This window comes from Acinetobacter albensis (assembly GCF_900095025.1).
In the GTDB taxonomy this organism is placed as follows: Bacteria; Pseudomonadota; Gammaproteobacteria; order Pseudomonadales; family Moraxellaceae; genus Acinetobacter; species Acinetobacter albensis.
The window spans coordinates 230687-288357 of record NZ_FMBK01000001.1 but is presented as its reverse complement, the minus strand read 5'-3'; the positions used below and the strand labels follow the sequence as shown (position 1 = coordinate 288357).

Genomic DNA, 57671 nt, shown 5'->3' with positions numbered 1-57671 from the left:
AAAAGATGGGCATAGTCAAGAAATTGGTCGCTTGGCGGCAAGAGCTTTAGCAAGTAAACTGCCTAAATCTTGGATAGAGACTCCAATGGCTGGGGATACTGACTTTGGTATAGATTATTCAATTCAACTTAAATCAACTGAAAATTATGTAAATTATAGTTTTTACCTTCAATTGAAAGGAACTACAGTACCTAAATATAATGTAGATAGATCACTTGTTTCATATGATTTTGATGTATCAACATTAAACTACTATTCTCAACAAGAGCCTTTGGTAATGGTTGCTGTTGTTGATTTACAGGAAAAAGAAGATGATGTATCAAATTGTTTAATCTATTATTTTTGGTTGGAAGAGGATTGGTTTGAAAAAAATAAAGACAAGTTAGAAAGTCAAAAAACTATATCCGTTCAGATTCCAACTGAAAATTTGTTAGGTTCGTCATTAGATATTTATGAATTTTATAAGAAGAGAATTACAGAAAGAAATAGATTTTTTTCTTTGAAAAGAAGTATTACAGAGCAACAAAAACCTATAGATGAAGTCTTAGAAAATTTAACTACAATAATTAGTGAAAAACCTGTTTTTTTAAAAACTATTGAGTTAAAAAGTGAAGCTCCTTGGATTGAGAATCCTAAGGGCGAGATTACAACTGATCTAAAGATCTGCTCAGATTATTTATCAAATAATCGTATACAGGCTGCGGAAGAAATATTAAAAAAATTGGATGTTATAAAAGATAATTTTAATAACCATGAATTGGCAGAATTTTATTATCAAAAAGGTAATCTTTTGTCTTATGAAGGATTTTTTGATGAGGCAGAGGCTCAGTTTCTCTTAGCACAAGAGAAAAATAAGAAAAATCGTTATCGTCTTGCATATTTAGAGTCAAAATTTAAGCTAGATTCAATGCCATCCCAAGATGAGCTTGAAGAATTAGCTAATACTTTAGGTAATGATAGTTTTACAGAATGTGCACTAAAAGCTAAAACCTTAGCAATGCTTAAAAGAGCAATAGAAGCTCTGAAACTACTAAAACAATATTATCCAACAGAAATTATGATTCAAATGGTCATATGTACTATAGGTGCCCTTTATGAAGAGCTAGATTTAATTATTGAAAATAATATAGATAATGAGTTTAAGAATGATAGGGAAATTTATATTTTTAATGCATTAGCTGCAAGAAGATACTTTCTTAAGTCATCAAATGATGTGGGAATATGTGGAGAGATTCTTCCTATTGAAGGGAGACCTGATTATGATTTAGAAGGGATGAAGCAAGCCTTTAGTTTCTTGCAGAAAGCATGGATTGCAGCTCAAAAGTTAGGATATCCAGCTGACATTACTACGCTTATAGATATTAGTCCCTTAATTTATGGATATTTTAATAAATTAGAAGAACTTACTTATTATTTTGATGAGATTTTAAGTGAAAGAACATCTCACTCAGAAATTATAAGAACATATGTCCTTATATTGTTTAATTGTGGGCAATATCAAAAAGTTATCGACTTACTTGAGAGATTAGAGTCACTAGACGCCGTTGAGTGCGGTATGCATATTCTCTCATATAATCATTTGAACAAATTTAGACAGTGCCTGTCATTAATTGAGAAATATGAAAGCATTCTGTTGAATTCAAAGAGAGAAAATATTCCAGCTATTTTTTGTATCGGTGCTGAAATTGCGGATGCAATGTTCAATAAAGATTTAGCTACTAGATATGAAGAAATTGTAAAATCATTTCCTGATGGTGAGGCATTTATTGCGATTCAAGATTTTGTCAAAAAATCTAATGAAGATAGAAGTAGACATAAGGAATTCACCCAAGATTTATACCAAAAATATATAGATCTAGGTAAGCCTTTAGTTATTGCAGAACAACTAATCAGATATTTAGATCCTCGAGGAAGTATGGCTGCTAATCAATTAATTGAGTTAGCAGAGATAGTATTAGAAAGAAGAGAACTCAGTGAAAACAGATATTTAGATCTAGCACAAGCATTTATTACTACAGAGCGATGGGCTGATGCAGAAAGATTGGCAATAAAAAATATTGCTAAAGGTGTAGCAGTTTCTAAATGGAAACTAGTGCAGGCAGCAGCATTACAGAATCAAGGGAAGGTAGGAGTTGCCTATAAGACTTTTGAAGAAGTAATTAAATCGGAAGATATAGGTAAACAAGAAAAAGATTTTTTTATCAATTTATCTCTGTCATTAGGCTTAATTGATAATGTTGTCGAACTGCTCGAAGATAATCTAGTAAATTCTACTAATGTGCCAGATAAAATTTTTATCATTAGACGACTTATTGCTATCTATACGAACAGGGCTGAATATGAGCAAAAATTAAAGACCGCGATTTTAAGATATGGAACATTTATTGACCAAAATAACTGTGATCAAGAAGGTGATTACTTACAGTTATGCATGCTTTTATGTCCGTTTGAAAAGGATGAACAATGGTCAGATTATACGGAAAGACGAAATAAATATTTAGAAACATTTCCTGATTCAACAGTCTTTAAGGTGGGAAATATCAATATAGATGAAGGCGCTGAAGGATTATTAGAGTCTTTCAGAAAAATGCTTGGCATTACTCCAGAACAGATTGAATTATGGGAAAGCAATAAGAAAAAGCTTAGAAGTGGTGAGTTACCGATACCATTCTTTATGCGAGGACTGTATTTACAGGACACTAGAGATATTTTTACTACGTGGTTTTTTTCAAAATCTAGTACAGATCATGAACTTGAATTTAAAATCATACATTCCCCTCAACTAGATAAACATGAGTTTTATGAGCTAATTGATTCATCCGATATCCTATTAATTGAAGAAACTTCATTACTAATTCTTAATGATTTAGAGCTTCTTGAAAGTTTCTTAGAATCGTTGCCAAAATTTTCTATTTTAGAATCAGTTCTTCAAAAACTTAACCTTACAACACATTCTCCACTTTCTCCTTATCATCAGGTTGCAGGAAGTATTTTAAGAGCCATACAAAATAATCTTACTAAGTTAGATTTAATACATTTAAATGAGGAAAGTTTATTACAGTACGATCAACCGTTAAAGGATAAGAGCGGAATTTTAATTACTGATGATTTATACGTCAATAAATTGGTTTCTATAGAAAATAATTTTATCCAGACTGGAAATGTCTTTAATGTTCTAGAGTATTTAGGTGATAAAGGTATTTTGGATAAGGATGTTTTACAAGAAAAAATAGTTAATTCTAGTAAATTAGGTATTGTGAATTTAAATATGAGATTAGACTTTTTGGGGGATTCAATAGACTATTTTTTAGGAAGATCTGATGTTTTTGATTATAGAGATACAGGTTTTCAATATATTTTTGATAAGATAATGCTTATTCATTCAAATTTTTTAAATAAATATAGACTATTTTTGGATATTTTTCTTTGTGTTGATATACAAAAAATTAATGCACAAACTTTTTTAACTCTAATCTATAAACTGATTGAAAATGATGATATTTATAAACCCAAATTAGTCATTACAACATGGTTAATTCATTGTGGCCTTGGAAGGAAATGTGAGAAAGATTTAGAAACTAAAATTAGTGATGAGCATTTATGTTTGTGGAGTAAATATGTGTCAGTTATGAAAGTATTAGATCCTGAAAATACTTCAATAGAATCTTTACTAGGATATGTTGTAATAGCAATATTAAAGTTGGAACCAAACATTAAGAGTATAGCGTTTAATAACTTAAAAAGTGGATTTTCTTTAGATTCGAGAGAATATCGTAGTTTAAAACAATTGGATCATCTTTTTTAATTTGTTGAACATGAGTCCGAAGAGGACTCATGTTAACTTTATGGATTAATCTACAAGAAACCACATATTATTCATGGTTTATCGATAATATGTAAAATAATTGCATATTAACTAATAGCAGAATCGAGCTGTTCAAGCGAAGCTACTATAATCCCAACTACATGCTGATCAAATTCTGGTAAGTCATCTTCTCCATGCGTGCCCTTATTTAAATAACGCCAACATGGGGATGTCCCACTTGGACCTAATAAAGATGTTAAAGCGGATAAAATTTCTGTTTTGTTAGGTATGTTTCCACGAGAAGCATTTATTTTAGTTTTTAAGTTTTCTGCAAGGATTCTTAAATCCCACGGTTGATCTGGCGATCTTCTCGAAACGCTAATTAAACTGTCATTACGATCACTGTGTTTTCCGTAATGAAACCAAGTTCTGTTACATAGATGCTCTAAAGCCCGTCTAGAAGACATAAGTGCATCTCTATATTCCCCTCTAGAATATAACTCTTTTGCCACTAATACGTAATTTCTCGGGCGTTGTAGCGAATGTACATATATGTGTTTATCAGGATTTTGTGAAGAAAAGATATACGACTCTGAAGCAGCAGCTTTTTGTTTGCCAAGTATTTGATGAGTATTGTTGAAAAATTCTTCTCCATGGATGGCGAGAATAATCTGGGTCTGTTCGAAATATGAATCGTTAAATAATGTTTCTCTTATTGCCCCTCTATGCTCATCATCTATTGCATTAACGGGATCATCAAAAATTAGAATAGGACAATTTTCTTTGATATTCTTTGCTAACAAAATTGCTAATCCAATACATCTAATATGACCCTCACTAAGAATATGAAGTGCATCGAAGAATTTTGTTGGCTCTGTTTGAAATGAAATAAGTAGTTTTTGTGATTGTGTCACTGGAAGTTGAACTGAAGCTAATTGATCATGGATATACGAACAAAGGAATATCCACAATTTTCAGATGATTTTGACTTTTTTTGATAAATTAAATGTTTAACTAGTTACAGAGAGTTGTAAACTTTTCTTATCTTTACCTAAATAATCGACAAGTGTATCGATGATAAGTTGATGATCTTGTCGCTCTGGAAGTCCTGAAACGGCAATGCTTCCAATAACTCCAATATTCTTTACAATGATAGGAAAGCCACCACCAGCACTAGTATAATCGTGAGTAAATAAATGAAAACGTTGGGTAATATCTAATTTTTCAGCAGCTAATTCATGCCCTAGTCGATAAGAGCTACGCAGGAACCGTTGGACAGAATTCCCCTTACGTCGAATCCAGTCATGATGATCGAAGGTCACACCAGATCTGGCTGCCAAAAAAAGAGATTGATCAAATTTTTTTATTTCAATCACGATAGGAAGAGAATCTAATTTGCCACGCTCATAAATGATTGTGCCTAATTGCCAAGCTATATCCTCATTAAAAACATCGAATTGTAGTATTTCCTCTTGGCGTACCAATATCGAAAGATCATTTGTTGTCATCGTAAAACCTATTTGAAATGGTGTATTAACCTTAGAAAAATTAAGCCTTTGATGTGATTTTTTATCACATCAAAGGCTATTAACTTATGCCTTATTTTTGGTATAAACGTCGATTAGAACGGCACCAAGTAGTACGAGACCTTTAATAACTTGTTGATAGTCAACACCAATTCCCATGATAGACATACCGTTATTCATGACACCCATAATGAAAGCACCAATAACAACAGCAAAAACTTTTCCAACACCACCAGATGCAGATGCACCACCAATGAAACAGGCTGCAATCACATCTAATTCAAAACCGTAACCGCCAGATGGAGTAGCACTATTTAAACGAGCTGCAAACATTAGCCCAGCGAAGGCAGCTAGAATCCCCATATTTACAAACGCAAAGAAAATTACACGTTCAGTTTTGATACCAGAGAGCTGAGCTGCTTTTGCATTACCACCAACCGCATAAATACGACGCCCGATAGTAGTTCTGTTCATAATGAAAGTATAGAATGCAACCAAGACTCCCATAATAATCAAAACAATCGGCATACCTTGATACAAGGCTAACAAGTAAGAAAATGCGATAATAGCTGTACTTAATGCTAAGTTCTTCAGCACAAAAAGCACCATCGAACTACTCTCAATACCATGTAATGCTGCTTGTTTGCGCTGACGGAATTCAATCACAAAAAAAGTTATGCTAACTACAATTCCAAGTAGAAGTGACGTGACATGTAAACCTTCAATACCAAAAAAATCAGGAATAAAGCCAGAGCTAATCACATTAAAACTATCTTCAAATGGACCAACAGACTGACCATCAAGAAAAATTAGTGTTAAACCTCGAAACACTAGCATTCCCGCTAAAGTGACGATAAATGATGGTACTCTCCAATAGGCCACCCAATAACCTTGAATAGCCCCAATCACAGCACCAGCTAGAATACAAATTAACATCGCTGGCACAAGGGGCATTTCATGTGTGACCATTAGACTGGCTGCTAGAGCTCCAGTTAAACCAACTACTGAGCCAACAGACAGATCGATTTGTCCACTTACAATCACCATGAGCATTCCCAATGCCATGATGACAATATAGCCATTCTGCAAGATTAAATTTGTCAGATTTAATGGCTGTAGCAAAATATTATTTGTGGCAAACTGGAAGAATGTCACAATAATTATCAATGCACATAACAAGCCATATTCCTTTAACCCGTGAGCTAGGAAGTTTGTGTTTAACTTTTTACTCTCACTATCATTGATTTTGTTGGGAGCTTCTGCGCTATTGGTATTATTCATTTAAGTTATCTCCATTCTTCATAATAGATCGCATAATGGCTTCTTGATTTGCATCTTTTGCTAGAAACTCACCAACAATCTTTCCTTCATTCATGACATAAATCCGATCACACATACCTAATAGTTCTGGCATCTCAGAAGAAATCATGACAATACATTTACCCTCTTGGACTACCTGATCAATAATCGTATAGATTTCATACTTTGCACCTACATCAACACCACGTGTAGGCTCATCTAAGATTAGAACGTCGGGTGCAGTAAATAACCATTTGCTAATCACCACTTTTTGCTGATTACCACCTGATAAATTACCGGTATGTTGTTCTACATCGGCACTTCTAATTCTGAGCTTGCTCCGAAATTCTTTTGCAATTTTTGTTTCTTGATAGTCATTAACTACTAAATTCTTAGAAATACCTGAAAGGTTGGCTAAAGAAGTATTTTTTTTAATACTTTCCTCTAGTAATAATCCGTAACCTTTTCTATCTTCCGTTACATAGGCCAAACCATTATCAATAGCTTTTCTGACAGTAGATACATCAATCAATTTGCCATGAACTGATACTGTGCCACGAATATTCTTGCCGTAAGATTTACCGAAGATACTCATTGCAAGCTCAGTGCGTCCTGAACCCATAAGTCCAGCAATTCCAACAATTTCACCCTTACGCGCGTTGATGCTGATTCCTTTAATTACTTCACGTGAAGCATGGTTGGGATGATCAACATGCCAGTCTTTGACTTCAAATAAAACTTCGCCAATATTCGGTGATCGTTTCGGATAACGATCCTCCATATCACGACCAACCATTGCTTTAATAATTCGGTCTTCACTAACATCTTCTTCTCTACAATTCAGATAATCTACGGAAGCACCATCACGTATGATTGTGATGCTATCGGCTACTTTAGATATTTCATTTAGCTTATGAGAGATAATAATTGAAGTAACGCCCTGTGCTTTCAGTTCTAATAATAGGGTTAATAATCGGTCACTATCATTGTCATTTAAACTGGCTGTTGGTTCATCCAAAATCAACAGTTTGACTTCTTTTGATAATGCTTTTGCAATTTCAACTAGCTGCTGTTTTCCTATTCCAAGATCGCTAATTAAAGAATCAGGGGAATCAGATAAACCTACTTTATCAAGAACTTGTTTGGTCTTTTTATAAGAGGTATTCCAGTTAATAATGCCTACTTTGGATTGTTCATTCCCAAGAAATATATTTTCAGTAATGGAGAGCATAGGTACAAGAGCTAACTCTTGGTGAATAATAATAATTCCTTTTTCTTCACTGTTATGAATATTAGAAAATTTTTGCTCCTCACCTTGATAGAGAATTTGACCATCAAAAGAGCCATACGGGTATACACCGCTCAAAACTTTCATTAATGTGGATTTTCCAGCGCCATTTTCACCACAAATTGCGTGGATTTCTCCTTTCTTAACAACCATGTCGACATGACTCAGTGCCTGAACATGCCCAAAACACTTTTTAATGCCACGCATTTCAAGTATTGTTTCCATACAGTAACCCTCTGTTGGTCAGGTCTACTGACCAACATTTATCCATATTAATCGCCTTAGCTTCTGCTTAAAGGAATCTTCAGAGAATGAAGTCCAAAACTTATTTCAGTTGATTTGCTTTGTAATAACCAGATTTTACGAGGACTGCATCCCAGTTACTCTTATCCACTAAAACAGGCTTAACTAAATAAGTTGCTACGATTTTGGAGCCATTTTTATAAGATTTGGTATCGTTTACAGGAACTGGTTTGTGTTTAACAATTGCATCAACCATTTCAGCAGCAGCTTTAGCTAATAAACGAGTGTCTTTAAACACGGTTGAGGTCTGATCACCACGGATAATTGCTTTGATATTAGATGGCTGAGCATCCTGACCAGTAATGACAGGCATTGGTTGAGTAGGGCGACCATAACCGACACCTTTCAGAGAAGATATAATGCCTGTTGCTAGATTGTCATTCGGTGCTAAAACAGCATTCAAACGAGCTCCTCCATAAAAAGCACTCAGTAGATTATCCATACGTGCTTGTGCCGTTGCACCTTCCCAACGTAAGGTTGCAACTTTAGCAAGAGTGGTTTGCTTACTACGTACTACAAGTTTGCCTTTAGCGATATATGGGTTCAATACCGACATTGCACCAGCATTGAACATATGAGCATTATTGTCATCTAGAGAACCAGCAAAAAGTTCAATATTAAATGGACCTTTCCCGGCATTTAATCCAAGTTTTTGAACAATTGATGTCCCTTGCAGTACACCAACGTGGAAATTATCAAAGGTTGCATAGTAATCAACATCATTAGTTTTCATAATCAATTTATCGTATGAAATTACTTTGATGCCTTTCTGCTTGGCTTTACGTAGGACATTAGATACTGTTGCACCATCAACAGGGCTAACGATCAGAACTTTCACACCTGCTGTAATCATGTTCTCAATTTGAGAAATTTGTGTTGGTACATCATAGGTTGAATATTGCAAGTCAGTCTTATAACCCTTGGCTTTCAAGTTGTTGACAATGTTATTGCCATCCATGATCCATCGTGCCTCTGTTTTATTGGGTAAGGCAATACCAATTAATTCTCCAGCGGCATAAGTGCAATTTGCAAATGCTGCTAAGGCAATAGTGACTACAGAGGTGGTTAGCGTTTTATACATTTTCATTGTATGTTTCCTTTAGCTTTAAGCAGGATTAAGATCTACATTCTTTTAAATTCCATTTAAAAAATGCATGACTGCTTTGAAAATTGATCATCTCAGTATCAAAATGGACTTTTAATGATCTTGTTATTTCATAATTGATTCGAATGTCTTATCTAGATGAATTGCTATGTTTACTTACCCTAATATTGTGATTAACAATTTTTAATTGGGCTCATTGATGTAGCATTTTCAAGTCTTAAGAACGATCCATAGTTCATTTTCCTTAATCTTTCACGACGCTCCTGTCGGTTAATCAGTTTTTTCCAATGATGAATTATTGGACATGGTGTTTATTAATTGACTTGGAGTATAGAAGCGCAAAATCTGGAAAAAAATGTCAAAAAATGAAAAAGTATTTTGCGTTCTGTGGAAAAATAAAGGGCTTCTAATTTTTCTTTAAAAGTGATAAGGCAGTAGGAACATTAATTTCAAAAATGAAAAAGTGTTTTTAGAAATAGTTATTTTTTTTCAAAATTAGCTTGTATACCCTAAGAGTCATCAAGAATAAGTAGTTTTTGAAGTCATCGTTATTAAAAGGAAGTATCTATATGTTAAAAGTAGCAATTCTAGGTGCGGGACGCATCGCTCAGATCCATTCTAAGAGTGCATTTTTAAATACACAATGTGAACTTAAACTTATTGCTGATCCTTGGAAAGAAGGAGTAGATAAATTAGCAAAAGAGTTAAATTGTGAAGCAGTTTATGACTATTATGAAGCTATCAATCGTGATGATATTGATGCGATTGTAATTGCTACTGCAACTGACTTGCATGTTGATTTAATGCTACATGCTGTCAAATGCAAGAAACCTGTATTGTGTGAAAAACCTATTGATCTGGATTTTGGGCGTTCTATTACAGCGGTACAAGAGATTCAAAGCCATAATGGTAAAGTCATGTTGGCATTTAATCGTCGTTTTGATGAAGACACAATTGCGATTAAAAATGCAATTTTAAATAATGAAATTGGTGAAGTTCGTCAAGTCATTATTACTAGCCGTGATCCTGGCATGCAACCAGTAGAATACATGAAAACATCTGGTGGTATTTTCAAAGACATGACAATTCATGACTTTGATACTGCTCGTCACATCCTTGGTGAAGAACCAGTTGAAATTTTTGCAACAGCAAGCCGATTAGTGGATGAAGAGTTAGAAACAATTAATGATTATGATACTTGTAGTATTACCCTGAAAACAAAATCAGGTAAGCAATGTATCATTAATAACTGTCGTGAAGCAGTATATGGATATGACCAACGTATTGAAGTTTTGGGTTCTCAAGGGTTGTTAAAAACTCAGAATCACCGACCTTCTACGTTGAAAAAATACACTCATGATTTCACAAGTTCGCAACAACCTTTATTAAATTTCTTTTTAGAACGTTATGTGGATTCTTATCGAAAAGAATTTGATGTCTTTGTTGCTTGCTTAGTTGATAGTCAAGAATTCCCAACTAGCTTATTTGATGGATTACAAGCCCTCTATCTTGCAGTTTGTGCAATGGAGTCGGTTGAGAGTAATCAAGCTATTATTGTAAATCCTGAAGGCCCTTCAAAATCTCTTGCTGCTTAATGCGTAGCACGTAAATAGATTAAACCACTAAGAAAACAGAATTAATTAATGAAGTATGTATAAAACATACTTCATTAGAGATGCTATTACCTATTTACAAGGAAACTCGCAATGGACGCAAGTTTAAGTAAAATCGCGGATGCACCAGTGAGTAAGAAAGTTCTATCGTTAAAGGCGACGATGATTTTAGTCATTGCTTTCAATTTCATGTGGGCATTTTCACACACGCTGTTGGATATTCTTAATAAGCATTTCCAAGATGTCTTCCATATTTCACATGGCCAGTCAGCATTTATCCAGACCGCTTATCTAGGAGCCTATTTTCTTTCGGCCATTCCTGTTGGTTTGTTAATGAAGCGATATGGGTATAAAAATTCTATAATTGTTGGCTTACTACTATTCGCAATTGGGTGTATGGGCTTTGTTCCTGCTGCTCAAATTGGCACGTTTTCAGCATTCTTAACTGCAATTTTTATATTGGCAACTGGCTTAGCCTGTTTAGAAATTGTGTGTAACTTATATGCTACTAAATTAGGTGATCCAAAGAGTGCAACTCGTCGTTTAACTATGGCTCAAGCATTTGGTGGCATGGGTGGTATGTGTGGTCCTTTAGTGGGGGGGGCAGTATTTTTTATTCCAGCTGGAACTGTTGCAGGGTTCTATGTAGAACCAGCAACCATGACCTATGCCGTGCTTTCTATTCTGGTACTTTGCGTAATTGGATATGTTATTTCGATCAAACTTCCTGAATCAAATCATGAAGATGAAAATAGTATTGAACCAAGCCCAGAAGATATTGTGTATGAAAATATCCCATTATTAAAAAATAAAAATGTGCGTAAAGCGATGCTTTCCCAATTTTGTTATAACGGAGCACATTTTGGTATCGGCGCATTTTTTATTAATTATGTGATTGAACATTGGAGTGGTATTACTCCAAGTAAAGCAGCTTATTTCTTGTCTATGGCTATGTTCTGTTATATGACAGGTCGTTTCTTAGGTATCTTCATTATGAAATATGTTGATCCAAGAAAATTGCAAATTTTTAACAGTGCTGTCTGTGTTGTAGCATGTTCATTTGTCATGTTGGGATATCAGTATCTATCAGTTATCGTACTGATTTGCATGTTTTTATTCAAATCGACATTGTATCCAACAATCTTCTCAATGGGTGTCCGCGGTCTTGGGAAAAAATCTCAAATGGCTGCATCTCTCATGGTCACCATGTTTGTTGGTGGTGCAATTTTACCTCTTGTCATGGGTTATCTTTCAGATTTAACGAGTATTTCTACAGCATTTATTATTCCTGCAATTTGTTATGCAGTAATTTGCTGGTGTGCGATTACTCAAGACCTTACTGGATATAAATTCGCGAAATCATGAATTTCGTAACACAAATTAAAGGAAATATTTTATGAAAAAACCAGATTTATTAGCTGCTTATTGGACTTTGGCTGGGAATGTATACCCCGGTGCTCCAACAGAAATTAGTCCATTTACCTTACAACAGCGAGTTGAAGCTGCTTCAAAAGCAGGGTGGAAAGGGATTGGCCTTGTACTGAGTGATCTTCAAGCGACTTTGGCGCAGAATAGTCTTGCAACTATCCGTCAGTTATTTAAAGACAATGATATCAAATATTTTGAGCTTGAAATTTTACTCGATTGGTATCTAGATGGTGAAGCAAGAAATGTGTCTGACTATGAACGATCTAAAATGATCGAACTCGGTGCAGAGTTAGGAATGTGTAATTTAAAAGTTGGTGCTAGACCATTCGAAAACTCACCGAATACTCTTGAAAACATGTCAGATGAGTTCTCAAAGTTATGTAAACAAGTCGCTCAAGTGAATGCAAATGTTGCATTAGAAATTATGCCGTTCTCTCGATTGGCTACTTTAGAAGATGGTTTGAAAGTTGTTGATACTGGAGATGCCAACGGTGGTCTGTGCTTGGATATTTGGCATTTAGCACGTGGAAATATTGATTTTGAAAAAATTAGTATGGTTCCGACACACTTACTCAAGTCTGTTGAACTTAATGATGCAGCTGAAGATATACAAGGCGATCTTTTTAATGATTCAACTCATCATCGTAAATTGTGTGGTGAAGGATCTTTTGATATTCCATTATTTTTAAATGAAATTAAGAAAGCAGGGTTTAGCCAGTCTTATTATGGCGTTGAACTAATTTCTCAAGATCACCGTATTTTAACACTTGAAGAAATGGCAAAAAATGCATATGAAACCACAATCAATGCATTCAATTCTGTAACAGCTTAATAGCTTTTACCCCAATAGTAATTTTTAAGCTATTGGGGTTTCAAAAATACGTTTTAAAAACGTCGATTTTATTTTGTTTATAAAATATTTAATTAAAGCTCGGCGAATTTAAACATGAGGTGTGACAGTTTTGAAAGCATTATGTTGAATCAATACATAATTCAAGGTTGCTATCCAAAACCTGCTGATAGCTTCTGTGGATTTAATAATTAACTTTCTAGGCTCGTTTTATCTTTAAACTATAACTGAATATTCTCTTTGCCTATTATGACATCTGATCCTACCTTACCTCACTCATATTCACTTTTTGCCGTTATCCTCGCTCTTGCAATTGGAGGATTCTGTATCGGTACAACTGAATTTGTAGCGATGGGCCTAATTCAGGAAATTGCGGAAGATTTACAGGTCTCTATTCCTGATGCTGGTTATTTTATTAGTGCGTATGCCTTAGGCGTGGTGATTGGTGCCCCCATTATTGCTATCTCAAGTGCCCAGCTTCCTCGTAAGACTTTACTCCTTATACTCATGTTGTTTTACGGTATTGCAAATGCTTTGACAGCTTTAGCTCATACCCCAGAAACAGTATTATTATCCCGATTTATTGCAGGGCTTCCACATGGCGCATATTTTGGTGTAGGTGCCTTGGTCGCGGCTCAACTTGCAAATCCTAAGCAGCGCTCTACAGCCGTTGCTTTCATGATGATGGGACTCACTACGGCGACTGTCGTTGGTGTCCCTTTGGCAACATGGATGGGGCAACAATTTGGTTGGCGATCAGGATTTGAGTTTTCGGCAGCTATCGCCTTTATCACACTCATTGCGATTATCTTTTTTGTTCCTAATATTCCTGTTCATAAAACAGCAAGTATAAAGAATGAATTAGCCGGTCTTAAAAACATCAATATGTGGTTGACTCTTGCCGTTGGGGCTCTTGGATTTGGCGGAATGTTTTCTGTATACAGCTATATTTCTCCAATCCTCACTGAATATACTCATGCCGATATTTCGATTGTTCCTATTGCGCTTGCGATTTGGGGAGTTGGCATGGTGATCGGAGGGTTGTTAGCTGGCCATTTCGCTGATAAAAATCTAAATAAAACCATTGTTGGTATTTTAATAAGTTCTGCACTCACATTTATTTTAGTGAGTTTATTTATGGATAATATTTATACAGCTATTGCTGGTCTATTTGCAATCGGAATGACAATTATTGGATTAAGTAATACCCTACAAATGCGTCTTATGAATGTTGCAGGTGATGCACAGGGATTAGCTGCTTCACTTAATCACTCTGCATTTAACTTAGCCAATGCCCTCGGTGCTTTTTTAGGTGGCTGGGTATTGACTCATGATATGGGATGGCTAGCACCCATCTGGATTGGCTCAATATTAAGTTTAAGCGGATTACTTATTCTAAGTATCGCTTTCTTTGTTGAAAAATCTATTCACAAAACTTAAATTTTAGAAAAAGATTACCTCTTATCTTATAATACTAAAAGGCAACTTTCTAAATATTAGGGTTGAGGTTTAACTATTCTTTAGTTTATGTATTGATATTCTGACTAACACGTTGGATATACTGTTATATTTTCTCTAGAATGCGGGTTTCATTATGCTCAACCATACTTCCAACTTCTTTAAAACAGGCAATAAAGTGCGCTGTTTTTAAATGTTTATTCAGGTCATCCATCGTTCCCCATTTCTCAAAAAAGATTAATGTAGCAGGATCATGTACCTCTTGATGTAAATCATATTGTAAGCAACCGAACTCTTTACGGGTCTTATTAACGAGCACTTTAAATACTTCAATAACTTGATTAATGTGTTCTTGTTGAATTGCTAATTTAGCAACAACTCTAATTTCTTTATTCATAAAACCTCAAATAGCAGTAAAAATGCAACTATAAATAGCTGCATTTTTATTCAATGATTATAAAAAGACTTCATTACCATTGTTACCAGCAGATTCAAATAATGCTGCGAGAAGGATGGAGATATTGTGTGCTTGAGTAGCAGGAACTTGTGAAGGTTTCCCATTCAAATATGAATCTAGAAAAGCATTTAATTCACGATCAAAATAGATTGGATTACCAATTTCTGCAATATCTGGAGAATATTCAGTTTTTTTGGTTGCCCAAATTTCAGGGAAGCTAGTTTCATGCCATTCTGTCCAACCTTCTGTTGTACCTTCCACGTTACCAGTTTGGTAAAGTTTATAAGATGAAGGTAATGAGCGTGAAGACATAATGCCTTCTGTACCATAAGCTGTCATATCCCAGCTTTCTGTCCAAGGTAGAACATCCCATGACATGAAGTCTACGACGACAATTTTATCGTCATAATTAAGAATGGCACCAGCAGCATCTTCACGCGATTCTTCACCTTTAAAATCTTTAAATTTGGTGATGCGAGCATTAACAGATTTAGGCATGCCAAAATGATGAAGAACTCGGTCAAATAAATGACAACCAATTACAAAGAAAGCACCACCAAGATCGCCAGGTTGTCTCATATGTGCGGTTTCTGCTTCATTATGAGAACATCCAGCATGGGCGCGGACTTGTAATACTTTACCGATTTTACCTTGCTGAATGGAATCATGCATTGTGTTGATAGATGGAGCAAAACGCCAGCAATACCCAACTTGAACGAAACCATTATATTCATTGACTGCATCAACAATTCGTTGTGTATCTGCTACACCACGACCAGCAGGTTTCTCAACTAAAACTGCTTTACCTGCTTGTAAAGCTGCAATGGTTAGATCTGCCATTTCATAGCTTTTTGAATGGACAAGAACCATATCAATATCTGGATTACTTAAAATATCTTCTTTTGTTCGTACTTCAATATTTAGTGCATCACAGAAGGGTTTTAGAAGTTCACTTTGGTCTGCTGCACCATAAATTTCAATGTCTTGACGGCGTTGAAGTGCTTTTACTCGTCCAGATGTGTGCGGATGTGTAATTCCTAACAACGCAACTTTTAATTTATCTTTTTGCACAATAAAACTCCTGTAAAGAACTTTCCAATTTTGAATACATGCAAGTTATCTTTTTCTAATATGTGTATAAAGAACTTTTAAGGAAATGATTATTTCAATTTTGAAATAATCATTTATGAATATTCTACCTAGAACGATTTTAAGGAAATGGTGACTTAATTATTGGAATGAACCCAATTTATTGAATAGAACTCCAATAGCGTTCGTATTCTTTGTTTTTGAAATCTTCAATTAAGAAGTCTATAAATAATCTATTTTTTATAGGCATAAATTGTCTGCTTTGAAAAGCAATGTTGACATTAAGTTCAGGAAGTTTCCAGTCCGTTAATATTGGAATTAACCTTCCTTCAACAATGTCTTGATAAATAATGTATAGCGGTTGAATGAGAATTCCAGCACCATTCAATGCTGCAGATCTTACGATTTGACCATCATTTGTTTCCATAATTGGATTTAATGCGAAATTTTTAATTTCATTATCTTTACTGAGACTTAATATCCGCGGATTGTTTGCATGGCTATAAAGCAAAATATCGTGATCTTGAAGTTCTTCAATAGTTTTAGGTTTTCCTTTTCGCTTTATGTAGTCATAAGAGGCAGCTAAAATTCGATGTGTAGTGGCAAGTTTTCTAATCGTTAGATTGGAATCTGGTTCGAATTCACGAGTCCTAATTGCAATATCAATATTGCTATCAATGATGTCTTGGTAGCGATTTGCACCAATTAAATTTATTTTTATTTTAGGGTAAAGTTTATTAAATTTAGGAATTAATGGGGTGATGTGCATAATCGCAAAAGAAATTGAAGATGTGATTGTGACTGTTCCTTCTGGTTCAACCGCAGCAGAGCTAATCGACGATTCCGCTTGATCAATTTCAGAAAGTAAGTCTTTACACTTTTTATAATATTCAATTCCAATCGTTGTTAATGATAATCGACGAGTAGTACGTTCAATCAATCTGACATTAAGTCTATTTTCTAGTGAAGTAATGTGCCTTGTTGCTGCAGCATTAGATATGTCTAATTTTTCTGCTGCTTTATTAAGTGTTCCAAGCTCTGCAACAGCAACGAATAACTCCATGCTCGTCAATCTGTCCATACAATCCCTTCCTATTATTTCCTAAATGAAATAAAGATTTTCTTAACCAATATTTTATTTCAATAATTAACAGCTTAGCATGAGATTTATAGGAGTTAGATTCATTTTATGGAAAAATTATGAAAAATTTAGATGAAAGAACAATCACTCAAGCCGTTATTGAAAGAAATTCTTCCTCTTCAAATGAGCGCTTAAAAGATGTAATGCATTCTTTAGTGCAACATCTTCATTCGTTTGCTCGAGAAGTTCAGTTAACTGAAGAAGAATGGGAAATAGGTGTAAAATTCTTAACAGAGGTAGGTCAAATTTGTAGCCCAACTCGTCAAGAATTTATTCTTTTATCTGACACTTTAGGGCTATCTACTTTAGTCATTGCCCAAAATCATAAGAAACCAATTGGCTGTACTGAAGCAACAGTATTTGGGCCATTCCATGTCCAAGATGCCCCACATTTAGAGCTTGGCAGCAATATGAGTGAAGGGGTAAAAGGTACTTCATGGTTTGTTAATGGCGTCATTAAAGGTATTGATGGTCAAATTATTCCTCATGCAGAGATTGAAGCTTGGCAAGCAGATGATGATGGTTTTTACGATGTACAAAAAGAAAATCTTGATAAATATCAAGGTAGAGCTGTTTTTCATGCTGATGAAGATGGAAAATATCACTTTCAAACGATTGTTCCTGAAGCCTATCCAATTCCGCATGACGGCCCTGTCGGAAAAATGCTCGAAGCATTAAATCGTCATCCGTGGAGACCCGCTCATTTGCACTTCATGATCTCTGCTCTTGGTTATGAGCGGTTAGTTACTCATGTATTTAAAGACGGAAGTGATTACTTAGATTCTGATGCGGTTTTTGGGGTGCGTACTTCTCTAATTGCGGAATGGGTTAAACATGAAAGTGGAATTGCTCCAAATGGCGAATATCAAAGTCATCCTTTTTATACATTAAATTTTGATTTCATTTTAAATAAACAAAAGGTTGAGGCTGCCTAATGATAGATAAAAGCGCAGCATCCCTTGAGAAAGTGCTCTCCCAAATCACCGACAGCTCAACCATCATGATTGGTGGTTTTGGTACAGCAGGACAGCCTGCTGAACTGATTGATGGCTTAATTCAACTCGGGATTAAAGACCTTACCATTGTTAGCAACAATGCTGGTAATGGTGATTATGGTCTAGCAAAGCTGCTGAAAGCCGGCGCAGTGAAAAAAGTCATTTGTTCGTTCCCGCGTCAGTCCGACTCTTGGGTCTTCGATGAACTCTATCGTGCAGGAAAAATTGAGTTAGAGCTGGTTCCTCAAGGCAATTTGGCATGTCGTATTCAAGCAGCAGGTATGGGGCTGGGCGCAGTCTTCACCCCAACTGGCTACGGCACTTTATTGGCCGAAGGCAAAGAAACCCGTCACATCGATGGTAAAGATTATGTACTGGAGTATCCAATCAAAGCCGACTTTGCTTTGATTAAAGCCCAGCAAGGCGACCGTTGGGGTAATTTGGTTTATCGCAAATCGGCACGTAACTTTGGCCCGATTATGGCGATGGCTGCGGGTGTGACCATTGCACAAGTCTCTGAAGTGGTGGACTTGGGTGCTTTAGACCCTGAACACATCATCACCGCAGGTATTTTTGTTCAACACGTGGTGCAGGTTCAACCTGAACCTGTTGCTGTATAATCGGGAGAACATCATGAGCTATCAAAAACTCAGCCGTAACCAAATTGCAGAACGTGTGGCGCAAGATATTCCCGATGGTGCTTATGTCAATTTAGGCATTGGTTTGCCCACTAAGATTGCCAGCTACCTCCCTTCAGACAAAGACGTGTTCTTACATTCTGAAAATGGTTTATTGGCTTTTGGTCCACCACCTGAAAAAGGTCAAGAAGACCCTGAACTGATCAACGCGGGTAAAGAATATGTGACCATGCTGCAAGGTGGTAGCTTTTTCCATCATGGTGATTCTTTTGCCATGATGCGTGGTGGTCATTTAGATATTGCGGTACTCGGTGCCTTTCAAGTGGCAGCGAATGGTGACTTAGCCAACTGGCATACAGGCGCACCTGATGCGATTCCTGCGGTGGGCGGTGCGATGGACTTAGCTGTCGGTGCTAAGAAAGTGTTTATCACTACCGATCATGTCACCAAACAAGGTGAACCAAAGATCGTTGCTGAATTGAGCTATCCAGCAACAGGTTTGAAATGTGTGGATCGGATCTACACCGATCTGTGCGTGATTGATGTGACAGCAGACGGTCTTAAAGTAATCGAGAAAGTCGAGGGTTTAAGCTTTGCAGAATTGCAGGTGATGACTGGTGCAATTTTAGTGGATGCGACGCAGGGATAATAAATCTCTCCTAACCCCTCTTTTTCAAAGAGGGGAACTCCTCCCTTTATCAAAGGGAGGCTGGGAGGGATTTTAGATAAAGGACAAAATTTAAATGAAAAACGCTTACATTATTGACGCTATTCGTACCCCATTCGGACGTTATGCAGGTGGACTCGCTCCCGTACGTGCTGATGACTTGGGTGCAGTGCCGATTCAAGCCTTGATGCAACGCAACCCTAGTGTGGATTGGACCCAAGTCGATGATGTGATCTACGGCTGTGCCAACCAAGCGGGTGAAGACAACCGTAATGTCGGTCGCATGTCAGCACTGCTTGCAGGTTTACCTGTTGAAGTTCCTGCCACGACTGTGAACCGTTTATGTGGATCATCACTAGATGCGATTGCCATGGCAGCCCGTGCAATTAAAGCGGGTGAAGCCGACTTGATCATTGCAGGTGGTGTGGAAAGCATGTCTCGTGCACCCTTTGTGATGGATAAATCAGAAACAGCGTATGGCCGTAGCCAGAAGATTGAAGACACCACCATGGGCTGGCGTTTTATCAATCCTAAGCTTAAAGCAATGTATGGTGTCGAAACCATGCCGCAAACCGCGGAGAACGTGGCACAACAATTTAATATTGATCGCGCAGATCAAGACCAGTTTGCCTTGGCGAGTCAACAGCGCACTGCAACCGCGCAAGCTCAAGGCTTTTTTAAAAATGAAATCATCCCTGTGAATATTCCACAGCGTAAGGGTGATCCAATTGTGGTCGATACCGATGAACATCCACGTGCATCGACCACATTAGCAGCTTTGGCAAAACTGAAGCCAGTGGTGACAGCAGAAGGCACCGTCACTGCGGGGAATGCTTCAGGCATCAATGACGGTGCAGCTGCTGTACTGATTGCCTCAGAACAAGCTGTTGAACAGTACCAACTCAAACCGCGTGCCAAAATCATTGCTTCAACAGCAGTTGGGGTAGAACCGCGCATCATGGGCTTTGCTCCAGCGCCTGCCATCAAAAAGCTACTGAAACAAGCCAATCTCAGCATCGAACAGATGGATGTGATTGAGCTAAACGAAGCTTTTGCAGCACAGGCACTCGCGGTGACACGTGAGCTAGGCCTAGCGGATGAGACTACGCAAGTCAATCCAAACGGCGGTGCGATTGCGATCGGTCATCCACTGGGTGCATCAGGTGCACGTTTAGTGACGACAGCTTTAAACCAGTTAGAACAAACCGGTGGTACGTATGCCTTGTGTTCGATGTGTATTGGTGTCGGTCAAGGTATTGCGCTGATTATTAAAAGAGTCATGACTTAGATTACTCATGAGACATTGAATTAAAAAGGGTCCATATTTAGGATCCTTTTTTATATTCACATAAAAAATAATTTATAAAATAGGTGAGATTGTAAAACTTTAATTGTTTTAAGGTATTGATTTTTAGTAATTAAATATATTAAAACGAATTCTTTCATTTATGAAAATATTATTTCCTAAATCGTTGTTTTTTACACTTTTTATAAAAGTTACGATGAATTGTATCTTGAGTTATCTAGAGTGTAATAAACCTAATGGAAGATATTTTAATTAAAAATCTTGAAGAAGAGCGCTTCAAATCAATTGTTGAAAGACGCTATGAAGATTTTGCAAAACTGGCTCATCCAGAAATGACATACACCCATACAAGTGGAGTTACAGATACAAAAGAATCTTATTTGGATAAGTTATTTGGTGGTTTCTATGATTATAAATGGATAGAACACCCGATTTCTAGAATTCAAATTATCGGTGAAGTTGCGCTTGTATTTGGTGAAATGCATTCTGAGTTAGTCGCTGGAAATATTCAGAAAATTTTAAAGAATAAATCATTAGCAATTTGGCGAAAGGAAAACAACGCATGGCTTTTTTATGCGTATCAGCCTACACCATTACCATAAGGAATTTTTATGAAAAATGAGTTTGTTTACGATATTCCACAGAGCAGAGTAATTTTTGGAGCGGGATCTCTTAAAAACTTAAAAGCTGAAATTGAAGCTTTAGGTGCTAAAAAGGCATTGATTTTATGTACACCTGAGCAAGTAGAGTTAGCCGAAAAAATATCAGGTTTACTTGGAAGTTCTTCAGTAGGTATCTTTCCTAAGGCAGTCATGCATGTTCCTGTTGAAACAGCAAAAGAAGCAGTAGCTGTTGCAAAAAAATTGGGAGCTGACTGCGCAATAGCAGTAGGAGGTGGTTCGACAACTGGGCTAGGTAAAGCAATTGCTCTTGAATATGATTTACCAATACTTGCTATTCCAACAACTTATGCTGGTTCAGAAATGACGCCAGTGTATGGAATTACGGAAAATGGAATCAAGAAAACAGGAAAAGATTCAAGAGTTTTGCCAAAAACTGTTATTTACGATCCCGAACTAACATTAAGTTTACCTCTTGATATGTCTATTACTAGCGGGATTAATGCAATCGCCCATGCCGCTGAAGGCTTATATGCTCAAAATGGTAATCCTATTATGTCTTTATTGGCTGAAGAGGGGATTAGAGCATTAGCAGATGGGCTAAGACTATTAAAGAAAAATGACCAAGATATCGAAGCACGTAGTCTGTGTTTGTATGGCGCTTGGTTGTGTGGTTATGTTCTGGGTAATGTAGGTATGGCGATTCATCATAAACTTTGCCATACATTAGGTGGAAGTTTTAATTTACCACATGCTCCGACTCATACAGTTGTTCTTCCGCATGCTATTGCATATAACGAAACAGCTGTTCCTGAAGCAATGAAAAGGATTAAACGGGCTTTGGGTACAACAGAAAGCACTGCTGCAAATGCATTATTTGATCTTGTTTCTGAACTTGAAGGGCCTACATCTTTAGCAGAACTAGGTCTAACTGAGGCTGGTCTAGATAAAGCAACGGAAATTGCATTATCAAACCCATACTGGAATCCTGAACCCATTGAAAAAAATGCAATTCGTCATTTATTACAGAATGCATTTGAAGGGATTCGTCCTAACTAATATTCGTCAAATCTTTATTTAACGAGTGAACTGCTCTGGCCTATTTATTTAGGTCAGTTGGATATTTTTGTCTAAAAAATGGAATTTGAAAAATGAAAAAAACGCTATGGATGTATAGTGCTGCACTTTTAATGTCATCACAGATGGTTTCTGCTGTTGAAGTAAATGGATATTTCCGAACAGGGATCGGCGGTACTGATCATGGAGATATGCAAGAGTGCTTCAAACTGACAGGAGCACTATCAAAATACCGTTTAGGGAATGAATGTGAACAATACGGAGAGGTATTTGCATCACAGGAGTTAGCAGAACTTTCTGATCATTCAAAAATTAAAATTAATGGAATGGTTCAATTTTATAATGATTATGGAAAATCATTGAAATTTAGTGGGGATAATGGGTATACCAGAATGAACCAGATTTATCTGGATTGGACCAATGTCTCATTTTTGAATGGTGGTAATTTTTGGGCTGGGCGACGCTACTACAATCGAAATGATATTAATATGTCTGATTTCTTTTATTGGAATCAAAGTGGAACTGGATTCGGAATTGACAATTACAAGTTAGATAAGTTTGCTCTTAGCTATGTATTTTCTAGAAAAGATGACTTGTTTCAGGATAAATATGTCAATAGACATGATTTTACTGTCAGTGATATCAAGCTAAACGATAAGAATGAATTGAATTTTGGATTATCTTATATTGATCATGAGAATGATGGCTGGGCATTCACTATCCAAAATATTACTTCAAATATTCTAAATGGTAAAAATACTATAGCGTTTCAATATGGTGAAGGGGCTGGGACTGGACTAAGTTATACGGGTAATGTGAGTTTAGATCGGGACAATACATCATTTCGCATGCTTGATGTAGTGGATTGGCAAAGCCCAAATAAGGTACTTAATGGTCAAGCTCAAATCCTTTATCAAATTAATGATTATTCGCAGCAAGAAGACACAAAATGGTTATCGATTGGATCTAGAACATCATATGTTTTAGATGATCATTTCAAATTAACAGGTGAAATTGGTTATGATCAAATAAAACAAGGAAACGAGACGCGAGATTTAACGAAGATTACTATTGCGCCAACATTTACCTTAAAAGGTACGGGCTACTATGACCGTCCTGAACTAAGATTATATTATACATATGCGTTCTGGAATGAAGCTGAACAAAAAATGCGAGATTTAGCAAATCCAGACAGTAGCTTCTATAGCACATCTAACGGTTCTAATTTTGGAATTCAGTTAGAGCATTCATGGTAAAATTTAATTTTTTATTATTTATTGGCTTAGGTGGTTTTGTGTATAAATACTTATACCACCTAAGCTATATTAAAAATGAAAATTAGTAACTTTTCACCTTATAACCTGTATAAATACCTATGAATTATAGATATTATTTTACCAATCAATTTCTACTTTTTATCATGTCGATAATTTCGGGTACTAGGCTTTGATGTCATAATATTTGAAATTGAACGTTCTATAGATATCCGTAATCCATCGAATAATTGAACCTCATTTGAGATGCGAAGATAATCCAATATATTTTCGCTCAAGGATTCTATAATTGCTTTTGGATTTCTAATTCTAAATTGGCTACTTTCAGCTAATTTGATGAGATGTGTAAGATCTGGGAATGTTTTGCTACCAGCAAGTTTCAGTGCCATTTTATTATCAATTGATTCATAGATCAGGGTATGAGTAATATCAAAGGGTGGTGACACAAAAATGCTCTTCATATCTGGGGAATATTGTAGCGCAAAGTTTTTAAGATGCGCATCGCCATTACCAATTAAGCAGTTGAATACAATGTATTTATACATTTTTTCGACTTCAGCTATTCTACAGGTATATAGATAAGTTGCTTTCAACAGTGTTTCATAGCTACTCGTATATTTGGCACTTGGATCATTTGATTTTTTCATCAGTGTTGTAAAGTCTTCATAGCCTAGTTTGGTCCCATCGTTGGACTTATCAAACCGTTCTATGACATAAGTTTCTAAATTTTCGGACAAGTACGTTTTGGGTGGCTCAAATCCACAATGCTGTGCAGTCTGCATACAGACAAACTCATTGACTGTGAGTAATGGAAATTCAGAATCAAAGGACTTTACGATCAAATCCCTTTGTTGAACTGTTCTATCAGTTTGAACAGTAGTCGCATTCGGAATACTTACTTTGGGTTGCATCCCAGCCAATGAAGTTCTGAGATAGTATTTCTCTAAGAGCTGTGGGAATAGGGGTTCTTTACTACGATAAGATAGAATTTCACTTAAGCTCAAAGATTCAGCTTCGGGCAAATTTATCTCACTTTTGTATGAGAGCATTCCGATGCCTTGATTACCTTGCATTGCCAATAAGTACATGTCATTAACTTTGGCATATCTGGCAAGCTTTTCAGCAATAAATCTGCGATTAAAGCCTTCTAGTAAGTTCTGAGCAAAGATTGGATGTAATGCACTAGAAGAATAACCATCCATGCCTCGTTGAGTCATGGTGAGTGATACATGCTGTTTTTCTTGTGTGGGTTGATAATGGTGAGCTGAACCATAGATTAAGACACCTAATTCAGTTTGACGAGCACACACCGTGATATTGGTGATTTTGGCTGGAAGAGTAGTTTGTGCATTCATTCGTCATCCTCAGCAAACATATCTTCAATCTCATCCCAATGGGGCAGGGAATGTTGCTTTGGAGATACATCAAACTGTAAACAAACTGCATCAAGCACACGTTCAAATATGTCAAAAGAACCCGTAAAGCGTCCATTCTCTATCTCAGAGATAGTGGTTTTATTGACTCGAATCAATGCGGATAATTTTTGTTGTGTATAACCCATAGATTTTCGCTCTATTCGAACTTTTTTACCAATTTCAACTCTACTCGTCATAGTAATTTTACCATAATATATTAGCTATATAGCTAATATATTATATTTGACATATGGAGTTATCCATATAGCTAATATGAAATAATGGTAATTCAAATTTTAGATTGAAAAGGGCTTTGTTGCACAAACCTAATCTTAAAGGAATCTTTAGCAATATAATTACCAAATGAAGAAGCCCACACCTAAAATCTACCGTATAACTAATTGGTACACATATAATTGAGCCCTCATCAAATACGAGCTGTTCAGCTCACAACGAATAATGTGAATGATTCGAAAGTCCTTGGGGATTTACTTGATTAAATCCCGTTGAATGAGCAGATTGATTCAGTCTATACAGATGGGGCTTATGATACAAAACAATGCGTCGTCTTATGAGCAGTTTTGTGCCGCACGACGGAAATTTGTAACAATTTCTAAATATGTGTCAAAAATCTCACATCAACTATAATTCCGCGGGAAATCTCCTGAAAAATTATTTTCTTTTATAAAGAATAAAAAATAGAGCCTCATGGCTCTATTTTTTAGGGAAATTTTAATTTCCACTTTTCGCTGTAATTCAGCGTTTAACTATGACACCTGTCATGTCGTTCTATGACAGGTGTTTTGTCGTTTATGACAACTGATGTGTCGTTCAGCGTAGGCTTTTTTATAAGGAAATTTCATTTGTCGCTAAGGAAAACTTATATGTCGCCTTACGCGAAAAAATAATTTACCAGCTTAAAGCTCCGCCAGTTTGATAGTCTGTAACGCGCGTCTCAAAAAAATTCTTTTCTTTGCGTAAATCCATCATTTCTGACATCCACTGGAATGGATTATTTGCGCCCGCAAATTGTTCAGGCAAGCCCAATTGTGCTAGGCGACGGTTCGCAATGAATTTTAAATATTCTTCCATCATCGCAGCATTCATACCCAATACACCGCGTGGCATCGTGTCACGTGCATATTCAATTTCAAGCATGGTTCCTTCAAGAATCATTTGAATAATTTCTTCTTGGAATTCTGCAGTCCAAAGATTTGGGTTTTCATTCTTGATTTGGTTAATCATGTCGATACCAAAATTCAAGTGCATGGATTCATCACGTAAAATGTATTGGAATTGCTCTGCAACACCATTCATTTTATTACGACGCCCCATTGACAGGATTTGGCTAAAGCCACAGTAGAAGAAGATACCTTCTAATACACAATAGAATGCAATCAAATTACGAAGCAAAATTTGGTCGTTTTCAGGCGTTCCTGTTTGGAATGTAGGATCACTTAAAGACTGGGTATACTTTAAGCCCCACGCTGCTTTACGCGCAACTGATGGAACTTCACGGTACATATTGAAGACTTCACCTTCATCCATGCCTAAAGATTCAATACAGTATTGATAGGCATGGGTGTGAATGGCTTCTTCAAAAGCTTGACGCAAAATATACTGACGGCATTCAGGATTGGTAATATGACGGTAAATAGCCAAAACCAAATTATTTGCAACCAAAGAATCTGCTGTGGAGAAGAATCCTAGTGAGCGCATAACAATGGTGCGCTCGTCTGGAGTTAGACCGTTTTCAGATTTCCAAAGCGCGATGTCGTGGTTCATGTTGACTTCTTGCGGCATCCAGTGGTTTGCACAACCATCTAGATATTTCTGCCAAGCCCATTCATATTTGAAGGGTACAAGCTGGTTCAAATCAGCACGACAGTTGATCATCGCTTTATCATCAACCTGCACACGTTGTGCACCCATTTCAAGCTCTTCTAAGCCTGGTGCAACGTCTAGCGTTTCTAAGGCAGCAGATGCTCTTGCCAGCGAATCGGTTGAATGTTTTGTTCCACCTTGACTGGTTCGAGGGGGTTGTGTAGTTGCCACATCCGACGATGTGTTGAGTGCATCAGATACCATCTGCGTATTAAGCGCTTTTTGCGTGTCGATGGGCGCAGACTTGTGTTCAGGTGCAGCCGGTTTTTGCGAATCATCTTCGAAATCGTCCCAACTTAGGATAGACATATTAATTCTCTCTTTGTTGCTTATATCCGTTTTCTGACATCTTACAAAGGAGGATGTCTTACTATACGCTCATTATGTGTAAGCAAAATTAAGTTTTGCCAATGAAAGCACTAAAGCTATTCGATAGGGCAGAAATCCACACTACTTATTTTGCTTACGTTGTTGTTTACGAATGGCTAAAAAGGCGTAGACCATTGGTACATAAAAGACAATAAAGGCCAAGATCAGCACTGCGAGTCCTAACATGTAGTTATGAGTCATATGTTGCATGATCTTTTCCTTTGATTTTATAAAAATGAAAAATCTATGGGTTGAACAAAAGCCTCAATTAAGAGGCTAAAGTTCTTTTGATAGCATTAGAATTTAAGTATTCCAACTAGAACTATCATAGAGATTACGAACATAATCACTAAACTCATAGATATATTTTCCATTATTGACAAGCCTCACAATCTGGATTGTCAATTGAGCATGCCAATGGTACTGGCGCTGCTTGCGCGAAATCTTCATCAGCAGTTTCAGTTTTCGCTTCAACTACAGGGACAGCCACCGCAACAGGTGCAGATGTCACAGCACTGTTTTTAACGGCATTCAAAGCACCCGTATTAATGGTTGATTTTTCAGCAGATGTTGCACCCAATGCACGAAGGTAGTAAGTCGTCTTAAGACCACGTAACCATGCCATTTTGTAAGTCATGTCGAGTTTCTTACCATTTGCACCAGAGATGTAAAGGTTGAGAGACTGAGCTTGATCGATCCATTTTTGACGACGTGATGCCGCATCCACAATCCAACGTGGCTCAACTTCGAAGGCGGTTGCAAAGATTGCTTTTAATTCATCTGGAATACGAGAAATCTTTTGAACAGAACCTTCAAAATGTTTCAAGTCATTCACCATCACAGAATCCCAAAGACCGCGATCTTTTAACGCACGTACAAGGTACGGGTTGATCACTGTGAATTCACCAGAAAGGTTTGATTTCACATACAAGTTTTGGAAGGTTGGTTCGATAGACTGGGATACACCACAAATGTTCGAAATGGTTGCCGTTGGTGCAATTGCCATCACGTTTGAGTTACGCATACCGTCTTTTTGAACTTTGGCGCGTAAAGTATCCCAATCCAAACGTGTGGTGCGGTCTACTTCAAACATACGATCTGGACGAGATTTCGCCACGATTTCTAAAGAGTCGATTGGGAGAATACCTTGATCCCAAAGTGAACCTTTAAAAGTCTCATAAGTGCCACGTTCAACAGCCAAGTCGCTAGATGTTGAAATTGCGTAGTAAGAAATCACTTCCATTGATTCATCTGCAAACTCAACCGCCGCATCAGAACCATACGCAAGATTCATTTCATACAATGCATCTTGGAAGCCCATGATACCCATACCGACTGGACGATGCTTCATGTTTGAAGTGCGCGCTTGTGGAACAGCGTAGTAGTTGATATCAATCACGTTGTCGAGCATACGAACCGCAGTTTTTACTGTGCGTGCAAGCTTTTCACGATCGAGTACGCCACCTTTAACGTGTTGTACTAAATTGATTGAACCTAAATTACATACCGCGATTTCATCTTTATTTGTGTTTAAGGTAATTTCAGTACACAAGTTTGATGAATGCACTACACCTACGTGTTGCTGTGGTGAGCGTAAGTTACATACATCTTTGAATGTGATCCACGGGTGACCTGTTTCAAACAACATCGACAACATTTTGCGCCATAAATCTTTCGCACGAATGACTTTGTGTAGCATGTTGTTTTCTTTCGCAATGCCTTCGTAGTAAGCATAACGTTCAGCAAATTCTGCACCCATCAAATCATGTAGATCTGGTGTTTCAGATGGTGTGAACAATGTCCATTCGCCATCTTCGAAAACACGTTGCATGAACAAATCTGGAACCCAGTTCGCTGTGTTCATGTCATGGGTACGACGACGGTCATCACCAGTGTTTTTACGAAGCTCTAGGAATTCTTCAATGTCCAAGTGCCAAGTTTCAAGGTATGCACAGACTGCACCTTTACGTTTGCCACCTTGGTTCACTGCAACAGCAGTATCGTTCGCAACTTTCAAGAATGGAACAACACCCTGAGATTTACCGTTTGTGCCTTTGATGTAAGAGTTCAGCGCACGAACAGGTGTCCAGTCGTTACCTAAACCGCCTGCCCATTTAGACAACATGGCGTTATCACGCATTGCGCCATAGATGTCATACAAGTCATCATCAATCGTGGTTAAGTAGCAGCTCGATAACTGAGGGCGTAAAGTCCCTGAGTTAAATAACGTCGGGGTAGAAGCCATATAGTCAAAGCTTGACAACAAGTTATAGAACTCAATTGCACGATCTTCACGGTTTTCTTCGTTCAGGGTAAGACCCATCGAAACACGCATGTAGAACAATTGCGGTAATTCGAAACGTACACCATCTGAATGGATGAAGTAACGATCGAATAACGTTTGTAAACCTAAATAGGTAAATTGGTTTGAGCGTTCAGGTTTGATCGCTGCAGCCAATTTTGCAAGGTCAAAATTAAGCAGTTCTGGAGATAAAAGGTCAAGCTCGATTCCTTTCTTCAAGAAGGTTTCTAAAGCGTCACCCTCAGGGGTATCTGTCGCTAAACCTAAGAACTCAAGACCCGTTGCAACCAAGTTGTCACGCAGTAAACGTGCAGTCACATACGTGTAGTTAGGTTCTTGTTCGATACGAGTACGAGTTGCCATCATCATGGTGGTTGAGATGTCAGACTCTTTTACACCGTTATATAAGTTTTTAACGGTTTCATCGATGATGGCCTGAACATCAATGCCTTCTAAACCTTCAGCAGCTTTTTCTATATGTGCTTGTAAGGTGCCAAGATCAAGCGGTTGAAGCTGACCATTCGCAGCAGTGATTTGCAAAGTAGGGTGATGATGTGCACCAGTTTGCTTGCGTGCTTCAGCACGTTGGTCGCGATAAATTACGTATGAACGCGCAACTTTTTGTTCACCAGTACGCATAAGCGCAAGTTCAACTTGGTCTTGAATTTCTTCAATATGAATTGTGCCGCCTGACGGTAAACGACGATTAAATGTATTCATGACCATTTCAGTCAATTGTTCTATACGGTCATGAATACGGCTTGAATCAGTACTTTGTTGACCTTCTACGGCTAAAAAAGCTTTACCGATCGCCACAGAAATTTTTTCTGCATCAAAAGCCGCAACATCGCCGGTGCGTTTAATCACCTGAAGTTGTCCAGGAATTGAAGTGATTACGCTCATGTTGGCATAGCTCCATTGTCATCTATTGTTATCTGTGTGAACCGTTTGAACTGGACAATATTTTGTCTCAATATTTGAGGGGAAAACACAAGAAGTAGTGGTTTAAAATCGAATTAGACACAAGATACGGTAAAATTGAGGGTAGATCAATATTGACATTTTAGTAAAAATTTTTCTCATATTGAGGCATATAGTTTTGAAAAAAAATCTCTATTTTTATGTTTCTTGTATAAGCCTTATTAGACAAGGGCATAGCATAACAAAGCTGTGATTAAGTGCTTATAGATAACCTTGTGGATAACTAAAAAGACATCAATTAATCACTCATAATCTGAGCAAAAGATTGATGTGTATAGAAAAAGATCATTTTGTAACAAAATATATCAAAAATAGCGAGTTAGGAGAGTGAGATCAAGAAAAGCTCAATCAATTCAATGCATAATAAAAATATAACAAAAAACTACTTTGATGTAGCAGTTTCGTGAATGGTATCTTGTTTACATTGTAAACGTGTGTATATTGCTGAATATATTAAAACGTATCTGTTGGATTTTTAAGGATACCTAAATCCATATTAAGGGGCATTTTATGAGCCAAGAAGAAAAGTTACCTAAAATTTTAATCGTTGAAGACGATGAGCGCCTTGCGCGTTTGACTCAAGAATACCTTATCCGTAATGGATTGGAAGTAGGTGTAGAACCTGATGGTAACCGTGCGATTCGTCGTATCATTGCTGAGCAGCCAGATATGGTTGTGCTTGATGTCATGTTGCCAGGTGCAGATGGTTTAACCATTTGTCGTGAAGTTCGTCCCCACTATCACCAACCTATTTTGATGTTGACTGCACGTACAGAAGATATGGATCAGGTATTGGGCCTAGAAATGGGTGCTGATGATTATGTTGCAAAACCTGTTCAGCCTCGTGTGCTTTTAGCGCGTATTCGAGCATTGTTGCGTCGTACAGATAAAGTGCCTGAAGATGAAGTGGCGCAACGTATCGAGTTTGATGATCTGGTTATTGATAACGGTGGTCGTTCAGTAACATTAAATGGTGAATTGGTTGATTTCACCAGTGCTGAATATGATCTCTTGTGGTTGTTGGCTTCTAATGCCGGTCGTATTTTATCGCGCGAAGATATTTTTGAGCGTTTACGTGGGATCGAATACGATGGTCAAGACCGTTCAATTGATGTGCGTATTTCACGTATTCGTCCAAAAATTGGCGATGATCCTGAAAATCCGAAGCGTATTAAAACCGTACGTAGTAAAGGTTATTTATTTGTTAAAGAAACCAACGGTCTTTAATCGTTCCGCTTATTTGATAGGACACGCTCTTGTTTAAACACAGTATATTTTTGCGTATTTATGCAGGATTGGTAATTTTAGTCGCCTTGGTTGCTTTATTTGCTTACTTATTGGTACAAATTATTAATTATCAGCGTGCGCAAGAATATCGTGAATCGTTAACCGATGGCGTGTCGTATATCATTAGCGAGGGCATTGCACGGCAGCCGAATGAGCAGCAAAAGCTTGATTGGATTTCAGATGCTGCTGATTTGCTGGAATTGCCGATTTATTATGTAGATGCTGCTAAGGTTGAGTTGTCACGAACCGAACAAAAACGAATTTCTAATCGTAAAGCTGTGGTTCGTTATGATGCTGAGAATTCAGCAGCTTCTATCATTATTGGTTTGCAAAAAGATTCTAAGCATTTGCTCTACATTAAAGTGGATAAAATAGGCGAGCGCCAAATGAAAGCGCTGCCTATTTTTATTTTGGATTATCTGGTGTATTACCCAGGTCAAGAAAAAGAATATTTAGCCAAAATTCAATCAAACTTTTCTTATCCTATCGAAATTGTGAAGGTTCAAAGCCTGCCACTTGATTCTGAACAAGTTGGACGACTTCGTTTGGATCACAGCATCATTTTGTATCGTGACAGTGCATCAGTGCGTGGCACGACTATTTCGATTGTTTCGCCAATTCCGAGTTCCCCATCTGAAGTTTTGGTTTTAGGCCCTGTACCGCTTTTTAACTGGATGCCTTTTCAATTGGCAGCTGGCATTACCTTATTGAGTTTGTTTGTCTTGAGCTTAGGCGTGTATGGTCTTTTGGTGCCAATGCAACGCCGTTTACGTGAAGTTAATTATGCCTTACATCGGATGAAATCTGGTGATATGACGTTGCGTTTGCCTGTCGATGGGACAGATGAAATGGCAAGTTTAGCCACCAACTACAATAGTATGTCAGATCATATTTTACGCCTGATCGAAGCGCAACGAGAGTTGATGAGAGCCGTTTCGCATGAGCTGAGAACGCCTGTGGCACGTATTCGTTTTGGTATGGAGATGTTGGCAGAAGAGGAAGATTACGATTACCGCTTGCAGCAAGTTGACATGATTGATAAAGATATTGAAGCACTCAATACCTTAATTGATGAAATTATGACCTATGCAAAACTAGAGCAAGGGACGCCATCTTTAGATTTTGAAAAAATTATCTTATTTGAAGTGCTTGATCAAGTCGTTGTTGAAACTGAAGCATTGAAAACTCAAAAAGAAATTGTGCTGCATGCACCCTCTATTGATGTGGTGGTGGATGCTGAACGACGTTACTTACATCGTGTCGTACAAAATTTGGTGGGTAATGCAGTGCGCTACTGTGATCATAAAGTGATTGTAAGTGGTGGAATTGATGATGATGGATATGCTTATGTGCAAGTGGAAGATGATGGCGCAGGCATACCAGAAGAAGAGCGTCAAAGAATATTTGAGGCATTTACTCGGCTAGATGATAGTCGGACACGAGCCTCTGGTGGTTATGGTCTGGGTTTATCTATTGTGAGCCGGATTGCTTACTGGTTTGGTGGGGAAATTGACGTTGATCAAAGCCCAACTTTGGGTGGTGCCCGTTTTACGATGTCATGGCCTCTGAAAATTCAAGGATTTAATCAAACAAAAAAGAAATTGAGTGGGTTTGAAAGAGAGTAAAGATTCTTAAGTAGATTAACCCATGAAAATAAATTTTTGATTAACTCAAGAGTTGAGGTAATAAAAAGCACCATCTGATGGTGCTTTTTATTGTCATTTATTCAAAACTGGTTGCTTCTGGTTCAATAATTCGTTTGCCTTGTTTTAAACTTTCTAAAGCATCTGCATTAAAATCGAGAAGGAGTGCATTATTCTGAGCATCAATAGAATAGCGACTAATCAATTTTTGGTCACCGTTTAAAGTTTCTACTTTGTATTCATCAGCAATGTTTAAAATACTATCAAGATTGGTGGTTGCAGATGCAAAGTCTTGACGAAAAAGTTCATAGACATCACGGAGGTCAAAAATCGCATTTTGAGCATCTGGGTGTTTTTCTATATATCCCTCCACATGACGCACTAAAAGTTGTGCGAAGAAAAAATAATTAGGTTTGTGTGTGTATTCTAAGCTCATGTGTTTATTCCTTATTTTTGGTTTTAGGGGTGGTTATAGAAATAGCATAAATATCGCAAAAAATGCAGTAGGAGATGTGTTGAGTTGCAAAAAAAATACATAAAAGCAGTAAAATTTACCTATCGATTGATATTTAAAATCATTCTTTTTAAATGATGAAAAGTAACATTAATTTTAGATATAAGAGAAAGAAAATGTGCTGTTTAAAAGGGCTGCTTTTAATATGAGAATTGAATGATTCGAAAAATGTGGCTTAAAATAGGTTTATTTTCACGAATCATTCATAAATATATTTGAATAACTTGAAACCATTAAAAATTACGACTCATCAAATAGCGAAGAAAAAGTTAAAGTGAATATTTAAATGATGGTATTTTTTAATTGAAAGTCATCTAAGAGATTAAATTTTCGTCTATGTTAGATGGGTTTGAAAAAAGTAATCGTTTTTCTTATTTTTATTTAATAAAACGATGAATTAGGTCTTACAGGCTTTAGGCTTTATAAAAAATCAAATATGACTAAAAAATCATCCAAAAGGCTAAGACTTATAAGCTAGCAAGATACATCATCAATCAGGTACAATTGGCGGGATTAATTTTGTGTTTGGTGTATTTGAAGGCCAATACATGCATTCTTTGTTAATAAATTAGGCCTGCCAGGAGTTATCCCCGCATGAGTGCCATTACTCCATACGAATGGGCAATTATTGCCTTCGTGATCGGCGTTACATTTCTTTGTGTTTTTATGCTCACTGTTCCTTTACTCCTTGGGGGTAAATCATGGGGCCGTGCAAAGCAAGAACAGTTTGAGTCAGGTGTGGTAGGTGCTGGTGGCGCACGTATCCGCTTGTCTGCTAAGTTCTATTTGGTTGCAATTTTCTTTGTCGTTTTCGATTTAGAAGCACTTTATCTATATGCATGGGCAACGTCTGTTCGTGAAGTGGGTTGGGTGGGTTTTGCAACAGCCGCTGTATTTATTTTAGTTTTACTCGTTGGCTTGATTTATGAACTTTCAACTGGTGCTCTAAATTGGGCACCTTCAGACCGTCGTAAAGCAGCAGGGATTAAACCTAAACTAGGCTCAGCGAATATGGATATTGCAGAGATTACTCGTTTTAACTCTATTGAAGAGTTGGTGATCGACCCTACTGGTCAGATACCTGCTCAATCTTCTGGTCGTGTGAAAGCAAAAACACCGGCTACATCATCTATTAAGGAGTAACTCGGGATGAAATATACATTAACCCGTGCGAATCCGAATGCTGATCAATATCCACTTCAAGAGCGTCAAATCGTAACCGATCCGCTTGAAGAAGAAGTGAATAAAAATGTATTCATGACTCGTTTAGAGGACGTGGTACATACAGCTGTAAACTGGGGCCGTAAAAATTCGGTATGGCCTTTTAACTTTGGTACATCATGCTGTTATGTGGAATATGCAACGACCTTAACGGGTGTGCACGACATGTCACGTTTTGGTGCTGAGGTTATTCGTGCGTCGCCACGTCAGGCCGATTTAATGATTGTCGCAGGGACTTGCTTTGTCAAAATGGCTCCTGTTATTCAGCGTTTATACGAGCAAATGTTAGAGCCTAAATGGGTGATCTCAATGGGTGCTTGTGCAAACTCTGGTGGTATGTATGACATTTATTCTGTGGTACAGGGTGTAGATAAAATCATTCCTGTTGATGTTTACATTCCAGGTTGTCCTCCACGTCCTGAGGCATTATTGCAAGCATTAATGTTACTCCAAGACCAAATTCAACTTGAGCGCCGACCACTTTCAGCGGTCATTGGTGATGATCTTCAGCCCGTATATAAGCCAAAGATGCAGCCTGAACGTGACCGTAAAAATGCTGAACGTATTGCCGTGAAAAATTTACGCTCTATGGATGAAATTAAATAATTTTAACGATGAAATATTGATGCACCCGATTAGGGTGTAATTGTCGTTAAGGTTGACTGAATTTGTATTAAATAGGAAGCCAAGCCAATGGCTGAAACTGACATTGCTATGCCAGAGTCAACGCCTGTTGATTCACGCCCTGCATTTGCAATTGTAGAAGAACTCAAAACCAAATTTGGTGAGAACTTCTATGTGCAAGCGACTTTTGAAGACTTTCCGACAGTCTGGGTTGAGCGCGCACGTGTACAAGACGTTTTAATGTTCTTGCGGAAAGTCGCACGTCCATACGTGATGTTGTTTGACTTGTCTGCAGTAGATGAGCGTTTACGTACTCACCGTGACGGTTTACCTGCATCAGACTTTACTGTGTTTTATCACCTGTTATCGCTTGAGCGTAATAGTGATATTCGTATTAAAGTTGCGTTGAATGAGAGTGATCTTAATATTCAAACAACAACCAATATTTGGCCAAATGCCAATTGGTACGAACGTGAAGCTTACGATATGTTCGGGATCAATTTTGATGGGCATCCAATGCTCCGTCGTATTTTGTTGCCAACATATTGGGAAGGTCACCCGCTACGTAAAGAATATTCTGCCCGTGCCACTGAATATACACCGTATATGCAGAATCAAGCGAAGCAAGATTTCGAGCAAGAACACCTACGTTTTGTGCCTGAAGATTGGGGACTGTCACGTGGTAATGCTGACGAAGATTTCATGTTCTTGAACTTAGGTCCGAACCATCCATCTGCACACGGTGCATTCCGTATCATTTTGCAGTTAGATGGCGAAGAAGTGAAAGACTGTGTGCCTGATATCGGTTATCACCATCGTGGTGTGGAAAAGATGGCTGAACGTCAAACGTGGCATTCATTCATTCCTTATACCGACCGTGTAGACTACTTGGGTGGTTGTGCGCAAAACATGCCTTATGTCATGGGTGTGGAGCAGATGGCGGGAATTACTGTGCCTGATCGCGCGCAGTGTATCCGTGTGATGATGTCTGAGTTATTCCGTATCAATAACCATTTATTATTTATTGGTACTGCGATTCAAGATGCGGGTGGTATGACCCCTGTATTCTATATGTTTGCCGACCGTCAAAAAATCTATGATGCAATCGAAGCGATTACTGGCTACCGTATGCATCCTGCGTGGTTCCGTATTGGCGGTACTGCACACGATCTTCCAAACAACTGGCAGCATCTCATTCGCGAAATCCTAGATTGGATGCCGAAGCGTATGAATGAATACTATACAGCTGCATTGAAAAACTCGGTGTTTGTTGGTCGTACCCGTAATGTGGCTCAGTACGATGCAAAATCTGCATTGGCTTGGGGTGTCACAGGTACAGGTTTACGTGCAACAGGCATTGATTTCGATGTTCGTAAATATCGTCCTTATAGTGGTTATGAAAATTACGAGTTTGAAGTACCTTTAGAGTATGAGGGCGATGCTTATGCTCGTGTGATGGTACATTTCAATGAAATTAATGAATCACTAAAGATTGTTAAGCAGTGTTTGGATAACATGCCTTCTGGTGCGTATAAAGCAGATCATCCTTTAGCTGTTCCACCGCCGAAAGACAAGACATTACAAGATATTGAAACTTTGATTACGCACTTCTTAAGCGTGTCATGGGGTCCTGTTATGCCTGCGGGTGAAGCATCTGTTATGGCGGAAGTGGTGAAAGGTGCGTCGAACTACTATTTGACTTCAGATAAGTCAACGATGAGTTATCGAACTCGTATTCGTACGCCAACCTTCACGCATTTACAGCAAATGCCTTCTGTGATTAATGGCAGCTTAATGTCTGACTTAATCATTTATTTGGCGACCATTGACGTGGTTATGGCTGACGTGGATCGCTAGGGGGAAACGCATTATGATGATTTTGACTGATAAAAAGCCACGTGTGAATGTTGAAGGAATTTTGACTTCGGAAGAAATTCATGAAATTGAACATCACATGGGGCACTATCCGTACCCACGTGCAGCATCACTTGATGCGCTCAAAGGTGTACAACGCCGTAATGGTTGGGTAGATGATGCGCAAATGAATGCTATTGCGCAATTACTCACGATTAGTGTGGCAGATTTAGAAGGTGTTGCGACTTTCTATAATCGTATTTATCGTCAACCTGTAGGCCGTCATGTCATTTTACTTTGTGACTCAATTGCCTGCTTTTTGATGGGTGCAGAAACCTTAGCCGAAGCATTCCAACGTGAATTGGGTGTTCAGTTTGGTCAAACCACTGCGGACGGTCGTTTTACTTTGCTACCGATTTGCTGTTTGGGCAACTGTGACAAAGGTCCAACCTTAATGATTGATGAAGATACTCACGGCTTAGTTGAAGTGACTTCAGTTAAACAGTTATTGGAGAAGTATGTATGAATACTGAACCAAAACCAATTTATGGCGACGGTAATCCGGAAACTCATCCACTCACTTGGCGCTTGAGCAAACAAGAACATGTGCGTAGTGCTGATGATTACGAAGCTCTAGAAGGTTATGCGGGTTTTAAAAAGGCGATTGAGCTAAAACCCACTGAAGTACTTGATGTCATTAAAGCTGCCACAGTAAAAGGTCGTGGTGGTGCAGGTTTCCCCGCTGGGATTAAATGGTCATTGATGGCACCCAATGATGGTGGCCCTCGTTACTTGATCTGTAATGCCGATGAAATGGAACCGGGCACATTCAAAGACCGTTTGTTGATGGAAAAACTTCCACATCAATTGATCGAAGGTATGTTGATTGCAGCATATACCTTGGAAGCGACTCAAGGTTATATCTTCATCCGTGGTGAATACATTGAAGCGGCTGGTTACTTAAATGAGGCTTTAGAGCAAATTCGTGCCAAAGGCTACTTGGGTGAAAATATCCTCGGTACTGGCTGGAACTTTGAAATGCACGTGCACACTGGTGCGGGGCGTTATATTTGTGGTGAAGAAACTGCATTGATTAACTCGCTTGAAGGTCGTCGTGCAAATCCACGGACTAAACCACCATTCCCACAAGTTGCGGGTGCTTGGGGACGTCCGACGATTGTCAATAATGTCGAAACCTTTAATAACTTGCCTGCCATTATTTTGCGTGGCCCTGAATGGTATGTCGGTTTGTCTGCGGGCAAGTCTAAAGATCCAGGCACTAAAATTTATGGCGCATCAGGTAAAGTAAAATTTCCAGGTCTTTGGGAACTACCGTTTGGTACGACTGCACGTGAAGTGATTGAAGATCATGCGGGTGGTATGCGTGATGGCTTAACCCTTAAAGCGTGGTTACCAGGGGGCGCATCAACCGACTTTTTGGCGGCCGAACATATTGATTTGCCGATGGATGCTGAAAGTATCATGAAAGCAGGTTCACGTTTAGGCACATGTTTGCTGATGGTGGTTGATGAAACTCAATGCATGGTGTCTGCAACACGTAACTTAGAAGAGTTCTTTGCACGTGAATCATGCGGTTTCTGTACACCTTGCCGTGATGGCTTACCTTGGGCTGTAAAAGCACTCAAAGCACTTGAAACGGGTGAGGGGAAGATGGAAGACATTGAGCATCTCTCTGAACTTACCCGTAAATTGTGGATTGGTAAGACCTTCTGTGCTCACGCACCAGGTGCGATGGAGCCGTTGATGGGCGCACTCAAATATTTCCGTAGCGAGTTTGAAGCAAAAGTGACCAATAGTCCGCTTGCTGCTGCCCGCCACGCTGAACAAGTTTAAGGAATTCGACTATGGCTACAATTCATGTCGATGGCAAATCGTATGAAGTCAATGGCTCAGAGAACTTGCTACAAGCATGCTTATCTTTGGGTATTGATATTCCATACTTTTGTTGGCATCCGTCCTTAGGTTCAGTCGGTTCTTGCCGTCAATGTGCCGTGACTCAATATGCGAACCCAGAAGATACGCGTGGTCGCTTGGTCATGTCATGTATGACACCAGCATCTGACAATACCTTTATTTCGATTGAAGACAAAGAAGCAAAAGATTTTCGTGCATCGATTGTTGAATTTTTAATGACCAATCACCCACACGACTGTCCAGTGTGTGAAGAGGGTGGTCATTGTCATTTACAAGATATGACGGTGATGACACAACACGATCGTCGTCGCTATCGTTTCACTAAACGTACGCACTACAACCAAGAGCTAGGCTCATTCATTTCACATGAAATGAACCGTTGTATTGCATGTTACCGTTGTGTTCGTTACTACAACGACTATGCGGGTGGTACGGACTTTGGTGTGTATGCAAGCGCGTCACGTGTTTACTTTGGTCGTCCTGAGTCCGGTACTTTAGAGTCTGAATTTTCGGGTAACTTGACTGAAGTGTGTCCGACTGGTGTATTTACCGATAAAACGCATTCTGAACGTTACAACCGTAAATGGGACATGCAGTATGCGCCAAGCGTATGCCAAGGTTGTTCTTCAGGTTGTAATATCTCTCCGGGTGAACGTTATGGCGAGCTTCGCCGTGTCGAAAATCGCTTCAATGGTGACGTGAACCAATACTTCCTATGCGACAAAGGTCGTTTCGGTACAGGTTATGTGAACCGTGCAGATCGTCCACGCCAACCTCAATTCCGTGATGGCGTAAATGTGACTACAGTTTCTGTAGATCAAGCATTAGACACAGTGATTGAAAATATCCAAGGTAAAAAAGTCTTAGGTATTGGTTCACCACGTGCAAGTTTAGAGTCAAATTTTGCACTGCGTGAATTGGTGGGCCAAGAAAATTTCTCTACTGGTTTATCTCAAAAAGAGCAAAAATTGGTTGAGTTAGCTGCATCAATTATGCAAACCGAAGGTGTTTATAACCCTGGTATGCGTGAAATTGAAAGCTATGATGCCGTGTTGATTTTGGGTGAAGACCTAACACAAACTGCACCACGTATGGCTTTATCTGTTCGTCAGGCTTCAAAAAACAAAGCCAAAGAAATGGCAGCAGAACGTCGTACGCAAGAGTGGTTGGCTGAACCAGTTCAACGTATTGCACAGGATGAAAAATCTCCGATTTACATTTTGGCTGCAACACAAACCCGTTTAGCCGACGTTGCAACAGGTGAAGTGGTTGCTTCTCCAAATGATATTGCGCGTTTAGGCTTTGCAATTGCTGCTGCAGTTGCGGGTGAGTCTGTGACTGGTTTGGATGACGATGCTAAAGCATTTGCTCAGACTATTGCTGATACCTTAAAAGCAGCAAAAAAACCATTGATCATCTCGGGTACAAGCCTACAAGATCCAGCGATCATGGAGGCGGCAGCGCAAGTTGCTCAAAACTTGGGTTCACATGCAGGCTTGACTTTAACTGTGCCTGAAGTGAATTCGATGGGCTTAGCAATTTTCGGTGGTCAAAGTTTAGAGCAAGCATTTGCCCAAGATTATGATGCGATCATTGTCGTGGAAAATGACCTATATCGTCGTTTACCAACGGCTCAAGTTGATGCAGCATTGGCCAAAGCCAACGATATTATCGTGCTTGATCATTCTGAAACTGCAACTGTTGCGAAAGCATCTATTGTGCTTTCTGCGGCAAGTTTTGCTGAAGGTGATGGTACTGTCGTTTCTCAAGAGGGCCGTGCACAACGTTTCTATCAAGTCTACGACCCAAGCTATTACAAACCAGAATTAGCAATTAAAGAGTCATGGCGTTGGTTACATGCCCTTGAAACTGGTCTTAAAGGTAAAGCGATTTCATGGACATTGTTAGATGACGTGGTTGAAGCTGTTGCCAAGAATGTTCCAGCATTGGAAGGCATTCAAGATGTTGCACCAGATGCAGGTTTCCGTGTACATGGTCTAAAAGTTGCACGTGAGCCACGTCGTTATTCAGGTCGTACCGCAATGCGTGCGCCATTATCTGTCCATGAGCCAAAACAACCGATTGATTTAGATTCTGCATTAACGTTCTCGATGGAAGGTTATGTGGGAGCTGAAACACCAGCGGCATTAGTTCCATTTGCATGGTCTGCAGGTTGGAATTCGCCACAAGCTTGGAATAAATTCCAAGACAAGGTGGGTGGTCATTTAAAAGGTGGTGATTCTGGCGTTCGTTTATTTGATCGTTTAGCAAAACGTGCTGCACGTACTTTCGTTGCACCTACGCCCGTTGTTGCACATGCAGAAAGTTTCCGTTTAGTACCGATGCATCACATTTTTGCTTCAGGTGAATTTACGGTGAAAACAGCAGCAATGGAATCTCGTATTCCAAATGCAATGTTTACTGTCGGTGAGCAAGATGCTGCGCGTTTAAATGTGCAAGATGGCCAAAAAATTACTGTGCAAGCAGGTGAAGCCACTATTAGTCTTCCGGTACAAGTGATTGAATATTTACCCGCAGGTTATATTGGTTATCCAATTGGTTTAGCACCAACAGTATCTTTGGCAGAACCTGTTTCAGTCGCGGTAGGAGTGTAATTCATGGAACAAGAATTAATACGTCAAACACCGCTTTGGGCTGAAAACTGGCCAATTGCTTATTCAGTGATTCAAGCGATTGTCATTTTACTGGTGGTGGTGCTGGTTGCTGCATTGATGTCATTCATCGAGCGTCGTTTACTGGCATTGTGGCAAGACCGTTATGGTCCAAACCGCGTTGGCCCTGGAGGAATGTTCCAGATTGTTGCCGACATGCTGAAAATCATGTTTAAAGAAGATTGGACACCGAAATTTGCGGACAAACTGACGTTCCGTTTAGCACCTGCAGTGGCGATGGCAACTGCAGTGCTATCATTCATGGTGATTCCTGTTAGCCCAACACTCGGTGTTGCGGACATGAGCATTGGCTTATTGTTCTTTATGGCAATGGCGGGTATTGCAGTGTATGCCGTACTGTTTGGTGGTTGGGCATCGAATAACAAATATGCGTTATTAGGTGGTCTACGTTCTGCTGCGCAAACGATTTCTTATGAAGTGTTTTTGGGTATTTCACTGATGGGTGTGGTCGCAATTGCGGGTTCATTCAATATGCGTGAAATTGTTGAAGCACAACGTGATGTTTGGTTCGTTATTCCACAATTCTTAGGTTTCCTCATCTTTATTGTGGCGGGGGTTGCAGTTACGCATCGTCATCCATTTGACCAACCTGAAGCAGAACAAGAGTTAGCTGAAGGCTATCATGTTGAATATGGCGGTATGAAATGGGGGATGTTCTTCGTTGCAGAATATGTCAACGTGGTTCTTATCTCAGCATTGATCGTGACTTTATTCTTTGGTGGCTGGCTTGCGCCGTTCAACTTAGAAATTCCGTTTATTCCACCTGTATTCTGGTTCATTATTAAAACAGCATTCTTTGTAATGATGTTTGTCTTGGCTCGTGGCTCATTAATGCGTCCACGTTATGACCAAGTGATGAACTTTGGTTGGAAAATTTGTTTGCCATTGGCGTTGGTCAACTTGCTAGTGACTGGTGCTGTGATTCTGATGAATCAGGCCTAGGACAGCAGGGAGTACAAAATGTATAAAATTCTAGCTGGATTCGGGTCAATTGTACGTTCATTGTGGATGGTTTTTTCACATGTGACACGTAAACGTGACACCATTTTATATCCAGAAGTGCCAGCTGAACAGATTGTTCCGCCGCGTTTCCGTGGTCGTATTGTTTTAACGCGTGACCCTGACGGCGAAGAGCGTTGTGTGGCCTGTAACCTATGTGCGGTTGCATGTCCAGTGGGCTGTATCTCACTGCAAAAAGCAGAAAAAGAAGATGGTCGCTGGTATCCGGAGTTTTTCCGTATCAATTTCTCGCGTTGTATTTTCTGCGGTATGTGTGAAGAAGCATGTCCAACGACTGCAATTCAGATGACACCTGATTTTGAGTTAGGTGAATATGTTCGTCAAGATTTGGTCTATGAGAAAGAAAACTTACTCATTTCAGGTCCTGGTAAATATCCTGACTATAACTTCTACCGTGTAGCGGGTATGGCTGTTACAGGTAAAGATAAAGGTCAAGCACAACGTGAAAGTGCACCTGTAGATGTACGGAGCTTATTACCATGATGTGGCCATTTTATTTGATGGCACTTGTGGCCATTGTCTCGACGGTTCGTGTTGTTACTAATGCGAATCCTGTACATGCTTTACTGAGTTTAATCGTGTCATTGCTTGCTGTAGCAGGTATGTTCATGATTGTGGGTGCTCCATTTGCGGGTGCATTAGAAATTATTGTCTATGCTGGCGCCATTATGGTGTTGTTCGTATTCGTGGTCATGATGCTGAACTTGGGTCAACATACGGTTGAACAAGAACGTAAGTGGCTCACTTCATCTGCATGGGCCTATCCCGCACTCATGAGTTTTCTCATGGGTTTGGTATTGATCTGGATGTTAAGTTCAGATTACACCACTGCAGGACCTGTCATGGGCACTGAAGTGATTGGACCTAAAGTAGTCGGTCAAGCGCTCTTTACTCACTATTTATTATTGGTTGAAATTGCCGCGATGTTATTGCTTGCAGCTTTGGTTGCAGCATTCCATTTGGGCAAGCGTGAACCAAGTGCAGAAAAGGAAAAAGAATAATGGGCAACATCCCTTTAGAACATGGTTTGATCGTTGCGACCATTCTTTTTGCACTCGGTTTTTACGGTGTAATGGTGCGACGCAATTTACTTTTTATGTTAATGAGCCTTGAAGTGATGATGAACGCAGCTGCACTTGCGTTTGTTTTAGCAGGTAGTGCATGGTTACAACCGGATGGACAAATTATGTTTATCTTGATTTTAACACTTGCGGCTGCTGAGGCATGTATTGGTCTTGCGATCGTCCTTCAGTTCTACCATCGCTTCCATCATTTGGATGTAGATGCTGCTAGTGAGATGCGCGGATGAGTTATTTATATTTAACAGTATTGTTTCCGCTCATTGGTTTTGTCCTATTGGCGGCGGGGCGTAACAAGCTTCCGGAAAATATTGCAGCGATTATTGGTGTAGGTTCAGTCGGTCTTTCAGCATTATTTGCATTAATTGCTGGTCTCGGTTTTGTCGCCAATGGCTCAGTGGCTCAAGTTCAACATCTATGGACTTGGTTCAATGTGGGTGGATTTGCACCCGGTATGAGCTTGCATTTAGATGGTCTATCATTACTGATGATGGGCATGGTCACAGGTGTGGGTTTCCTGATCCACATTTTTGCATCATGGTACATGCGTGGTGAAGAAGATTTTGCGCGTTTCTTCTCTTATTTCAACTTGTTTGTGGCCAGCATGTTGTTGTTGGTCTTGGGCGATAACTTGGCGTTATTGTTCCTCGGTTGGGAAGGCGTAGGTCTATGTTCATACTTGTTGATTGGTTATTACTACGAAAAACCTGAAAATGGTTTTGCAGCCATTAAAGCATTTACAGTAACGCGTGTCGGTGATGTTTTCTTACTCATCGCATTGTTCTTGCTTTATCAACAATTTGATACTTTGCATATTGGAACAATCGTTGCCAATGCACCACAAGTATTAGCCGGTAATCATTCATTGGCAATCTGGACATCTTTAATGTTGTTCTTGGGTGCCGCGGGTAAATCTGCACAAATTCCATTACAAACTTGGCTTGCTGATGCGATGGCTGGTCCAACGCCTGTTTCTGCACTTATTCATGCTGCGACCATGGTCACTGCAGGTATTTACCTGTGCTGCCGTATGTTCTCTGTGTTTGAAATGACCCCTGAAGTGATGATGTTCATCTCGATCACGGGTGCGGTCACATTAATTGTGGCTGGTTTTGCTGCCTTGGTTCAAACAGACATCAAACGTATTTTGGCTTACTCCACCATGAGTCAGCTGGGTTATATGTTTATGGCAGTGGGTGCTGAAGCTTATCAAGCAGGTTTATTCCACATGCTTTCTCACGCATTCTTCAAGGCATTATTATTCTTGTCTTCTGGTGCGGTGATTATGGCTTACCACCACGAACAAAACATCTTTAAAATGGGTGGTTTGTTTAAACATAACAAATTCTTATTTGCTTGCTTTGCCATCGGTGGCGGTGCATTGGCTGCAATCCCATTCATTACTATTGGTTTCTTCTCGAAAGATGCGATTTTAGGTGCAGTTTGGGCGCAAGGTCATATTGCCAACCTTCCTGTATATAACAGTTTGTATTGGGTTGGTGTTGCTGGTGCGTTCTTAACCTCTATTTATACTTTCCGTTTAATCTGGGTAGTATTTTTTGGTAAAGAAAATACACCGTATCATGAGATTAAAGGCGCAACTTATTGGGCACCGTTGGGTATTTTAGCAGTACTTTCAACTGGTTTAGCTTACTTCTTAAAAGCGCCTGTAGAAGCAATTCTTAATTCTGCGAAAATTCCAGCATTTATTATTCCTGAAGCACTTGAAGCAGGGGTACACAGCGCTGAGCATACCGCAGTAGGTATTGCGCTTGCTGGTCTTGTAGTGGGTGTGATTTTATTTGCATTTGCATATGGTGCAGTAAAAACTTTTGCTCAAAGTTCATTGGGTGCAGGTCTTGCAAATATCTGTCGTAATGCATTTGGTTTTGATGCCTTGTATAACATCGTATTTGTGAAGCCATATTTACTGATTACGAAAATTATCGGTCGTGACCCAATTGATGGCTTATGGTTGGTGCTTCCTGCGATTGTGAAAAGTGGTCATAGCTTCACAAGCGCGCGCCAAACAGGTTCATTGCGTGAATACGCATCTAGTATGTCACTTGGTGTCGTAGTATTACTGATGATCTTGATCGTGATTCAGGTCGTGGGGAAATAAGATGGAAATCACAAACAACTGGATTTTACCCGCACTGATTCTTGTACCATTCATTGCAGGTTTTATTTGTTGGTTAGTCGACAAGTTCGATGACAAAATGCCGCGTTATATTGCCTTATTCGGCATGCTTATAACGCTAGGTTTAACGGTTGTCCTTTGGCAATCGGGAACCTATCACTATGAAATAGGCGCTAAAGTTCCGACTTGGTCTGCCGAATTCATGTTGCCTTGGATTCAAACTCTGGGTATTAACATTCACTTGGCAGTGGATGGTTTATCTTTACTGATGGTGGGTTTAACTGCATTACTGGGTGTGATTGCAGTAGGCTGTTCATGGGGCGAGATTCAAAAGAATGTTGGCTTCTTCCATTTGAACCTTTTATGGTCTTTGGGTGGGGTGATCGGTGTATTCCTTGCAATTGATTTGTTCTTGTTCTTCTTCTTCTGGGAGATGATGCTGGTTCCAATCTATTTCTTGATTGCACTTTGGGGCCATAAAGGCGCAGATGGTAAATCTCGTGTTTATGCAGCGACTAAGTTCTTTATTTATACTCAAGTTGCGGGTTTAATCATGCTCATTGGTATTTTGGGCTTGGTGATTTACGGTTACATGATGACAGGGATGATCGGATTCGATTATAACTATCTATTAGGTGTCGCAAATACACTCGATGCGCAATTACCGTCAGTGGCTTATGCCTTAATGCTGTGTATGTTTATCGGTTTTGCTGTAAAACTTCCTGTATTTCCATTACATGGTTGGTTACCCGATGCACATGCTCAAGCACCAACAGCGGGTTCTGTCGACTTAGCAGGTATTTTAATTAAGACTGCTGCATACGGTTTACTTCGTTTTGTGATTCCGTTCTTTCCAGCCGCATCTGCGCAGTTTGCTGACATTGCTATCATTTTAGGCTTAATTGGTGTTTTCTACGGTGCTTGGTGTGCTTTCCAACAAACCGATATGAAACGCTTATTGGCTTACACCTCTATTTCGCATATGGGCTTTGTATTGCTTGCACTTTACGCGGGTAATATTTTAACGTTCCAAGGCTTAATGATTATGATGTTGGCACATGGTTTATCCTCTGCTGCATTGTTCATTATGTGTGGCCAAGTGTATGAGCGTTTACATACACGTGACTTACGAAAAATGGGTGGTATTCGAGGTCAATTCCAATACCTGTCATTCTTCCTCATGTTCTTTGTTGCTGCATTGGTCGGTATTCCGGGCTTAGGTAACTTTATCGGTGAATTCCTGATTTTAATGGGTTCATTCGGTCAGTTCCCAACCTTTACCATTTTGGCTGCAATCAGTTTAGTGATGGCAGGTCTTTATGGCTTAATTCTGATTCATAAAGCTTTATTTGGTACGCCGAATGAAGAGCAGAAACAGCACTATACTCTTCCGCTTAAAGATTTGAATGCGCGTGAAATTACGATCTTATTGATTTGTGCGTTTGGTCTACTGTGGCTCGGGATTTATCCACAAAGCTTCCTTGATATTTCAAACTCAAGTATGGCGTGGTTAGCCAATAGCTATATTCCAGTTCAAGACGTTGTCGATGTGACTCAACAAGTCATATCACAACAAAATGTGGAGATCCAATAAGCCATGAACTTCACAATATCATTTTCTGAGCTAATGCCTTTGGCTCCTGTGATGATCGTGGCTTTAACTGCGATCGTGGTGATGATTCTCGTTGCCATTAAACGAAATCACAATTTAATTGCAACAGCATCTGTGGTGGGTTTAAACCTTGCCGCAGCATATATTTTAATCGCCATGTTCGGTGGGTCATTTGTACCTGCGAATGTGATGGGTATGTTTATGGTTGATCCATTTAGCATGCTCTATCAGTTGGTGATTATTGTTGCTGCACTGGCATGTTGTACCTTGTCGCATGCGTATATCGAAAGCTATCAAGATAACCGTGAAGAACTTTACATTTTAATGTTATGTTCGGTTGCGGGTGCAATGCTCATGGTTTCAAGCTCTCATTATGCATCTTTCTTCATTAGCCTTGAGTTGATGTCGATTCCGATCTATGGTTTGTTAGCGTATACCCATCAACGTTCACAATCTTTAGAAGCCGGTATTAAATATCTGGTTCTATCAGCAACAGCTTCGGCAATGTTGTTGATGGGCATGGCCTATATTTATGCATATACAGGTTCTTTGTCTTTCTATGACAATGTTCAGGCTTTAATGCAAGCGATTCAACAACCGATGGTGATTTTAGGTTTAGGCCTGATCATTTTTGCGGTTGCGTTTAAATTGTCTCTTGCGCCATTTCATAAATGGACACCAGATGTTTATGCTGGAGCTCCAGCCCCTATCGCAACTTTCCTTGCGACTGTGGCAAAAGTAGCGACCATTGGTTTATTTGTTCGTTATCTCTTAACTTCAGGTGCAATTTTAGTCGAATCAATCGTGACGATTATTACGATTATTGCAGTGCTTTCGATTTTGGTCGGTAACTTCCTTGCCGTGCGTCAAGTGAACCTAAAACGTATTTTGGGTTATTCATCGATTGCACACTTTGGTTATTTGTTGATTGGTTTAGTCAGCATGACTTTTGCAAGTCTGGGTAGCGTATCGGTATATGTGATTACCTATGTATTGACCACGATTGGTGCATTTGGTGCAGTTGCGCTGATGTCTAGTCCATATAATAATGTGGATGAAGCACAAAGCTTGGCAGATTACCGTGGTTTATTCTGGCGTCGTCCAGTATTAACGGCCACTTTAACTGTAATGATGTTGTCTTTGGCAGGTATTCCATTGACCGCAGGATTTATTGGTAAATTCCTGATTGTGATGGCGGCAGTTACAACGCATCACTGGTTCCTTGCTGCCATGATTGTGGTCGGTTCAGGTATTGGTTTGTACTATTACTTGCGTGTTATGGTGGTGATGTATATGACACCGCCAGATACACCACGTATTGATGCCGATAAACACTGGGGCCAAAAAGTCGGTGGTTTGATGGTATTGGCTGCTGCGCTGGCTGTATTGGTCATAGGTGTTTATCCTGACCCCGTGATTAAAATGGCACTTCAAGCCGAGATTTTATCGCCACTGCATTTCATGCTCTCACAACAGTAATCTAAAAAAACGATTAGTTTTTAATAAAAAGCCTCCTGAGATAGGGGGCTTTTTGTTTATATAGCGCGTAAAAACAACTTATAATAAGCAAAATTTTATTTCATCTTTTAGGTGCTCTCCCTTGGCTATTCATGAAATCCGACATCCACTTATTCGACATAAACTGGGTCTACTGCGCCGTGCAGATATTAGTACCAAAAACTTTCGTGAACTTTCACAAGAAGTGACGATGCTTTTAACCTACGAAGCGACCAAAGATTTACCTGTGATTGATCATGAAATTAATGGTTGGAATGGTAAAGTCACCACGCAACGTATTGCAGGTAAAAAAATCACAGTTGTACCTATTTTAAGAGCAGGTATTGGCATGTTGGATGGTTTTTTAAATCTGATTCCAAGTGCGAAAGTATCTGTTTTGGGTTTAGAGCGTGACGAGGAAACCTTAGAAGCACGTACGTATTATAAAAAATTGGTTCCTGATGTACAAAACCGTATTGCTATGATTATCGATCCAATGTTGGCAACGGGTTCATCTCTTGTCGCAGCGATTGATGTTCTAAAAGAAAGTGGCTGTAAAGATATTCGAGTCATGGTCTTAGTGGCGGCACCAGAAGGGATTAAGCGCGTAGAAGCGTTACATCCAGATGTGACTATTTTTACCGCTTCGATTGATGACGGTTTAAATGCGCAGGGTTATATCGTACCGGGCTTGGGTGATGCGGGTGATAAAATTTTTGGTTCTGTGCAAAAAGACTAATTTTTGAACTTGATCAAAAGGGAGGCTTTAAAGCCTCTTTTTTTATATACTGTACACATGGCGTTTTGAGAATAAGGCAGCAGCATGAAAGATGAATTTCAACAGGGCAAAATTAAACAGTATGACCCTGCAAAAGGTTTTGGTTTTATCGGTACAATGGACGGAGATATATTTTTCCACATTTCAGACTTCCCTGCCGCAGAAGGTGAACCTAAACGCAATGAGCGTGTAAAATTCTTGGTGGTTGAGAATGGAGAAAAGTTTAAGGCCGTGCGTATAGAACGTGTTGAAGACACTTCTGCAAAAGCAAAAAAAGCAAAAGTTTCGACACATAATAAATCGATTACTACATCATTATTATCTAATTTTAGACGCTGATTGTGGTAACGCATATAGGATTACATTTTAATTTAGAATGAAATTTTATACGTATAAAAGAGCGCCTAAATGGCGTTTTTTTATTATAATTCTATGTATAAGACTGAAATAATAAGAGAGCGTTATGTTTGTTGAGGGGGAAATTAAAAGTTATATCACAGCGCGTGGTTTTGGTTTTATTTCAATTCAAGGTGAAGCCAAAGATCTATTTTTTCATATTCATGATTTTCCAAATGCACATATTGCACCTAAAATTGGGGAGAAGCTGAGATTTTCTATTGTTGAAGATCATGGCAAATTAAAAGCAGATCAGATTGTTCGATTAGATTTGAAAGAAGAGATAAAAGAATCAAATTACGATGTGAAGAAAAATCTATCTAATCAGCAGGCTTCGCCAAGGTTTAGAGAAAAAAGGAGTCGCATATCTTATCTATTCACCGTGATTGGATTATTGCTAATCCTAGTATTGTCAGTAGTGGTGTATAACAAATATCAGGCTTATAGGCAGACTCAGTTATTAAAAGCACAGCAATTTATGCATGAACAAGCACAGATAGTGAAACAACAGCGTCAAGCTTTGGGTAATTTACCAGATCAGGTGCTGTCTAAAGAAAGTAAAGCGCATTTAGAGAATAGATCCAATCAATCTGTTGCAGTAAAAGGAAGTCCTATTACAGAAAAGGAGTACCCTCAAGTATCGGTATCAGCATTTAAGTGTGACGGGCGTACGCATTGTTCACAAATGCGTTCTTATGATGAGGCAGTATTCTTTTTAAGAAACTGTCCTGGAACTCAAATGGACGGTAATCATGATGGTGAACCTTGTGAACGTCAATTCAGACGCTAAAAAAATGCGCTGTTTAAGCGCATTTTCATTTTATGATTTATTTTTTTTCACAGAATTGAATAAAAGCTTTTAAACCCGGACCTTGATACTTTTGTCGGTGGACTAGCATAAATAAAGGACGGGTCAATTGCCAAAAAGGCGTATCAATAATCACCAAATGTCCTTTTTCAATTAAAGGTTCAATAGCTAGTCTCGAAATACATGACATTCCAATACCGCCAGCCACAATTTTCAAAATTGCTTCATTATGACCGAGGGTCAAACGAATATTGGCATCAGGTAAATCTTTTAAAATGGCATGGTCAAAAACTTCACGTGTTCCTGAACCTTCTTCGCGTAAAATCCATTCCACTTGATCGAAATCTGCTGCTGTTACGTTGCGGCCCAATTGTGCGAGAGGATGGGTAGGTGCGCAACAGACGGCAAGTTCATCATCACGCCAAGGAATACATTGTAATTGGGGTAAATGACAAGAACCTTCAATCAAGGCAAGATCAAGTTGGAACTGGTTGACGGCTTCAATCATTTGGCGAGTGTTGCCAACTTGAAGCTGTAGATGCGCTTGTGGTTGAATTTGTAAAAACTCTGCCATTAGGTCTGGCATCAGGTAATCACTAATCGTTAGTGTTGCGCCAAGTCTTAAGTCAATACTTTGTAACTCACCTTTTGCAGCTTGTTCGAAAGCGTCACAACGCCCCAGAATTTCTAAAGCTTGTGGTAATAAAAATCGTCCTAAGTCATTGAGTTGTAATCGTTTACCTAAACGGTCAAAGAGGGGAGCACCCAAGCCATCTTCTAAGTCGGCTAGAGCCATACTGGCTGCGCTTTGGGTGAGCTTTACGGCATCACTGGCTTTGGTTACTGTGCCTTCTTGAGCGACTGCTACAAAAACAGCCAACTGGCGTAAAGTCATGCGCATGAATAGTGCCTTAACATTTAAAAATTATTAATAAATTATGTGGTCATGCTACCATGAGCATAGTCTTTCATGCCACGTTGAAATCATGTCAAGTGAAAAATTTAGTTTAGAAAAAGTCTTATCTGTACACCGCTGGACCAATACCTTATTCAGTTTTACCATGACCCGACCTGCACATTTTAAATTTACCGCAGGCCAGTTTGCCCGTATTGGACTTAAAGTCGGCGATGAACTAGTGGTTAGAGCCTATTCAGTGGTGTCCTCACCTTTTGATGAAACTTTGGAATTTTTTTCAATTGTGGTTCCCGATGGCGCATTTACTTCAAATTTGCAACATTTACAAATTGGCGATGAACTCTATTTAGAAAAAATACCTTATGGCTTTTTAACGTTGGCACGTTATCAGTTACCCTTGCCACAAGATTTATGGTTACTGGCAACGGGAACAGGCTTAGCGCCTTTCATTTCAATGCTACAAGACTTTGAAACATGGTCTAAATATAAACATATTTATTTGGTCTACAGTGTTCGAACGGTTTCAGAGCTTGCGTATGTCGAACGTATTCAAGACATTGCTCAAACTTTTGGGGAAGGACACTCAGGCTTTAAATTTATCCCAATTGTTACCCGCGACCCTCATTCTGCCTTACATGAACGTTTGCCTGTATTGATTGAAAATGGTGAATTAGAACAAGCGACTGGTCTACAATTTAACACTGAAACCAGTCATATTATGCTGTGTGGAAATCCACAAATGGTCGAGGACACCAAAGAAGCATTAAAAGCACGCGGTTTAAAAATGAATCGTCGAGGTGAAGGGAATATCGCAGTAGAAAATTATTGGTAAAACTAAGGACAAAATAGGCAAGTTAAACTTTTTAAAACTTAAGGTAAAAGGAAAGGTATTCTTTCCTTTTAATGGACAAACATATCGATATATTCACGAATTTCTTGAATAGCGGTTTCAACATCACTGGTGAGCCACGTCGGTTCAAACAAACCTGAATAATGTTCCAAACGATCTTGCGGTACCACTAGACGAATTGGACATTCCTCTTCTAATAAACGCCAAGGAATAATAGGAACTTCATTGTCTAAGAAGGGTGCAATATTTCGAATATCAATCACCATGGCATTGATGCACTCAGGGAAGGGCATGACTGAAAATTCTTCAGTACGACGTCGAAAATATTCTAAATCACCCCATTTCAGCACATAACTTGGTTTATTAAATTCAATAATACCAATGAGATGTTCATCGCGTGTGGAATGTAAACAACATTGATGAGTCACGTCTGTGTCCAGATCAAGCGTTACAGATTGTTGACGATACGCCATAAACTTAAGCAGCAGGAAAAACAAGGTGCACAATTATAGCTCATTTTAGAGTTTTCAGCACTTAAAGCTGGATTAAGCTTTAATGAGGTAAAAGGGTAATTTAACATTATCTGGAAAAAGATGCGGTGATGAATGTTCATCTGAATAAGAATTTAGCTTGAAAAAGTATAGGAAAAGTTTACATGTTTTCACCATGTTGCTATGCATTTATACACAATGCTGTTAGTGCATTTGCTACAGTTTATAAGTCAATATACTTATTTAGAAATTAGAGGGGATATAAACATGACACATGATTTTAATAAACCACCTCATGTCACCAGTGCAGAAGAAAAGAATCAAAAGAAACGTTTACCTGTTTATATTTTAATTTTGGTGGGTGTTTTCTTACTCGCGTTACTGGCGTACATGTTTGCAGACCCTAAACCTGATGTTAAAGATGCACCTCCTGGCCATCCCAATCCATCAGCTCAACCCGCAACTCCAAATAACAGCACGACTGCAACTCCAGAAAATGAAGCCGTGGCAACGGGTGTGGATACCGCTACAGAAGCAAATGAAAGTGATGCGATTAAAGATGCAGCTGACAATGTTGGCGTAGGCCGTTCAGCCAACTAATCATCTTATAAAATGATACCTTAAGCCCCGATCTGAAAAGATGGGGGCTTTGTGCAATCTGATGTGCGCTTTTGTTGTATTTATGCTGATTTGTCTTGAATAAGAAACATACTAAATCTAAGGTTGTTCATAACATAATCGAGAATTTAGGTCACTTCACATAACAGTGCGACTATTACGCACGCTACAGAACTTCAATAAGTAATAACAAAAGGAAATGACAATATGAATGAATATTTTTCTGGAGGCCCTAGAGGCGGCGAATTTGATGCCATGTATTATTGGAATCAATTTCATCCTATTTTATCTGCTATTGCTATTTTACTGATTGGTTGGATTGTTGCCCTCATACTTGCGGCAGCGGTTAAAAAAGTTTTACAAAAATTAGGCACAAATCAAAAACTCTCAAGTACAACAGGGCATCGTTCCAATGTTGAAAGTATTCTTTCACGTGTCATTTTCTGGTTAGTCATGATTGTTGCCGTGGTTGGAGCATTAAATGTTTTAAATCTCACCAGCGTGAGTGGACCTTTTAGTAATATGCTCCAGCAATTCTTATTGTTTATTCCACAGCTTTTAGCTGCGATTGTAGTCGGTTTTATTGGTTGGATTGTCGCAAATTTGGTCAAAGTTGGACTGCAAAAACTGCTTGATCGAACACAATTAGATGAAAAATTAAGTGCAGATGTTGGTGTAAGTCCAATTAGCCAGAATATCAGTGATATTGTTTATTGGTTGATTTTACTTCTATTTTTGCCAATTGTACTTTCGATTTTAGGTTTAAACGGATTATTATTCCCAATACAAAATATGTTGAATGATGTCGTTTCATTCTTACCTAATATTTTCATTGCAGGTGTTATTGTTTTTGTTGGTTATATTCTGGCAAAAATTGTACGTGGTATTGTTGAAGGATTAATTCGTAGTTTAAATTTACAACAGCAAGCGCAAAAAATTGGCTTATTTAAAAGTTCTAATTTACCGCAAGTACTTGGTTCATTTATTTTTGCCATTATTATTATTACCTCTTTAATTATTGCATTTGAAGCTTTAGGCATAGACGCAATTTCACAACCCGCGACTGCGATGTTGTATGAAATTATGAATGCGATTCCCCATATTATAGCAGCAGGCCTAATTTTAATTTTGGCTTATGTCGTATCACGTTTTGTGGCCAATTTGGTGGTTGAGGTTGTTGCTGGTACAGGTGTGGATGAAATTCCTGCCAAACTTGATGTACAACGCTTTTTAGGAACCACCAAAGTTTCATGTATTGTCGGTTATCTGATTGTTTTCTTCACTATGTTATTTGCAGTGTCAGAAGCAGCAAACCGTCTTGGATTTGAGCAAGTCAGTGGTTTGATTTCGATGTTTATCCATTTTGGTGCCAATATATTATTGGGTGCTGTAATTTTCATGGTGGGTTTCTGGTTAGCCAATTTGGTTGCAAATGTGATTGGTCGCGGTGAATACAACAGTTCACGTTGGTTGGCCAATTTGGTTCGTATCCTGATTATGGGCTTAGTGGTCGCTATGGGCTTACGTGCTATGGGTATCGCTGATTCAATTGTTAACCTTGCTTTCGGTTTAACGCTAGGTGCAGTTGCAGTTGCTTTTGCAATAGCCTTCGGTCTAGGTGGTCGTCAGCCTGCTGAACGAGTATTGACCAATTTAATTGATAAAGCTAAAGAAAAGGCGAAAGAACCGAATCCACATCATGAGCCATCTGTACAGCAAGATATTGCACCTTTGACAGAGCAAGTCGATTCAAGTGTGATTACCGATGAGTATCACCATATTGATACGCTTCCAACTGAAGTAGATGTCGATCCTACACATAAACCATTCAATAATCCGTATGGTTCTACAGGTGAAGCGGAAAAAGATATTGATATTCGTCCTCAGGATGACCTCAAATAACCTGTAATTTTAACCGAAGATCGATCACACTGAGTTGGTCGATCTTTTTTTTGATATAAAATAGGTGAATATAATGGCAAAAAAACAACCCAATAAGTTTTTAGCTCCTATTGTGATTGCTGGCATTACTGCAGGATTTTTTATTAGTGCCTATAAGTTTGTGTTTGGTAAATCCAAGCAAAAAAATGAAGCTGAACCTCATGATTCTTTAACAGATCAAGCACCTGTCGATGAAAGTTCAAAACATTAAATGTTATTAAATATATTTTGTTTATAGTCATGTAGAGGCTTTGTTTTAAAAATATAGCGCTGTGGTTTCAAGGCGGTAGATTTTAAGGAAATGTCAAATAGCATGACCTGTTTTAAAAAATGACTAGGGCGAATTACATCTTGTAGACGCCCTATGTGGATTTAGAATCTAGGCATTCTATTACTGTTGATAATTAAACATAGTGTGAAGCAGCATGTGCCGATGCCCATGCCCATTGAAAATTAAATCCGCCTAGATGTCCGGAAACATCGAGTATTTCACCAATAAAATATAAACCTTGTTGCTTTTTACTTTCCATGGTCTTTGACGATACTTCAGTGGTATCAACACCGCCTAAGGTCACTTCTGCTGTACGATAACCTTCAGTTCCTGAAGGTTTTACTTCAAAATGATGTAAACGTTGTGCAATGTGTTCAAGCTTTTCATCGCTTAAATTACCGATGGCTATATCTGCAAATTCCGCCCAAACGAGGGTCTGTAATTCTAAAACTACACTTTTAGGTAAATATTCAGTGAGTAAAGTACGTAACAGCACTTTGGGTTGACTGATTTTTTTTGCTTTTAATAAATCAATGAGATCAAGAGAAGGCAGAAAATTAATATTAAAACGCTCGCCGACTTGCCAATAATTG

Annotated in this window: 51 protein-coding genes and 1 pseudogene (2 of these 52 running past the window's edge); 35 read left to right on the top strand and 17 right to left on the bottom strand. The window is 38.8% G+C overall.

Features of this window, described 5'->3' with window-relative positions; translation table 11 throughout:
* Window positions 1–3805 carry the 3' portion of a DUF4365 domain-containing protein gene (locus GA0116959_RS01280; protein ID WP_092717500.1) on the top strand. 14 nt of this gene lie to the left of the window's left edge, so 3805 of the gene's 3819 nt are visible here — the last part of the coding sequence; its start codon lies off the left edge, out of view; it ends in the stop codon at window positions 3803–3805.
* 107 nt (window positions 3806–3912) lie between these two features.
* Here the strand turns inward: GA0116959_RS01280 and GA0116959_RS01275 are convergent, their stop codons facing one another.
* The 5 genes from GA0116959_RS01275 to chvE all read right to left on the bottom strand — a co-directional run bounded on the left by GA0116959_RS01275 (window position 3913) and on the right by chvE (window position 9308).
* Entirely contained in the window at window positions 3913–4719 is an 807-nt protein-coding gene (locus GA0116959_RS01275) for an ABC transporter ATP-binding protein (RefSeq protein ID WP_244878543.1), read from the bottom strand.
* 96 nt (window positions 4720–4815) lie between these two features.
* Complete coding sequence (locus GA0116959_RS01270; RefSeq protein ID WP_092717497.1) at window positions 4816–5313, bottom strand: heme-degrading domain-containing protein; 498 nt, start codon at window positions 5311–5313, stop codon at window positions 4816–4818.
* A gap of 84 nt (window positions 5314–5397) precedes the next feature.
* Entirely contained in the window at window positions 5398–6612 is a 1215-nt protein-coding gene (gene mmsB, locus GA0116959_RS01265; RefSeq protein WP_280513239.1) for a multiple monosaccharide ABC transporter permease, read from the bottom strand.
* Window positions 6605–8143, bottom strand: coding sequence for a multiple monosaccharide ABC transporter ATP-binding protein (gene mmsA / locus GA0116959_RS01260; RefSeq protein ID WP_092717494.1), 1539 nt, complete (start codon window positions 8141–8143; stop codon window positions 6605–6607). The genes mmsB and mmsA overlap by 8 nt, the downstream gene beginning before the upstream one ends.
* 100 nt (window positions 8144–8243) lie before the next feature.
* Window positions 8244–9308, bottom strand: a complete 1065-nt coding sequence (chvE, locus tag GA0116959_RS01255) for a multiple monosaccharide ABC transporter substrate-binding protein (protein WP_092717491.1) — start codon at window positions 9306–9308, stop codon at window positions 8244–8246.
* Window positions 9309–9895: 587 nt separating this feature from the next.
* Here chvE and iolG point away from each other — a divergent pair.
* The 4 genes from iolG to GA0116959_RS01235 all read left to right on the top strand — a co-directional run bounded on the left by iolG (window position 9896) and on the right by GA0116959_RS01235 (window position 14657).
* Window positions 9896–10921: an inositol 2-dehydrogenase gene (gene iolG / locus GA0116959_RS01250; RefSeq protein ID WP_092717489.1), complete on the top strand. Its 1026-nt coding sequence runs from the start codon at window positions 9896–9898 to the stop codon at window positions 10919–10921.
* 111 nt (window positions 10922–11032) lie between these two features.
* Window positions 11033–12304 carry a sugar MFS transporter gene (locus GA0116959_RS01245; RefSeq protein ID WP_092717486.1) on the top strand — a complete coding sequence of 424 codons (1272 nt, stop codon included), beginning with the start codon at window positions 11033–11035 and terminating at the stop codon, window positions 12302–12304.
* Window positions 12305–12335: 31 nt separating this feature from the next.
* Window positions 12336–13199, top strand: coding sequence for a sugar phosphate isomerase/epimerase family protein (locus GA0116959_RS01240; RefSeq protein WP_092717483.1), 864 nt, complete (start codon window positions 12336–12338; stop codon window positions 13197–13199).
* Between the two features lie 267 nt (window positions 13200–13466).
* Window positions 13467–14657 carry an MFS transporter gene (locus GA0116959_RS01235; RefSeq protein ID WP_092717480.1) on the top strand — a complete coding sequence of 397 codons (1191 nt, stop codon included), beginning with the start codon at window positions 13467–13469 and terminating at the stop codon, window positions 14655–14657.
* A 124-nt stretch (window positions 14658–14781) separates the two neighbouring features.
* On the opposite strand, the gene GA0116959_RS01230 is transcribed toward GA0116959_RS01235, so the two are convergent.
* The 3 genes from GA0116959_RS01230 to GA0116959_RS01220 all read right to left on the bottom strand — a co-directional run bounded on the left by GA0116959_RS01230 (window position 14782) and on the right by GA0116959_RS01220 (window position 17302).
* Window positions 14782–15072 carry a putative quinol monooxygenase gene (locus GA0116959_RS01230; protein WP_092717477.1) on the bottom strand — a complete coding sequence of 97 codons (291 nt, stop codon included), beginning with the start codon at window positions 15070–15072 and terminating at the stop codon, window positions 14782–14784.
* Between the two features lie 57 nt (window positions 15073–15129).
* Window positions 15130–16203 (bottom strand): Gfo/Idh/MocA family protein, encoded by a 1074-nt coding sequence (locus GA0116959_RS01225; RefSeq protein WP_244878542.1) that lies wholly within the window; start codon window positions 16201–16203, stop codon window positions 15130–15132.
* Between the two features lie 178 nt (window positions 16204–16381).
* Window positions 16382–17302, bottom strand: a complete 921-nt coding sequence (locus GA0116959_RS01220; RefSeq protein ID WP_092717471.1) for a LysR family transcriptional regulator — start codon at window positions 17300–17302, stop codon at window positions 16382–16384.
* Window positions 17303–17421: 119 nt separating this feature from the next.
* Between GA0116959_RS01220 and GA0116959_RS01215 the strand changes: the two genes are divergently transcribed.
* From GA0116959_RS01215 to GA0116959_RS01185, 7 genes are all read left to right on the top strand, one after another.
* Window positions 17422–18297, top strand: a complete 876-nt coding sequence (locus GA0116959_RS01215) for an intradiol ring-cleavage dioxygenase (protein ID WP_092717468.1) — start codon at window positions 17422–17424, stop codon at window positions 18295–18297.
* Window positions 18297–18977, top strand: a complete 681-nt coding sequence (locus GA0116959_RS01210) for a 3-oxoacid CoA-transferase subunit A (RefSeq protein WP_092717465.1) — start codon at window positions 18297–18299, stop codon at window positions 18975–18977. Before GA0116959_RS01215 ends, GA0116959_RS01210 begins: the two co-directional genes overlap by 1 nt.
* 13 nt (window positions 18978–18990) lie before the next feature.
* Window positions 18991–19644, top strand: coding sequence for a 3-oxoacid CoA-transferase subunit B (locus GA0116959_RS01205; RefSeq protein WP_092717462.1), 654 nt, complete (start codon window positions 18991–18993; stop codon window positions 19642–19644).
* Between the two features lie 94 nt (window positions 19645–19738).
* Entirely contained in the window at window positions 19739–20950 is a 1212-nt protein-coding gene (pcaF, locus tag GA0116959_RS01200; protein ID WP_092717458.1) for a 3-oxoadipyl-CoA thiolase, read from the top strand.
* 254 nt (window positions 20951–21204) lie between these two features.
* A complete protein-coding gene (locus tag GA0116959_RS01195; protein ID WP_092717455.1) occupies window positions 21205–21570 on the top strand; it encodes a nuclear transport factor 2 family protein in 366 nt (121 codons plus the stop codon).
* A gap of 9 nt (window positions 21571–21579) precedes the next feature.
* On the top strand, window positions 21580–22647 hold the full coding sequence (locus GA0116959_RS01190; RefSeq protein ID WP_092717452.1) for a maleylacetate reductase: 1068 nt from the start codon (window positions 21580–21582) through the stop codon (window positions 22645–22647).
* A 92-nt stretch (window positions 22648–22739) separates the two neighbouring features.
* Window positions 22740–23921, top strand: a complete 1182-nt coding sequence (locus GA0116959_RS01185) for a maltoporin (protein WP_092717449.1) — start codon at window positions 22740–22742, stop codon at window positions 23919–23921.
* A gap of 152 nt (window positions 23922–24073) precedes the next feature.
* On the opposite strand, the gene GA0116959_RS01180 is transcribed toward GA0116959_RS01185, so the two are convergent.
* Complete coding sequence (locus GA0116959_RS01180) at window positions 24074–25294, bottom strand: type II toxin-antitoxin system HipA family toxin (RefSeq protein WP_092717446.1); 1221 nt, start codon at window positions 25292–25294, stop codon at window positions 24074–24076.
* Window positions 25291–25551: a helix-turn-helix domain-containing protein gene (locus GA0116959_RS01175; RefSeq protein WP_092717443.1), complete on the bottom strand. Its 261-nt coding sequence runs from the start codon at window positions 25549–25551 to the stop codon at window positions 25291–25293. Before GA0116959_RS01175 ends, GA0116959_RS01180 begins: the two co-directional genes overlap by 4 nt.
* A 231-nt stretch (window positions 25552–25782) precedes the next feature.
* Between GA0116959_RS01175 and GA0116959_RS14155 the strand changes: the two are divergent.
* A pseudogene (locus tag GA0116959_RS14155) lies at window positions 25783–25917 on the top strand (transposase); the annotation flags it as partial.
* Between the two features lie 346 nt (window positions 25918–26263).
* Here GA0116959_RS14155 and GA0116959_RS01170 read toward each other — a convergent pair.
* The 3 genes from GA0116959_RS01170 to GA0116959_RS01160 all read right to left on the bottom strand — a co-directional run bounded on the left by GA0116959_RS01170 (window position 26264) and on the right by GA0116959_RS01160 (window position 30812).
* Complete coding sequence (locus GA0116959_RS01170; RefSeq protein WP_053578578.1) at window positions 26264–27547, bottom strand: ribonucleotide-diphosphate reductase subunit beta; 1284 nt, start codon at window positions 27545–27547, stop codon at window positions 26264–26266.
* Between the two features lie 141 nt (window positions 27548–27688).
* Window positions 27689–27817 carry a preprotein translocase subunit YajC gene (locus GA0116959_RS01165; protein WP_092717440.1) on the bottom strand — a complete coding sequence of 43 codons (129 nt, stop codon included), beginning with the start codon at window positions 27815–27817 and terminating at the stop codon, window positions 27689–27691.
* Between the two features lie 163 nt (window positions 27818–27980).
* Window positions 27981–30812: a ribonucleoside-diphosphate reductase subunit alpha gene (locus GA0116959_RS01160; RefSeq protein ID WP_092717437.1), complete on the bottom strand. Its 2832-nt coding sequence runs from the start codon at window positions 30810–30812 to the stop codon at window positions 27981–27983.
* Window positions 30813–31400: 588 nt separating this feature from the next.
* On the opposite strand from GA0116959_RS01160, the gene bfmR reads away from it, so the two are divergent.
* Both bfmR and bfmS read left to right on the top strand, forming a co-directional pair.
* Window positions 31401–32117, top strand: a complete 717-nt coding sequence (bfmR, locus tag GA0116959_RS01155; protein ID WP_005104084.1) for a response regulator transcription factor BfmR — start codon at window positions 31401–31403, stop codon at window positions 32115–32117.
* A gap of 29 nt (window positions 32118–32146) precedes the next feature.
* Window positions 32147–33802 (top strand): sensor histidine kinase BfmS, encoded by a 1656-nt coding sequence (gene bfmS, locus GA0116959_RS01150; protein WP_092717434.1) that lies wholly within the window; start codon window positions 32147–32149, stop codon window positions 33800–33802.
* A 97-nt stretch (window positions 33803–33899) separates the two neighbouring features.
* On the opposite strand, the gene GA0116959_RS01145 is transcribed toward bfmS, so the two are convergent.
* A complete protein-coding gene (locus GA0116959_RS01145) occupies window positions 33900–34256 on the bottom strand; it encodes a hypothetical protein (protein WP_053578575.1) in 357 nt (118 codons plus the stop codon).
* A gap of 672 nt (window positions 34257–34928) precedes the next feature.
* Between GA0116959_RS01145 and ndhC the strand changes: the two genes are divergently transcribed.
* The 16 genes from ndhC to GA0116959_RS01065 all read left to right on the top strand — a co-directional run bounded on the left by ndhC (window position 34929) and on the right by GA0116959_RS01065 (window position 51973).
* A complete protein-coding gene (ndhC, locus tag GA0116959_RS01140) occupies window positions 34929–35477 on the top strand; it encodes an NADH-quinone oxidoreductase subunit A (protein WP_092717431.1) in 549 nt (182 codons plus the stop codon).
* A 6-nt stretch (window positions 35478–35483) separates the two neighbouring features.
* A complete protein-coding gene (locus GA0116959_RS01135; protein WP_053578573.1) occupies window positions 35484–36161 on the top strand; it encodes a NuoB/complex I 20 kDa subunit family protein in 678 nt (225 codons plus the stop codon).
* 87 nt (window positions 36162–36248) lie between these two features.
* Window positions 36249–38036, top strand: a complete 1788-nt coding sequence (nuoC, locus tag GA0116959_RS01130; protein WP_092717429.1) for an NADH-quinone oxidoreductase subunit C/D — start codon at window positions 36249–36251, stop codon at window positions 38034–38036.
* 13 nt (window positions 38037–38049) lie between these two features.
* Window positions 38050–38559: an NADH-quinone oxidoreductase subunit NuoE gene (gene nuoE, locus GA0116959_RS01125; RefSeq protein ID WP_053578571.1), complete on the top strand. Its 510-nt coding sequence runs from the start codon at window positions 38050–38052 to the stop codon at window positions 38557–38559.
* Window positions 38556–39887, top strand: a complete 1332-nt coding sequence (nuoF, locus tag GA0116959_RS01120; RefSeq protein ID WP_092717426.1) for an NADH-quinone oxidoreductase subunit NuoF — start codon at window positions 38556–38558, stop codon at window positions 39885–39887. The genes nuoE and nuoF overlap by 4 nt, the downstream gene beginning before the upstream one ends.
* 11 nt (window positions 39888–39898) lie before the next feature.
* Complete coding sequence (gene nuoG / locus GA0116959_RS01115; RefSeq protein WP_092717423.1) at window positions 39899–42583, top strand: NADH-quinone oxidoreductase subunit NuoG; 2685 nt, start codon at window positions 39899–39901, stop codon at window positions 42581–42583.
* A 3-nt stretch (window positions 42584–42586) separates the two neighbouring features.
* Complete coding sequence (gene nuoH / locus GA0116959_RS01110) at window positions 42587–43603, top strand: NADH-quinone oxidoreductase subunit NuoH (protein ID WP_053578568.1); 1017 nt, start codon at window positions 42587–42589, stop codon at window positions 43601–43603.
* 18 nt (window positions 43604–43621) lie between these two features.
* Window positions 43622–44164, top strand: coding sequence for an NADH-quinone oxidoreductase subunit NuoI (gene nuoI / locus GA0116959_RS01105; RefSeq protein ID WP_053578567.1), 543 nt, complete (start codon window positions 43622–43624; stop codon window positions 44162–44164).
* On the top strand, window positions 44164–44682 hold the full coding sequence (nuoJ, locus tag GA0116959_RS01100; protein WP_171256841.1) for an NADH-quinone oxidoreductase subunit J: 519 nt from the start codon (window positions 44164–44166) through the stop codon (window positions 44680–44682). Before nuoI ends, nuoJ begins: the two co-directional genes overlap by 1 nt.
* Entirely contained in the window at window positions 44682–44990 is a 309-nt protein-coding gene (nuoK, locus tag GA0116959_RS01095; RefSeq protein WP_067726428.1) for an NADH-quinone oxidoreductase subunit NuoK, read from the top strand. Before nuoJ ends, nuoK begins: the two co-directional genes overlap by 1 nt.
* Window positions 44987–46882, top strand: coding sequence for an NADH-quinone oxidoreductase subunit L (gene nuoL / locus GA0116959_RS01090; protein WP_092717416.1), 1896 nt, complete (start codon window positions 44987–44989; stop codon window positions 46880–46882). The genes nuoK and nuoL overlap by 4 nt, the downstream gene beginning before the upstream one ends.
* Before the next feature lie 7 nt (window positions 46883–46889).
* Window positions 46890–48494 carry an NADH-quinone oxidoreductase subunit M gene (nuoM, locus tag GA0116959_RS01085; protein WP_171256840.1) on the top strand — a complete coding sequence of 535 codons (1605 nt, stop codon included), beginning with the start codon at window positions 46890–46892 and terminating at the stop codon, window positions 48492–48494.
* Window positions 48495–48497: 3 nt separating this feature from the next.
* Window positions 48498–49991 (top strand): NADH-quinone oxidoreductase subunit NuoN, encoded by a 1494-nt coding sequence (gene nuoN, locus GA0116959_RS01080; RefSeq protein WP_053578562.1) that lies wholly within the window; start codon window positions 48498–48500, stop codon window positions 49989–49991.
* Window positions 49992–50112: 121 nt separating this feature from the next.
* The gene (gene upp / locus GA0116959_RS01075) at window positions 50113–50748 is read left to right on the top strand and encodes a uracil phosphoribosyltransferase (protein ID WP_053578561.1); all 636 of its coding nucleotides are present in this window, start codon (window positions 50113–50115) and stop codon (window positions 50746–50748) included.
* Between the two features lie 84 nt (window positions 50749–50832).
* Window positions 50833–51126 carry a cold shock domain-containing protein gene (locus GA0116959_RS01070; RefSeq protein WP_053578560.1) on the top strand — a complete coding sequence of 98 codons (294 nt, stop codon included), beginning with the start codon at window positions 50833–50835 and terminating at the stop codon, window positions 51124–51126.
* A gap of 124 nt (window positions 51127–51250) precedes the next feature.
* Window positions 51251–51973 (top strand): cold shock domain-containing protein, encoded by a 723-nt coding sequence (locus tag GA0116959_RS01065; RefSeq protein WP_053578559.1) that lies wholly within the window; start codon window positions 51251–51253, stop codon window positions 51971–51973.
* A 37-nt stretch (window positions 51974–52010) separates the two neighbouring features.
* On the opposite strand, the gene gigC is transcribed toward GA0116959_RS01065, so the two are convergent.
* A complete protein-coding gene (gene gigC, locus GA0116959_RS01060) occupies window positions 52011–52892 on the bottom strand; it encodes a LysR family transcriptional regulator GigC (RefSeq protein WP_053578558.1) in 882 nt (293 codons plus the stop codon).
* Between the two features lie 85 nt (window positions 52893–52977).
* On the opposite strand from gigC, the gene GA0116959_RS01055 reads away from it, so the two are divergent.
* Window positions 52978–53739, top strand: coding sequence for a ferredoxin--NADP reductase (locus GA0116959_RS01055; protein WP_092717411.1), 762 nt, complete (start codon window positions 52978–52980; stop codon window positions 53737–53739).
* Window positions 53740–53807: 68 nt separating this feature from the next.
* Here GA0116959_RS01055 and GA0116959_RS01050 read toward each other — a convergent pair whose 3' ends face one another.
* Complete coding sequence (locus GA0116959_RS01050) at window positions 53808–54230, bottom strand: hypothetical protein (protein WP_053578556.1); 423 nt, start codon at window positions 54228–54230, stop codon at window positions 53808–53810.
* A 285-nt stretch (window positions 54231–54515) separates the two neighbouring features.
* Here GA0116959_RS01050 and GA0116959_RS01045 point away from each other — a divergent pair, with 285 nt between their 5' ends.
* The 3 genes from GA0116959_RS01045 to GA0116959_RS14230 all read left to right on the top strand — a co-directional run bounded on the left by GA0116959_RS01045 (window position 54516) and on the right by GA0116959_RS14230 (window position 57018).
* Complete coding sequence (locus tag GA0116959_RS01045) at window positions 54516–54848, top strand: hypothetical protein (protein ID WP_053578555.1); 333 nt, start codon at window positions 54516–54518, stop codon at window positions 54846–54848.
* Between the two features lie 225 nt (window positions 54849–55073).
* On the top strand, window positions 55074–56768 hold the full coding sequence (locus GA0116959_RS01040; protein WP_092717408.1) for a mechanosensitive ion channel: 1695 nt from the start codon (window positions 55074–55076) through the stop codon (window positions 56766–56768).
* A gap of 73 nt (window positions 56769–56841) precedes the next feature.
* Window positions 56842–57018 (top strand): hypothetical protein, encoded by a 177-nt coding sequence (locus tag GA0116959_RS14230; RefSeq protein ID WP_171256837.1) that lies wholly within the window; start codon window positions 56842–56844, stop codon window positions 57016–57018.
* Window positions 57019–57211: 193 nt separating this feature from the next.
* On the opposite strand, the gene GA0116959_RS01035 is transcribed toward GA0116959_RS14230, so the two are convergent.
* On the bottom strand, window positions 57212–57671 hold the 3' portion of the coding sequence (locus tag GA0116959_RS01035) for a BaiN/RdsA family NAD(P)/FAD-dependent oxidoreductase (RefSeq protein WP_092717405.1). It continues 740 nt past the right edge of the window; only the last 460 of its 1200 coding nucleotides appear in the window; the start codon falls outside the window, past its right edge — the gene reads right to left on this strand; its stop codon occupies window positions 57212–57214.

Excerpts from the sequence above, each read along its gene's own strand:
- bfmR (WP_005104084.1), top strand. The coding sequence starts at position 31,401 with ATGAGCCAAGAAGAAAAGTTACCTAAAATTTTAATCGTTGAAGACGAT.
- GA0116959_RS01160 (WP_092717437.1), bottom strand. The coding sequence starts at position 30,812 with ATGAGCGTAATCACTTCAATTCCTGGACAACTTCAGGTGATTAAACGC.
- GA0116959_RS01145 (WP_053578575.1), bottom strand. The coding sequence starts at position 34,256 with ATGAGCTTAGAATACACACACAAACCTAATTATTTTTTCTTCGCACAA.
- nuoJ (WP_171256841.1), top strand. The coding sequence starts at position 44,164 with ATGTGGCCATTTTATTTGATGGCACTTGTGGCCATTGTCTCGACGGTT.
- ndhC (WP_092717431.1), top strand. The coding sequence starts at position 34,929 with ATGAGTGCCATTACTCCATACGAATGGGCAATTATTGCCTTCGTGATC.
- GA0116959_RS01055 (WP_092717411.1), top strand. The coding sequence starts at position 52,978 with ATGTCAAGTGAAAAATTTAGTTTAGAAAAAGTCTTATCTGTACACCGC.
- GA0116959_RS01235 (WP_092717480.1), top strand. The coding sequence starts at position 13,467 with ATGACATCTGATCCTACCTTACCTCACTCATATTCACTTTTTGCCGTT.
- GA0116959_RS01065 (WP_053578559.1), top strand. The coding sequence starts at position 51,251 with ATGTTTGTTGAGGGGGAAATTAAAAGTTATATCACAGCGCGTGGTTTT.
- nuoL (WP_092717416.1), top strand. The coding sequence starts at position 44,987 with ATGAGTTATTTATATTTAACAGTATTGTTTCCGCTCATTGGTTTTGTC.
- GA0116959_RS01180 (WP_092717446.1), bottom strand. The coding sequence starts at position 25,294 with ATGAATGCACAAACTACTCTTCCAGCCAAAATCACCAATATCACGGTG.
- GA0116959_RS01195 (WP_092717455.1), top strand. The coding sequence starts at position 21,205 with ATGGAAGATATTTTAATTAAAAATCTTGAAGAAGAGCGCTTCAAATCA.
- GA0116959_RS01230 (WP_092717477.1), bottom strand. The coding sequence starts at position 15,072 with ATGAATAAAGAAATTAGAGTTGTTGCTAAATTAGCAATTCAACAAGAA.
- nuoI (WP_053578567.1), top strand. The coding sequence starts at position 43,622 with ATGTATAAAATTCTAGCTGGATTCGGGTCAATTGTACGTTCATTGTGG.
- GA0116959_RS01185 (WP_092717449.1), top strand. The coding sequence starts at position 22,740 with ATGAAAAAAACGCTATGGATGTATAGTGCTGCACTTTTAATGTCATCA.
- GA0116959_RS01215 (WP_092717468.1), top strand. The coding sequence starts at position 17,422 with ATGAAAAATTTAGATGAAAGAACAATCACTCAAGCCGTTATTGAAAGA.
- GA0116959_RS01070 (WP_053578560.1), top strand. The coding sequence starts at position 50,833 with ATGAAAGATGAATTTCAACAGGGCAAAATTAAACAGTATGACCCTGCA.
- mmsA (WP_092717494.1), bottom strand. The coding sequence starts at position 8,143 with ATGGAAACAATACTTGAAATGCGTGGCATTAAAAAGTGTTTTGGGCAT.
- chvE (WP_092717491.1), bottom strand. The coding sequence starts at position 9,308 with ATGAAAATGTATAAAACGCTAACCACCTCTGTAGTCACTATTGCCTTA.
- nuoC (WP_092717429.1), top strand. The coding sequence starts at position 36,249 with ATGGCTGAAACTGACATTGCTATGCCAGAGTCAACGCCTGTTGATTCA.
- iolG (WP_092717489.1), top strand. The coding sequence starts at position 9,896 with ATGTTAAAAGTAGCAATTCTAGGTGCGGGACGCATCGCTCAGATCCAT.
- GA0116959_RS01245 (WP_092717486.1), top strand. The coding sequence starts at position 11,033 with ATGGACGCAAGTTTAAGTAAAATCGCGGATGCACCAGTGAGTAAGAAA.
- GA0116959_RS01170 (WP_053578578.1), bottom strand. The coding sequence starts at position 27,547 with ATGTCTATCCTAAGTTGGGACGATTTCGAAGATGATTCGCAAAAACCG.
- GA0116959_RS14230 (WP_171256837.1), top strand. The coding sequence starts at position 56,842 with ATGGCAAAAAAACAACCCAATAAGTTTTTAGCTCCTATTGTGATTGCT.
- nuoH (WP_053578568.1), top strand. The coding sequence starts at position 42,587 with ATGGAACAAGAATTAATACGTCAAACACCGCTTTGGGCTGAAAACTGG.
- GA0116959_RS01045 (WP_053578555.1), top strand. The coding sequence starts at position 54,516 with ATGACACATGATTTTAATAAACCACCTCATGTCACCAGTGCAGAAGAA.
- gigC (WP_053578558.1), bottom strand. The coding sequence starts at position 52,892 with ATGCGCATGACTTTACGCCAGTTGGCTGTTTTTGTAGCAGTCGCTCAA.
- nuoG (WP_092717423.1), top strand. The coding sequence starts at position 39,899 with ATGGCTACAATTCATGTCGATGGCAAATCGTATGAAGTCAATGGCTCA.
- nuoN (WP_053578562.1), top strand. The coding sequence starts at position 48,498 with ATGAACTTCACAATATCATTTTCTGAGCTAATGCCTTTGGCTCCTGTG.
- nuoF (WP_092717426.1), top strand. The coding sequence starts at position 38,556 with ATGAATACTGAACCAAAACCAATTTATGGCGACGGTAATCCGGAAACT.
- GA0116959_RS01220 (WP_092717471.1), bottom strand. The coding sequence starts at position 17,302 with ATGGACAGATTGACGAGCATGGAGTTATTCGTTGCTGTTGCAGAGCTT.
- GA0116959_RS01165 (WP_092717440.1), bottom strand. The coding sequence starts at position 27,817 with ATGCAACATATGACTCATAACTACATGTTAGGACTCGCAGTGCTGATC.
- GA0116959_RS01240 (WP_092717483.1), top strand. The coding sequence starts at position 12,336 with ATGAAAAAACCAGATTTATTAGCTGCTTATTGGACTTTGGCTGGGAAT.
- GA0116959_RS01210 (WP_092717465.1), top strand. The coding sequence starts at position 18,297 with ATGATAGATAAAAGCGCAGCATCCCTTGAGAAAGTGCTCTCCCAAATC.
- GA0116959_RS01190 (WP_092717452.1), top strand. The coding sequence starts at position 21,580 with ATGAAAAATGAGTTTGTTTACGATATTCCACAGAGCAGAGTAATTTTT.
- GA0116959_RS01050 (WP_053578556.1), bottom strand. The coding sequence starts at position 54,230 with ATGGCGTATCGTCAACAATCTGTAACGCTTGATCTGGACACAGACGTG.
- GA0116959_RS01040 (WP_092717408.1), top strand. The coding sequence starts at position 55,074 with ATGAATGAATATTTTTCTGGAGGCCCTAGAGGCGGCGAATTTGATGCC.
- nuoK (WP_067726428.1), top strand. The coding sequence starts at position 44,682 with ATGGGCAACATCCCTTTAGAACATGGTTTGATCGTTGCGACCATTCTT.
- GA0116959_RS01135 (WP_053578573.1), top strand. The coding sequence starts at position 35,484 with ATGAAATATACATTAACCCGTGCGAATCCGAATGCTGATCAATATCCA.
- nuoE (WP_053578571.1), top strand. The coding sequence starts at position 38,050 with ATGATGATTTTGACTGATAAAAAGCCACGTGTGAATGTTGAAGGAATT.
- GA0116959_RS01270 (WP_092717497.1), bottom strand. The coding sequence starts at position 5,313 with ATGACAACAAATGATCTTTCGATATTGGTACGCCAAGAGGAAATACTA.
- pcaF (WP_092717458.1), top strand. The coding sequence starts at position 19,739 with ATGAAAAACGCTTACATTATTGACGCTATTCGTACCCCATTCGGACGT.
- GA0116959_RS01205 (WP_092717462.1), top strand. The coding sequence starts at position 18,991 with ATGAGCTATCAAAAACTCAGCCGTAACCAAATTGCAGAACGTGTGGCG.
- GA0116959_RS01175 (WP_092717443.1), bottom strand. The coding sequence starts at position 25,551 with ATGACGAGTAGAGTTGAAATTGGTAAAAAAGTTCGAATAGAGCGAAAA.
- mmsB (WP_280513239.1), bottom strand. The coding sequence starts at position 6,612 with ATGAATAATACCAATAGCGCAGAAGCTCCCAACAAAATCAATGATAGT.